Here is a 55653-nt window from a genome sequence, read left to right on the forward strand (position 1 = left end):
CGCCGTCCGTGCCGCCGCCCTGCTCACCGCCCGCTGCGCCGCGGTCCCCGGCCTGCGCCGCCGCATCCACGACGTGCTGCTGCCGATCGGCGCGGCTGCCTGGTCGCCCGATGCGGACTTCGACGCCGCCCGGCACGTGTTCCTCGTCCGCACCCCCGACCCGCGTGCCGCCGCCGGGCCCCTCATGGCGCGGCCGCTGGACCGCGGCCGGCCGCCCTGGGAGGCGCACGTCCTGGCCGGGCCCGATCCGGGCTCCTTCGCGGTGCTCTTCAAGTTCCACCACGCCCTCGCCGACGGACTCGGGGCCCTCGCGCTGGCCGCCCTGCTCTTCGACGAGGGGGAGGGCGTACGGGGTCCCGCGCGCCCGGCCCCGGAGCCGCGGCCCTCGGCCGGCTCCGCCCTGCGCAGCCTCCCGGGCATGCTGGCGGCCCGGGTCCAGGACGTCGGCCAGGCGCTGGAAATCGGCGCCTCCGTGGCCCGCGCCGGACTGCCCCTCGGGGTCCCGGCGGCCCTGACGGCCGCCCCGGCGCGGACCGGCACCCGCGCGGTCGCCGGCCTCGCGCTCGACCTCGACGACGTCAACCGCATCCGGAAGGTCGCCGGGGGCACCGTCAACGACGTGCTGATCGCCCTCGTCGCCGGCGCCCTGCGGCGCTGGCTGCTGGGCCGAGGCGACCCGGAGCCCGAGGGGCCCGGCCCGCGCGCCCTGATACCGGTATCCCGCCGCCGGCCCGGCGGTGCGGCGAAGTACGGCAACCGGCTCTCCGGCTACCTGCTCCGGCTCCCGCTCGCGGAGCCGGACCCGCTGCTGCGCCTGGACCGGGTGCGGCTCGGCATGGACCGCAACAAGGAGGCCGGACCCGCCCGCGGCGCCGGAGCGGTCGCCCTGCTCGCCGACCACGTCCACCCGCTCGGCCACCGTCTCGGCGGCCCCCTGGTAGCCCAGGCGGCCCGGATGCTCTTCGACATCCTGGTCACCAGCGTCCCCCTGCCCGGCTTCACCTTCTCGCTCGGCGGCAGCCGGGTCCGGGAGGTCTATCCACTGGCCCCGCTCGCCCGCGGCCACTCCCTCGCGGTCGCGGTCTCCACGTACATGGGAACGGTCCACTACGGCCTGGTCGCCGACGCGGCCGCCGTACCGGACCTGGCGGCCCTCGCGGAGGCGCTGCGCGCCGAACTCGACGAGCTTGTACGAGAGGTCTCGTAGTACGGAATGAATCGTAGTACGCTGACTCTCGTACAAGTCGCCGATCCGCGGCGCGCCCGGCCACCTCCGGAGAGTCCTTCATGAGTGCTGCCCCCATCGCCCCCGCCACCCGCGCCGAGGCCCTCTTCGCGCCCTTCACCCTGCGCTCGGTCACCGTGCCGAACCGGGTCTGGATGGCGCCGATGTGCCAGTACGTGGCCGAGGCCTCGGGTCCGGACGCGGGCGTGGCCCACGCCTGGCACTTCGCGCACTACGCCGCCCGCGCGGTGGGCGGCACCGGGCTGATCCTCCAGGAGGCCACCGCCGTCTCCCCGGAGGGCCGGATCTCCCCGTACGACCTCGGCATCTGGAACGACACGCAGGTCGAGGCGCTGCGCCCCATCACCTCCTTCATCAAGGCCCAGGGCGCAGTCCCGGGCATCCAGATCGCCCACGCCGGGCGCAAGGCCTCGACCGGCCGGCCCTGGGAGGGCGGCGGATACGTCGGCCCCGAGGCGGGCGGCTGGCTGCCGAGCGCCCCGAGCCCGGTGCCGTTCGCCGAGGGCGACCCGGTGCCGCACGAGCTGACGACCGCCGAGATCCACGAGATCACCGGCCGGTTCGCGGCCGCCGCGCGGCGCGCGCTGGCCGCCGGCTACGAGGTCGTCGAGATCCACGGCGCCCACGGCTACCTCATCGGCCAGTTCCTCTCCTCGCAGATCAACCGGCGCACCGACGCGTACGGCGGCTCCTTCGAGAACCGGGTCCGCTTCGCCCTCGAAGTCGTCGACGCCGTACGGGCGGTGTGGCCCGAGGAGCTCCCGCTGTTCTTCCGGATCTCCGCCACCGACTGGCTGGAGGAGACCGGCTGGACCTCCGAGGACACGGTCCGGCTGGCCGCACTGCTCCAAGGCCGCGGGGTGGACCTCCTGGACGTGTCCACCGGCGGCATGGCCCCGAAGGCGGACATCCCGGCGGCGCCCGGATTCCAGGTGCCGTTCGCGGCCGAGGTCAAGGCCCGGACCGGCCTCCCGGTGGCCGCCGTCGGGCTGATCACCGAGCCGGGGCAGGCCGGCGCGATCCTGGCCGACGGGCAGGCGGACGCGGTCCTGCTGGGCCGCGAGCTGCTGCGCGACCCGTACTGGGCGCGCACCGCGGCCACCGCCCTGGGGGCCGAGCGGGCCCTCGAAGCGGGCACCGGGGTACGGGTGCCCGTCTCGTACCACCGCGCCTGGTAGCCGGGCCTTCCGGTGGTGGTCGATGTACTACGGTGGCTCTCGTACGAACAGGGGAGCCGGGCGAGACGAGGGCAGACGTGACGGATACGGCCACCACCCGTACGCTCGCCCATCCCGGGCCCGCCGAGATCCGGCTCGAAGCGGTGCTGCACGCGTTGTCGGACCCGATCCGGCTGTCCATCGTGCGGGACCTCGCGGCCACTCCGGACGAGCTGGCGTGCTCGTACTTCGACCTGCCGGTCACCAAGTCGACGACCACGCACCACTTCCGCGTCCTGCGGGAGGCCGGTGTGGTCCGCCAGACCTACCGGGGGACGGCCAAGATGAACGGCCTGCGCGGCGCGGAGCTGGAGGGCCTGTTCCCGGGGCTGCTCGACAGCGTGCTCGCGGCGGCCGCCGCGGAAGAGGCCCGCCGGGCCGGCCGGAAGGTGCCCGCGAAGTAGCGTCGTCCGCGCGGAGGGCGGTCCCGGGGCGGCCGCCGGCCCGGCCCGGTTCAGGCGCCCGCGGCCGCGTTCGCCGCGGCCAGCAGGCCCGGCCAGTCCGGGATCTTCACCGAGCGGCGGCCCAGCGAGCGCCCGAGATCGGCCTCCGCCGCCTCGATCGCCAGCCAGCCCGGCCACTCCACCGGGTGCAGCCCCGCCGCCCGCAGCGCGTCCAGCGGGTCGCCCGGCAGCTCCCGGCGGGCCAGCGCCGGCGCGTCCTGGAGCAGCGATGACGCCGTCTCCTTGGCGCAGGGCCGGTTGGTGCCGATCACCCCGGTCGGGCCGCGCTTGATCCAGCCCGCCACGTACTCGCCCACCGAGGCCCGGCCCTCGCGCAGCACCCGCCCAGCGGCGTGCGGGACCGTGGCCCTGACCGGGTCGAACGGCAGACCGGGCAGCGGAACCCCCTGGTAGCCCACCGAGCGCAGCACCAGCTGCGCCTCGACGTCCTCGTACGCGCCCGTCCCGGTGACCCCGCCCCGGCCGTCCGGGGCGGTCCTCTCGAAGCGCATCCCGGCGACCCGGCCCCCGGGGCCGGCCAGCACCTCCACGGGCCGCAGGTAGAACCGCAGGTCGATCCGGCGCGGCGCCCCGCCCGGGTCCTGCCCGGCCCAGCCGCGCAGCACCTCCAGGTTGCGCCGGGCCGCCGCGGGCAGCGCGGCGGCCGCGCCCTCGTCGGCGTACGCGGGGTCGAGCGCCAGCTCGGCGGGGTCCACGACGGCGGCCACGCCCGGCAGCGTGCCCAGCTCCCGCAGCTCCTTGGTGGTGAACTTGCCCTGCGAGGGACCCCGTCGGGCCACCATCGACACCGACCGCACCCCGCTGTCCGCGAGCGCGCCCAGGGCGGGCTGCGGCATGTCGGTCGGGGCCAGCTCCGGCTCGCCCCGGGCCAGCATCCGCGTCACGTCCACCGCGACGTTGCCCGCTCCGACGACCACGGCCGATCCCACCCCCGGCAGGTCGAAGGCCTCGGCCACGGCGTCCGGATGCCCGCTGTACCAGGCGACGAAGGCCGTCGCGGAGTGCACCCCGGCCAGCTCCTCGCCGGGGATGCCGAGCAGCCGGTCGCGCGCCGCGCCCACGCAGTACACCACCGCGTGGTACAGCTCCAGCAGCCGTGCGGTGGTCAGCTGCTCCCCGCCGACCTCGACGTTGCCGAGGAAGCGGATCCGTTCGTCCTCCAGCACGGTGCGCAGGCTGCCCTGGAGCGATTTGATCTTCTCGTGGTCAGGGGCCACCCCGTAGCGCACCAGCCCGTACGGTGCCGGCAGCCGGTCCAGTACGTCGACGCGGACGCCGGGCACCTCACGCTGCTGCACGAGTGTCTGAGCGGCGTAGACCCCGCTGGGGCCCGAACCGACGACGGCGACACGAAGCACGGCGGAGCTCCTCCCGCAGGTGCTCCCAGCATGCCACCGGGTCCGGCGGCCGTCAGCCCATCGCGCGCATACGGTGGATCTCGGCGGTCTGGGTGGCCACCACCTCGTTGGCCATTTCCTCCACCGCGCCGTTGTTCCCGGCGGCCAGCGCCTCGCCCGCCATCTTCACGGCGCCCTCGTGGTGGGCGGTCATCAGGGTGAGGAAGAGCCTGTCGAATTCGGGGCCCTTCGCCGCGGTGAGCCGGCTCAGCTGCTGCTCGGTCGCCATGCCGGGCATCGCGCCGTGGTCGTGGCCGCCCTCCGGGGCCCCGGAGGGCTCCGGGTAGCGCGCCAACCACTTCTCCATGGCGCCGATTTCGGGCTTCTGGGCGGCCGAGATGCGCTCGGCGAGCCGTTTGACCCCGTCCGCCGAGGCCCTCTCCGGGGCCAGCGCGCTCATGGTGAGGGCCTGCCGGTGGTGTTCGACCATGTGCCGTACGTAGGCCCGGTCGGCCGCGTTGGGACTGTCGTCCGGCTGCGCCTTCGCGGCTTCCTCGGGGGAGAGGGTGCGGGCCTTCTCGCCCGGTCTGCCGGGGGCGATGACCGCCGCGCCGCCGTTCCTCGACCCGCCGCCGCCGTTCGTGTCGTCACAGCCGGCCAGGGCGAGCAGGATCCCGGCGGCCACGGCCGCCGCGGTCGTCCGGCCGAGTGACCCTTTTGCCATGTCCATGAAGAGAACATACTGCGGGGGTCCGCTCCAGTACCCCGGCGGGCACGTTCCCATCACGAGCGGAACCTGTCGGATTCCCATGGGAGGGCGCAGTGACCTCGAAGCACACCACCAGAGTGCGGCACAGGAGCCTGGGAGCGGCCGTGGCCGTGGCCGGACTGCTGACCACGCTGTTCGCGGCCGGTCCCGCGGCCGCCACCCCCGATCCCGGGGACTTATCGCCCGGCAGCGCCACCACGCGCGGCGCGGACCCGGCGGCGGGCGGCCGCGTACTCGCCCCCGGCGAGATCCCCGGCCAGGACGAGATCGTGCACAGCGCCAACGTCCAGCACCTGACCAACATCCCGAGCACCTATCCGGGCGTCATCAACACGGATCTGGCGTTCCAGGGCAAGTACGCCTACGCCGGCAACTACAACGGCTTCACCATCTACGACATCGGCAACCCGAAGGCCCCGAAGACGGTCAGCCAGGTGCTCTGCCCCGGAGGCCAGAACGACGTCTCCGTCCAGGGGGACCTGCTCTTCCTCTCCACCGACTCCTCGCGCAGCGACGACTCCTGCAACAGCGTCTCGCAGCCCGCGACCGAGAAGTCCTCGTGGGAGGGCATCAAGATCTTCGACATCAAGGACAAGAAGAACCCCAAGTACATCAAGTCCGTCGAGACCAACTGCGGCTCCCACACCCACACGCTGGTGCCGGGTGAGCGCGACATCTACCTCTACGTGTCCTCGTACTCCCCGAACGAGGCGTTCCCCGACTGCCAGCCGCCGCACGACGGCATCTCCGTGATCAAGGTCCCGAGGAAGCATCCGACGCAGGCGGCCGTCGTGGCCTTCCCCGTCCTCTTCCCGGACGGCGGCAACCCCGGCGGGCCCGCCAACCCCGGCGTCTCCAAGACCACCGGCTGCCACGACATCACCGTGTTGCCGTCGAGGAAACTGGCCGCCGGCGCCTGCATGGGCGACGGCATCCTCTTCGACATCAGCAAGCCCGAGCAGCCGCGGGTGATCGACCGGGTGCAGGACAACGTGAACTTCGCGTTCTGGCACTCGGCGACCTTCAACGAGAAGGCCGACAAGGTGGTGTTCACCGACGAGCTGGGCGGCGGGGGTGGCGCCACCTGCAACGAGGCCACCGGTCCGAACCGCGGGGCCGACGGCATCTACGACATCACCGGCCGCGGGGACCAGCGCAAACTCGTCTTCCGCAGCTACTTCAAGATCCCGCGCCTGCAGGCCGACACCGAGAACTGCGTGGCCCACAACGGCTCGCTGGTCCCGGTCGGCGGCGGCCGCGACATCATGGTCCAGTCCTGGTACCAGGGCGGCGTCTCGGTGTGGGACTTCACCGATTCGACCCGGCCCAAGGAGATCGGCTACTTCGAACGCGGCCCGCTCACCACGGACCGGCTCGGACTCGGCGGGTCCTGGTCGGCGTACTACTACAACGGGTACGTCTACTCGAACGACATCGCCAAGGGCCTCGACGTGCTGCGGATCGACGACTGGCGCACCGAGAGCGCCACATGGGTGTGGATGGACCGGCTCAACGTCCAGACGCAGCCCGAATACCACTGACCCGAATTGCGCTAGCCCACCGAGGGAAACGTTCCGCCGGGCGGCCCGCCCTCCGGCGGGACCCCGAGCTCCCAGTCCAGCCCGTACCGCTGGAACAGCTCCGCCCGCAGCCGTGCCATCGGCATCGGTGCGCCCGGCAGCAGGACGGCGACGACCGCGCCCATCAGCAGGGCCCGCAGCAGCGGGTAGTCGGTGTCCACGTCCGCCGATCCGTACCGCGTGACCGTGTCCCGGAGCAGCTCCGCCAGCCGCCGCTGCTCCGGGCACTGAACGAAGCCCTCGGCCTGGAGGATGCCCGCCATGTGCGTCCGCATCAGCAGCGGCTCGTCCCGGGCGAGCCCCAGGACCGCGTCGATCGCGCGGGCGAGCCGCTCGCGCCCGTCGTCGCTGCGCGGTTCGCGCTCCAGGGCGGCCTCGAGCGTCAGGTGCATCAGCCGGTGCACCGCGGACTGCAGGAGGTGGCGTTTGCCAGGGAAGTAGTACGAGACCAGGCCGCGGGCCGCGCCCGCCCTGTCGGCGATGTCGCCGAGCGTCGTGGCCTCGTAGCCGCGCTCGGCGACGAGTTCGACCGTGGCCTGGAGCAGCCGCTCCCGGGAACGTCTGCGCAATTCTTCATTGACCGATGCGCTGCGCGGGGACATGCTTACTCCTGCGTTGACTGGCTCCCAGCCAATATACTCAGCGCACGGGGTCGCCTGCTCTGGGTGACGCGGGGGATCACCCAGAGCAGGGACTTCCAAACCTCGGGGCAACGACCGTTTTCGGCCCGTCCTCGGGCGGCCGGGCGACCGGGCCCGGTGGATCGCGAGCGGACCCGGTGGATCAGGTGAGCGCGGTCAGGCCCGGCATCAGGGCCACCACCAGTGGGACCGCCGGTACCAGTGTGGCCAGTGCCGTGAGCCGGAGCCGACGGCCCGCCGACAGCCGCGGCGCCGCCGACAGCAGCCGCCGCACCCGCTCGGACACGTGCGGCTGGGGACTCGGGCAGGGCCCGAACACCCCCCGGTCCTCGTTGAGCCCGACCAGCGCCAGCGCGATCGTCAGCCTCCCGAACCGCCGCGAGGCCACGTCGTCGGCGGCCAGCTCGACGAGCCGGTGCATCTCCGCCTCGAACGCCGCGAACACCGGCACCTGCGGGAATCCCCCGGCCAGCGCCCGCGAGCAGTGCAGCAGCCAGTCGTGCCGGGCCTGCGCGTGCCCCTGCTCGTGCGCCAGTACGGCGTCCAGCTGGCTCCCCTTGAGCCGTCCGAGCGCGGCCGTGGTCACCACCAGCTGAGGGGCGGCGCCCGGCAGCCACCACGCGTCGGGCCGCTCCCCCTCCAGGACCACGAGCCGGGCCCCGGCCGGGTCCTCCCCGGGCAGCAGCGGCGCCCGTACGAGCAGCTCGGCGCCCCGCGCCCGGCGCCGGGCGCGGGCCCGCAGCACCTCCCCGGTCAGCCGGGCCCCCGTCCACAGCCCGCCGCCGGCCAGCACGAGCGCGGTCCCCACGGCCCACGGGCCGCCGGTCGGACCCAGCGCGTACGCGTCGACCACCCCGTGCGGGGCCGCCGCGAAGAGCCGGCCCCGGACCGCCAGCCAGGCGGCGGCCGCGCTCAGCAGCATCGACAGGGCGAAGCACAGGAGCACCGCGCCCACCACGCACTGCCACACCCACAAGGCGACGACGGGCTCCCGCTCGGGCCAATCGGCCCGGGCCAGCAGACGGGGAGCGAGCACCGCGGTCAGGGCGCCGAGCAACAGGAGTGCGGCGGGGACCATCATGTCCGCCAGCCTATGAGCGCGGGGCTACCTGCCGGTACGGCCTTTCGCGATTGGTGACGCAGGACACGTTTGTCCGTCGCGGCCCGGAGCTTCACAGACTCAGGAGCATCGCCAACATCCCGATCCCCATGGCGAGTCGGCAGGCCCGCGTCAGCTCCGCTGGCTTCGCGGACGGCCCGCCCGCGACCGGCGGCGCACCCCCGCCCGCCGTCACCAGCCGGGCCCCGCCGAGCAGCACGTACCCCGCGAAATAGAGGAGCAGCGCCCCGGTCACGAGCGGCGGCCCGCCATCGTGCCCGTGCCCGTGCCCGTCGGCCATCGTCAGCGCCATGTACGCCATGGCCAGCGAGCCGACCAGGTGGTGCGCGTGGTGCACCCCGCCCCGCAGCAGCCACAGCGCGTGCAGCACGGCCCCGCAGAAGACGGCCAGCAGGACCCGGGGCCCCCACGGACCGATGCCCGCGGGCACGGCCATCACCGCCATCCCGAACCCCATCAGGGCCTCGCCCGCCGCCCCGCCGCGGGCCTCCCGCTCCGATCTGCGCGCCCGCGACAGGCAGTACGCACCGCTCACCGCGCACAGCAGGACGAGCAGCCACGCGGAGAGGGAAGCGGGAAGGGACATGGCGGGACCGTGCACGGCGGAACCTCCCGGTTCGTCGGCGTCACGGGAAGAGATGCCCCGGCCCGGACACCCGCACGCCGCCCCGGGTTAGGCTCTCCTTGCCGTACCGGGCATGTCATATGCCGCCGAGCTGAACGGAGCCCCCCCGATGTCGACCGCCCACCCCACCGCCCTGAACTTCCGCAGTGCCGTGGAGGCGGACGTACCGGACCTGGTGGCCCTCGTCGAGTCCGCCTACCGCGGAGACGCCAGCCGCGCCGGCTGGACCACCGAGGCCGACGTCCTGGACGGGCAGCGCACCGACCCCGAGGGCGTCCGCGCGGTCATCGGCGCCCCCGACGGCGTCCTGCTCGTCGTCGAGCGCGCCGGCGGGCTCGTCGCCTGCTGCCAGCTCGAACACCGGGGCGACCACGCCTACTTCGGGATGTTCGCGGTCCGCCCGGGGCTGCAGGGCGGCGGCCTCGGCAAGGAGATCCTCGCCGAGGCCGAGCGCCGCGCCCGCGAGACGTGGGGCGCCAAGGAGATGCGGATGACGGTGGTGAACGTACGGGAGGACCTCATCGCGTACTACGTCCGCCGCGGCTACCGCCGCACCGGCGAACTGAGCCCCTTCCCCTACGGCGACGAGCGCTTCGGCGTCCCGCTCCGCGACGACCTGGCCTTCGAGCTGCTGGTCAAGCCGCTGTAGCGCGGAGCGGGGAGCCGGGAGCGGGGAACCGGCTCCCGGGGCCGGACGCGGCCGTCAGGCCAGGAACCGGCCCGTGCTGCGGATCTCCGGGAAGTCGGTGGCCGCGCCGTCCAGTTCGAGGGCCCGGGCCAGCCGCAGCTGCTGCAGGGTGTTGACGGTCCAGCCGGTCACCCGCAGCCCGGCCGCGTGGGCCGACTCCACCATGGCCAGGGTGAGCTCGCGGATGCCGAGCGCGACCGTGTTGGCCCCCACGGCGAGCGCCCGTTCCTCGATGGACCTCGGGTGAGCCATGCGCAGGTCCGCGTACAGGGTGGTCCGTACGCCCGGCAGCAGCCGGGCCGTCCCGGCGAGCACCGCGTCGTCGAAGGAGGCCACCTCCACCCGGGCGCTCAGGTCGTGGCGCAGGACCAGCTCCGCGAGCGCCGCGGCGGTCGGCGCGTCCTGCACCGACACCTGGAGCGGGGTCCGGACCGCGTCGAGGACCTCCTCGAAGACCGGCACGTGTTCGCCCTGGCCGGCGTCCAGCTCGCGCAGCGCGGCCAGGGTCAGATCGGCGACGGCTCCGGAGCCGTCGGTGGTGCGGTCCACCTCGGCGTCGTGCAGGACGACGAGCACGCCGTCCTTGCTCAGCTGCAGATCCAGCGCGATGACGTCCATCCCGGAACGTTCCGCGCGGACGAACGACCGCAGGGTGTTCTCCGGTTCGACACCCATGACCCCGCGGTGACCGATGGTGAGGAAAGTCAAGGTTCTCTCGCTTCCGTCGACGGCGGCTCCCCGCACGGTCGCGGTGTCCCTACCGGCCGGGCGGTGAGGACGCATGCTAGTGCGCCGGGGATGCGATGGGACCGCCCGTGCAACGCCCGGAACGGGGCCTTCGGCCGGTTCCCGCCAGGGCTGTACGCCGTCGCGCGCGCCGCGGGGGCCCTGCCGCGTCACCCGGGCGTGGGCGCGTCCCCGCCGCCTTGACGATCCGCGGCCGGGGCGCCCGGCGGGGCTGCCTCCGGGGCTCCGGCCAGGGCTTTCGTGCCGGCCGCGGCCAGCTCCGCGAGATCGGCCAGCAGGGCTTCGCCGAGCTCCAGTTCGGCCAGGTGCTGCCGCTCGCTCCAGCGCAGCGCGAGCACGGGGAAGGCCCACTCCGCCACCTCGCCCGCCTGCGCCATGGCCTCCCGGACGGCGGCCAGTTCGCCCCGGGTGCGCTCCAGGTGCTCGCCGACCATCGCGCGCAGCATCTCGGGCTCGGCGAGGTGGCCGAGCCAGATCCGCAGCAGCAGCCCGTGCTTGAGCACCGGGGGTCCGGCCTCCGCGGTGTCCGAGGCCCAGTCGGCGAGGGCCGCGCGGCCGGTGTCGGTGATGGCGTAGCGGCGCTTGGCCCGGGCCTCCTCCGGCCCCGAGCGCGCGGAGGCCGCGTACCCGAGCTCCTCCAGCCGGCGCAGTTCGGCGTAGATCTGGCTGATCGCGGGGGACCAGTAGAAGAAGCGCAGGGAGGAGTCCGCCCACTTCTTCAGCTCGTACCCGGTGCGCTCCCCGGGGAAGGACAGCATCCCGAGCACGGCCCACGCGGTCGCCGGCAGGTCTTGCTTCTTCGAGGTCTGACTACTAGTCATATTCCGAATTGAAGTAAGGCCGGGCACGGGACGCAACCCTGGAGGCATCGTGAAATTCTCCGTGATCTTCGAAGCTCAGCTGGCCGACCCGACCGTGGAGCGCGAGCACCAGGTCATCCGCGACTGCGTGGAGCAGGCCGTGCTCGCCGAACGGATGGGATTCGACCGGATCTGGGCCGTCGAGCACCACGCGCTGAAGTGGTACGCACACATGTCCGCTCCGGAGATCTTCCTGACCTGGGTCGCGGCCCGGACGCACACCATACGCATCGGCCACGGGGTCGTCTGCATGCCCTTCAACTTCAACCACCCGGTGCGTGTCGCCGAGCGGGCCGCGATGCTCGACCTGCTCTCCGGCGGCCGCCTCGACCTCGGCGCCGGGCGCGGCGGCACCGAACAGGAGACCTCCCTGTGCGGGGTCGACCGGGAGCGCACCACGCAGGAGGTGGAGGAGGCGCTGCGGATCATCGGCAAGGCCTGGCAGGAGGAGGAGCTGGAGTACCACGGCGAGCTGATCGACATCGACCCGCACCCGATCCTGCCGAGGCCGCGCCAGACCCCGCATCCGCCGCTGTTCCTGGCGTGCAGCCGCGCCGAGACCCTCGTACAGGCCGCCGAGCTGGGCGTCGGGGCCCTGGTGATGGGCTTCGCCGGGCCGGAGTCCATCGCCGCCATGCGGGCCGTCTACGACGGGGCGGTGGCCGGCCGGGACGGCGCTCGCCTCGTCTCCACGGCGGTCAACGACCACTTCTCGGTGCTCTGCCCGACCATCGTGCTCGACGACCCGGCCGAGGCGCGCCGGATCGGCATCCGCGGCCAGCGGTTCTTCGCGCAGTCCATCGGCCACTGGTACGGCGGCGCCGGCGTTCCGGACGAGGCGGTGGTCGCGGGCGCCGACGAGGAGGCGCGGATGCGCAGCGCGGCGGAACAGGTGGTGGCCCGGCTGCACGAGCAGGCCATCCCGGTGCGTCCCGCCTCGACGGCGACCTTCCACGCCGACCACGCGTACGGGAGCGCCGACGACGCCATCGCGTACGTGCAGCGGCTCGAGGAGGCCGGGGCCGACGAGATCATGTGCCTGATCCAGATGGGCACGGTGCCCCAGGAGGCCTGTCTGGAGACCCTGCGCCAGTGGGGCGAAACGGTCATTCCGCACTTCCGTACCGCCTGAGTGATCGACGTCACCCGTCGGCCCCGCGGGCAGCCGCTGGCGGGGCCGGCGGGTGCGGCGTCAGTGGGCGAAAGGGGCGAAGCGTGCGCTCGGACGGTGGACGGCGGGAAGAATTACGGTGCCCATGGGGGTAGCGCAGGATAATTTCCCGCACGGGCCCTTGAGTAGGACAGGCTCGCACGCATACGCTGTGTTGACGCGAGGTTCTCCTGTGGAGGAAGTGACATGACGGAAATTCTTGTGCCGGGTTCTGGCGGTGCGGTGATAGCCGCCGGTGCGCGGGTGGTCGACCACCCGGCGTGGCCCGAGCTCAAGGCCGCCGTGGAGGAGATCCGCCCCTGGCAGGCCAAGGACGGTTCGATCGACTTCGAGGCCGCGGACGCCCCCGCTCCGACCGAGGTCGCGGCCGCCGTCGAGCGCGCGATCGCCGCCGTGGAGACGCTGTCGCCGCTGCTGCCGCACGCCGCCGCCTACCACCGGGCGCTCGTCTCCGACCTGCGCAAGTGGGTCGCGGACGGCTTCAATGTGCCGGACTTCCTGGACTCCCTGCTGGCCTTCCACCCGGCCGCCGAGCGCGCCGACGGGCTCCAGCACCTGGTCGTCTTCCCCATGTACACGCAGAACGGCAACCTCGACCGCAACTTCGAGGCCGTCGTCCTGAAGATGGTCTGGCCCGAGTGGCTCTCCGAGCTGGAGCGCACCCGGTACGACAACCCGCTCTTCCTCGGCATCACCTTCGAGGACTTCACCCCCGGCTACGACACGCACTCCGCCGTGCTCTTCCCGGAGACCATCGCCGTCCGCGAGGCCCCCGAGCGCTTCACCTGGGGCGGCATCTTCTGCGACCGCGAGGCCGCCCGCTACCGCAAGGTCACCGAGGCCGCCGTCGACATCCTGGGCATCGAGCTGCCCGAGGACATCGCCCGCATGGTCGAGGACCAGGAGCGCTGCGAGAAGGCCTTCGTCCTGTGGGACATGGTCCACGACCGCACCCACAGCCACGGCGACCTGCCGTTCGACCCCTTCATGATCAAGCAGCGCCAGCCGTTCTGGATGTACGGCCTGGAGGAGCTGCGCTGCGACCTCACCGCCTTCAAGGAGGCCGTGAAGCTGGAGTCCGAGGGCAACGAGCACGGCCGTGACGTGCAGTACGCCGTCCTCTTCGACCGGATGTTCCGCTTCCCGGTCTCGGGTGACCGCAACCGCAACTACGACGGTCTCGGCGGCCAGCTGCTCTTCGCGTACCTCCACAAGCACGACGTCGTGCGCTGGACGGACAACAAGCTGAAGATCGACTGGATGCGCGCCCCGCAGGTCACCAACCAGCTGTGCGCCGAGATCGAGGACCTCTACCGGGCCGGCATCGACCGCCCGAAGCTCGTCCACTGGTTCAAGGCGTACGAGCTCGTCTCCACCTACCTGGCCCCGCACCCGGGCTCCAAGTGGGCCAAGGGCCCCGACGCCCTCGACCTCACGCAGCCGCCGCGCAAGCTCGTCGACGACGTGCTTCCCGACGAGTTTCCGCTGAGCATGTTCTATGAGGCGCTCGCCAAGAAGCTCAAGGGAGTGATCGCCTCCACGAAGGGCATCACTGCAGTGAACGCCGATTCGGCCGAGCGGGTCGCCGCGTGAGCGCTCGCCCACAGGAGGCTGCACAGATGAACAGCGCTGGGAAGTCCGGGAACGGCATGCTCCACGGTGCCGTGGTGGCGGTCGCCGGGGCCGGCGGCCCCGCCGGGCGCGCCGCCCTGCTCCGCCTCGCCGAGGCCGGTGCCGTCGTCGTCGCCGCCGACGCCGACGCGACGCGCCTCGCGGAGTCCGTGGACGCGGCCCGCTACGCCCACGGCGGCGCCACCGTCACCGGTGACACCGTCGACCTGCTCGACCTGGAGGCCACCAAGGCCTGGGCCGAGCGCACGGAGAAGGAGTTCGGCCGGATCGACGGGGTCGTCCACCTCGTCGGCGGCTGGCGCGGCAGCAAGACCTTCACCGACGTGGACCTCGCGGACTGGGACTTCCTGGAGAAGCTCCTGATCCGCACCGTCCAGCACACCTCGCTCGCCTTCCACGACGGGCTGCTGCGCAGTGACCGCGGCCGCTACGTCCTGATCAGCCAGTCCGGCGCGCACAAGCCGGTCGCCAACAACGCGGCGTACAACGCCGGCAAGGCGGCCGCCGAGGCCTGGACGCTCGCCCTCGCCGACTCCTTCCGCAAGGCGGGGGGCGAGGACGGTCCGGGCGCCGCGGCTGCGATCCTGGTGATCAAGGCACTGGTGCACGACGCGATGCGCGCCGAGCGCCCCAATGCGAAGTTCGCGGGTTTCACCGACGTCAAGGAGCTGGCCGAGGCCATCGCCGGCGTCTGGGAGCGGCCCGCCATCGATGTGAACGGACAGCGTCTGTGGCTCACTCCGCAACCGTGAAAACCGATGCCCGCCGCCACCACGACCCGGCGGTGCGCGGCTTCGCGAGCGACAACTACGCGGGGGTCCATCCGGAGATCCTGGAGGCCCTCGCCCTGGCCAACGGCGGCCACCAGGTCGCCTACGGCGAGGACGAGTACACCGAGAACCTGCAGAAGATCATCCGCAGCCACTTCGGCCCGTACGCGGAGGCCTTCCCGGTCTTCAACGGCACCGGCGCGAACGTCACGGCCCTCCAGGCCCTGACGGACCGCTGGGGTGCGGTGATCTGCGCGGAAACGGCGCACATCAACGTCGACGAGGGCGGCGCCCCCGAGCGGATGGCCGGGCTCAAGCTGCTCACCGTCTCGACCCCGGACGGCAAGCTCACCCCCGAGCTCATCGACCGGCAGGCCTGGGGCTGGGAGGACGAGCACCGGGCGATGCCGCAGGTCGTCTCGATCACCCAGAACACCGAGCTCGGCACGGTCTACACGCCGGACGAGATCCGGGCGATCTGCGAACACGCGCACTCCCACGGCATGAAGGTCCATCTCGACGGGGCCCGCATAGCCAACGCCGCGGCCTCGCTCGACGTGCCGATGCGCACGTTCACCAACACGGTGGGCGTGGACGTGCTGTCCTACGGCGGCACCAAGAACGGCATGATGTTCGGCGAGGCCGTGGTGGTCGTCAACCCGGACGCGGTCCGGCAGATGAAGCACATCCGCAAGATGTCGATGCAGCTCGCGTCCAAGATGCGGTTCGTGTCGGTGCAGCTGGAAGCGCTGCTGGCCAAGGACCTGTGGCTGCGCAACGCGCAGCACTCCAACGCCATGGCGCAGCGGCTGGCGGCGGGCGTCCGCGAGACCGACGGCGTGGAGATCCTCTACCCGGTGCAGGCCAACGCGGTGTTCGCGAAGCTGCCGCAGGAAGTGACGCGGCGGCTGCAGCAGCGCTACCGCTTCTACTTCTGGGACGAGGCCGCCGGCCACGTGCGCTGGATGTGCGGCTTCGACACCCAGGAGGAAGACGTGGACGGCTTCCTCCAGGCGCTGAAGGAAGAGCTGTCCCGCTGAAGATCTGAATAGATATACCCTCGACCGCAAATTCATTGATTCGCGGTCGGGGGTATGCCTATGCTCCGGGCCATGCAGCTGATCCCGCAAAGCACGGAGACTGACGCCTATCTGGTGGTCGATGACGTCATCGACCACGATCACCCGCTCGTGAGCGAAACCGCCGATGCCCTCTGGGGTGCCACCGGCGGCGCATACTCATACGCCAAAGTCGCCTTCGAGTTCGTCCGCGACGCCATCCCGCACTCCGCCGATTCGGGGGACCCGCGCGTCTCCTGGCGCGCCTCGGACGTGCTGCGCACCCGCAACGGCATCTGCTACGCCAAGTCCCATGCGCTGGTCGCCCTGTTGCGGGCCCGGGGCATCCAGGCCGGTCTCTGCTACCAGCGGCTGACCGATGACGACGGGTCGAACCCCGTCGTGCACGGGCTGATCGCCCTCCGGCTGCCCGGATCCGCGCACTGGGCCCGCCAGGATCCGCGGGGCAACAAGCCGGGTGTGGACGCCCGGTTCTCCCTCGCCGATGAGCAACTCGCCTTCCCCGTACGCCCCGAGCTCGGCGAGGTCGACTATCCCGAGCTGTACGCCACCCCGCATCCGGCCGCGCTGGAGGCGCTCCGGGATTCCGCCGACCTGCCTGCGCTCCGGCGGAACCTCCCCGCGGAGATAGGAAAGTTTCCTGTCGGATAACGTTGTCAACTTGGCATGCCCATGGGTACTTTCGGCGGCAGAACATCCCCGTTCCCCCCACCACCGAACGGAAGGTGCTCCATGCGCCACGGAGTTCCCGCCGCCCTCGCCGCCCTCGCACTCGCAGTGACCGCGGCCCTGACCCTCAACCCCACCGCCCAGGCCGGACCCCGACCGGCTCCCGCCCCCGCCCCGGCCGCGGCAGCCGCCGCCCCCGCGCAGTTCGCCCACCCCGGCGTCCTCAGCAGCCGGGCCCAACTGGACTTCGTACGCACGAAGGTGCTGGCGGGGGAGGAGCCGTGGAAGCCGGCGTTCGACGCCATGCTCGCGAGCCCGTACGCCTCGCGGTCGCGCGCGCCCAAGCCGCGCGCCGTCGTCGAGTGCGGCTCGTACTCGAACCCGGACAACGGCTGTTCCGATGAGCGCGAGGACGCCATCGCCGCGTACACCGACGCCCTCGCCTGGTACGTCACCCGGGACGCCGCGTACGCGAAGAAGTCGATCGAGCTGATGGACGCCTGGTCCGCGAAGATCAAGGACCACACCAACAGCAACGCCCCGCTGCAGAGCGGCTGGGCGGGCTCCACCTGGCCGCGCGCCGCCGAGATCATCAAGCACACGTACACCGGCGGCTGGCCGAACCAGGGGCGCTTCGCGACCATGCTCCGCGACGTCTACCTGCCCGAGGTCGTCAACGGGAAGCCGAACAGCAACGGCAACTGGGAACTGATCATGATGGACGCCGCCATCGGCATCTCGGTCCATCTCGACGACCGTGCGAGCTACGACAGGGCGATGGCGATCTACCTCGGCCGGGTCCCGGCGTACTTCTACCTCGCCTCCGACGGGGCGCAGCCCGCGTACCCGCCGCGCTCCACCATCGACACCAGGAGCGAGCTGGTCGAGTACTGGCACGGCCAGAGCACCTTCGTGGACGGCCTGGCCCAGGAAACCTGCCGGGACTTCGGCCACACCGGCATGGCGATCGCCGCGACCATGCACGTGGCCGAGACCTCGAAGATCCAGGGGCGCGACCTGTACCCGCAGTTCAAGGACCGCTTCCGGTACGCGCTCGGTTTCCACGCCCAGTACGAGCTCGGCGCGAAGGTGCCGTCCTGGCTGTGCGGCGGGAGCCTGACGAAGGGCATCGGCCCGTCCACCGAGGTCGGCTACAACGCCCTGCACGCGCGTCTGGGCGTCAGCATGGAGAACACCCGCAAGCTCACCGAGGGGCGGCGCCCGGCGGGCACCGAGAACCACTTCGAGGCGTGGGAGACGCTGACCCACGCCGAGAACCCCAACTGACCGCCGGGCGGGTGCGGCACGACGGGCGCGCCACTGCGGCCCCGCCGTCAACAGCGGGGCCGCACGATCACCCGGTCCGGTGGTGCCCGATCAGCCCGCTTCCTTGACCTGGGCGGCCGTCGGCGCCGTGCCGCCCAGGTGCGCCGGCACCCACCAGGTGTCCTCGGGGCCCTTGGGCTTGCCCGGGTAGGCGCTCTGCGCGGCGTCCAGCAGCTCCTGCACCCGCTCGCGCAGGCGGCGGGTGATGGCGCCCGCGTACTGGTCGGCGGGCGCCTCGATGGGCTCGCCGACCCGCATCGTCACGGGGATGTGGCTGCGCTTGAGGTTCTTCGGGCGGCCCTTGGTCCACAGCCGCTGGGTGCCCCACAGCGCCACCGGGATGAGCGGGACGCCGGCCTCCTGGGCCATGCGCGCGGCGCCCGACTTGAAGCTCTTGAGCGTGAAGGACTGGGAGATCGTCGCCTCCGGGAACACGCCGATGATCTCGCCGGACCGCAGCGAGTCGAGGGCGTGCTGGTAGGCCGTCTCACCCTGCGTGCGGTCGACCGGGATGTGCTTCATCGCGCGCATCAGCGGACCGGACACCTTGTGGCGGAAGACCGACTCCTTCGCCATGAAGCGGACCAGGCGCTTCTGCGGCCGCGCGGTCAGACCGGCGAAGATGAAGTCGAGGTAGCCGATGTGGTTCGACACGAGAACCGCCCCGCCCTTGCGCGGGATGTTCTCCGTGCCCTTCATGTCGATACGGATGTCCAGCGCCCGGAAGAGGGTGTGCGCGGCGCCGATCACCGGAGGGTAGACGAGCTCAGCCATGAGGGGGAGACCCCGCTTTCTGCCTGGGGAGGTGCTCCCGGCCGGAAGTTACGGCTGCGTAGGTACGCTGCCCTTGGGGATCGTGCCCCATACGCGGGCTGCTGGCCAGCCCAGACGACCGTGCCCGAGGAGATTCTCGTCACGCCGGGAATGCGGCGCGTAGTCGGGGCGCTCGGATCACCGTACGAACGCAATTCAATGATGCGGCAACGAGGTACGCGACGACGGGAGCAGTGTGCACGGGGACGAGGACGCGCAGGCCACGGGCCTGGCACGGCTGGGCGCGGCCGAACTGGGCGCATCGCCCGGGCGGCGGGCCAGCCTGGTGCAGTTCTCCAGCGCGTTCTGCCAGCCCTGCCGGGCCACCCGGCGGATCCTCGCCGACGTGGCGGGTCTGGTCGAGGGCGTCGAGCACATCGAGATCGACGCTGAGGCCCGTCTCGAGCTGGTGCGGGCCCTGGGCATCGAGAAGACGCCGACCGTGCTCGTCCTGGACGCCGACGGCCGGATCGTGCGGCGCGCGGTGGGGATGCCGCGCAAGGCGGACGTGATCGCCGCGCTGGGCGCCGCGATATGACGGGTTCGGCGGCCGGCCCGGCGGCGGGCCCGGCGGCCGCTGCGACGGCCGCTTCGCCGCTCGGTTCGTCGGCCGGCGCGACGGCCCGCGTCAGGACCGGTACGCCGGTGCACGCGCCCGCACGCAGGGTGACGCGCCTCGCATCTGTCCGATGCGGCTTGACTGTGTACACGGGAGATCGCCAGGCTGGCGGCATGCGGTACGAACTCCTGCTTTACGGGCGGGTCCACGTGGACCTCGTCCGCTACGCGAGCGCGCGTTGTCGGGGCCACTGAACGACCCCGGTCCCCGACCCGATCCACCTGATCCCACCGCGCCCGTGCCCGCCGCCTCCGCGGCAGAAGGAAGCACCTCCATGACGGCCCCGACCGCCCCCATCGTCCACACCGCCACTCCCGGCTCGCCCGACCTGCTGCGCTCCGTCTTCCGCCGCCACGCCGCGGGAGTGGCCGTGATCACCGCAGAGGACGGCGGCAGTCCCGTCGGGTTCACCGCGACCTCGCTCAACTCGGTCTCCGCCGATCCTCCACTGCTGTCGTTCACCATCGCCACGGGGGCCTCCAGCTGGCCCGCGATACGCGACTCCGAGCACCTCGGCGTCCACATACTCGGCGAGCACCAGCAGGACCTCGCGGGGCTGTTCGCCCGCAGTGGAGCCGACCGCTTCGGTCCCGGCACCGGCTGGGCCCCGGGCCCGTACGGGGTTCCGGTGCTGGACGGCGTACTGGCGTGGCTGGTGTGCCGGGTGGTGGCGCGTGTGCCCGCCGGGGCGCATCGGGTGATCATCGCGGAGGCGGTGACCGGGGACCCGGCCGGGGAGGGTCGGCCGCTGCTGTACCACCAGGGTCGCTTCAACGCGCTGCGCGACTGAATCGTCCCTGCTGGGGCGGGTTCGTGCGGCGTTGGACAGATCACAGTTCACCGGCCTTGCCACCGTGGAGGACCCACGGTGTACTGACGAGTAACATTCCCTTCGGAGCGCGGGCCGCCCCGACCGGGATCCGCCCGACAAGGCGCCTATGCTGCCTGCACAAGGCGGTATCAGAAAAAAGACGATGCGGTAGGAGAGCCGGCGTGAGCCTGAGGATCGTTGTCTGTGTGAAGTACGTGCCCGACGCCACCGGCGACCGGCACTTCGCCGATGACCTGACGGTCGACCGCGACGACGTCGACGGTCTGCTGTCGGAGCTCGACGAGTACGCCGTCGAGCAGGCGCTGCAGATCGCCGAAGAGGCCGACGACGCCGAGATCACCGTCCTGACGGTGGGCCCCGAGGACGCCAAGGACGCGCTGCGCAAGGCGCTGTCCATGGGTGCCGACAAGGCCATCCACGTCGAGGACGACGACCTGCACGGCAGTGACGTCATGGGCACCTCGCTGGTGCTCGCCAAGGCCATCGAGAAGGCCGGTTACGACCTGGTCATCACCGGTATGGCCTCGACCGACGGCACCATGGGCGTCCTCCCGGCGATCCTGGCCGAGCGCCTGGGCGTCCCGCAGGTCACCCTGCTCTCCGAGGTCAAGGTCGAGGACGGCACCGTGACGGGCCGCCGCGACGGCGACTCCGCGAGCGAGCAGCTGGAGGCCTCCCTCCCGGCGCTCGTCTCCGTGACGGACCAGTCGGGCGAGGCCCGCTACCCCTCCTTCAAGGGCATCATGGCCGCCAAGAAGAAGCCGGTGGAGTCCTGGGACCTGGAGGAGCTGGAGATCGAGTCGGACGAGGTCGGCCTCGAGGGCTCCTGGACCGCGGTCGACTCCGCGACCCAGCGCCCGGCCCGCACCGCCGGCACGATCGTCAAGGACGAGGGCGAGGGCGGCAAGGCGCTGGCCGAGTTCCTGGCCGGCCAGAAGTTCATCTAAGAGCTTCGGCCGAAACCCTCTCGATCGCCCCCCGACTACTTCGCATTCGCAGGAGCATTCCCATGGCTGAAGTCCTCGTCTACGTCGACCACGCGGACGGCGCCGTCCGCAAGCCCACCCTCGAGCTGCTGACGCTGGCCCGCCGCATCGGCGAGCCCGTCGCCGTCGCCCTCGGCGCCGGTGCCGCCGACACCGCCGCCGTTCTCGCCGAGCACGGCGCGGTCAAGGTCCTGACCGCCGACGCCCCCGAGTTCACCGAGTACCTCGTGGTGCCGAAGGTGGACGCGCTGCAGGCGGCGTACGACGCCGTGTCCCCGGCCGCCGTGCTCGTCCCCTCCTCCGCCGAGGGCAAGGAGATCGCCGCCCGCCTCGCGGTCCGCATCGGCTCCGGCATCATCACCGACGCCGTCGACCTGGAGGCCGGTGACGAGGGTCCGGTCGCGACGCAGGCCGCGTTCGCCGCGTCCTTCACCACCAAGTCCCGCGTCTCCAAGGGCACCCCGGTCATCACCGTCAAGCCGAACTCGGCTCCGGTCGAGGCCGCCCCGGCCGCCGGCGCCGTCGAGGCGCTCGCCGTCACCTTCGGCGCCCTGGCCACCGGCACCAAGGTCGTCTCCCGCACCCCGCGCGAGTCGACCGGCCGCCCCGAGCTGACCGAGGCCGCGATCGTGGTCTCCGGCGGCCGCGGCGTCAACGGTGCCGAGAACTTCGGCATCATCGAGGCCCTCGCGGACTCCCTCGGCGCCGCCGTCGGCGCCTCGCGCGCCGCCGTCGACGCCGGCTGGTACCCGCACTCCAACCAGGTCGGCCAGACCGGCAAGTCGGTCTCCCCGCAGCTGTACATCGCCTCCGGCATCTCGGGCGCGATCCAGCACCGGGCCGGCATGCAGACCTCGAAGACCATCGTGGCCATCAACAAGGACGCCGAGGCCCCGATCTTCGACCTCGTCGACTACGGCGTGGTGGGCGACCTCTTCGCGGTCGTGCCGCAGCTGACCGAGGAGATCAAGGCCCGCAAGGGCTGACCTGCGTCGATGCTGTGACTCGGGGCCGCGTGGTGACACTCACCACGCGGCCCCGAGGTGTTTCCTGCAACCATTGACTAGACAAGAACCCCTCATTAAATTCTGCTATGCGGATCTATGCTTCCGTGAAGCGGAAAAAGAGGAGAGTGCACGATGGGTCAGCAGGAGAAGGTGGCGACGAGCCTCGCAGGCGCGGTCAGCGAGGGCATCAGCGCCTCCCTCGCGCCGGTGGACGCGGAGCTCGCGCGCCACTACCCGGGCGACCCCGGCACCCGCCAGCCCGTCCACACGGTCTACGTCCCCGGTGACGTCTTCGCCGCCGACACCATCCGCTCCTGGGGCGACCAGGCCCTCGCGGCCCTCGACGAGCACGCCCCGGACGCCGCCACCTTCGCCAAGGTCCTCGGCATCTCCGACGAGCTGGCCGTGCCGGTCTACGACCGCGTCCGCGCCAAGCTGCTGCGCGAGCCCATCGAGGACCTCCGCGTCGACTTCGAGGACGGCTTCGGCGTCCGCGCCGACGAGGAGGAGGACCAGGCGGCCGCCCGCGCCGCCCGCCTCGTCTCCGAAGCCTTCTCCAACGGCACGAACGCCCCGTACATGGGCATCCGCATGAAGTGCATGGAGTCCAACGTCCGCGACCGCGGCATCCGCACCACCGACATCTTCCTGTCCGGGCTGCTGGAGCACGGCGGGCTCCCCGAGGGCCTCGTGCTGACCCTCCCGAAGGTCACGTACGCCGAGCAGGTCAGCGCCTTCGTCAAGCTGCTGGAGGCCTTCGAGGCCACCCGCGGCCTGCGCCCGGGCCGGATCGGCTTCGAGATCCAGATCGAGACCAGCCAGTCGATCGTCGCCTCCGACGGCACCGCCACCGTGGCCCGGATGATCGAGGCCTCCAAGGGGCGTGCCACCGGCCTGCACTACGGCACCTTCGACTACAGCGCCTGCGTCGGCGTCTCGGCCGCGTACCAGTCGAGCGACCACCCGGCCGCCGACCACGCCAAGGCGATCATGCAGGTCGCGGCCGCCGGCACCGGCGTACGCGTCTCCGACGGCTCCACGAACGTCCTGCCCATCGGCAGCACCGAGCACGTCCACGAGGCCTGGAAGCTGCACTACGGCCTCACCCGCCGGGCCCTGGCCCGCGCGTACTACCAGGGCTGGGACATGCACCCGGGCCACCTGCCGACCCGCTACGCGGCGGTGTTCACCTTCTACCGCGAGGGCCTCGAAACGGCTGCCGCGCGTCTGAAGGCCTACGTCGCGAAGATCGAGGGCGACGTGATGGACGAGCCGGCCACGGCCAAGGCCCTGGCCGGCTACCTGGTCCGCGGCCTGGACTGCGGCGCGGTGGGTGCGGACGAGGTCACCGCCCTGACCGGCCTTTCCCGCGCCGAGCTGGACGCCTTCGCGATCCCGCGCCGCTCGGCGACGCTGACGGCGACCGCCTGATCCGTCTCGCGCCGCGGGGCCCGGCCGGGGACGTCCCCGGCCGGGCCCCGCGGCGTCTCACAGCGGGCCGACGACCCACCGGTTCAGGATCCCGTCCCGGCCCGCGGTGACGAGCAGGCTCCCGTCGGGTGAGAAGGCCACGGCGTTGACGGCCTCGGCGTGGCCGGACAGTGGTTCGCCGACGCGCCTGCCGGTGGTCGGGTGCCACAGCAGGACGACGCCGTCTTCGCCCGCCGAGGCCAGCAGCTGCCCGTCCGGCGAGAACGCCACGTCGTACACCGCGGAGCGGTGGCCGGTCAGCGGTTTGCCGACCGGCAGGCCGCCCTCCGATTCCCACACCCGCACCGTGGCGTCACCGCCTGCCGTGGCCATTAGGGTCCCGTCCGGTGAGAAGACCGCCGACCACACCGCGCCTTGGTGGCCGAGCGAGACGTGGTCGGGCAGCAGCGGCCTGCCGGGATCGCGCCACAGCACCTGGCCGTCGGCGCCGGAGGTGACCAGGCGCCGCCCGTCCGGGGCGAAGGCGAGTCCGACGACCTCGTTGCTATGACCGCCGAGGGGCTCACGGACACGTGTGCCGGGGGTCGGATTCCACAGCTCCACGGTGCCGTCCGTACCCCCCGTGGCGAGCAGTTGCCCGTCAGGGGAGAACGCGAGCCGCTTCAGAGGCCCGCGATGGCCGGTCGGCAGCTCCCGGACGCTCGTGCCGGTCGCCGGATCCCGCAGGTACACGGTCCGGTTGGCGGATGCCGTGGCGAGCACGGTCCCGTCGGGAGAAAAGGCCAGGCACCAGGGCAGGGTGGTGGGCTCGGCCGCGGGCGGACCGAGGGGCCGTCGGGTGACCGGGTCCCACACGTGTACGGATCCCGTACTGGAGGTCGCCGCGACGAGGTGGCCGTCGGGCGAGAAGGCCACCCGGAAGAGGGCGGCCTGGGCCTGTACGGGCGACAGCCGGACCGGCTGCCGTTCGCGCAGGGACACGGCCAGGGCCCTGGCCGCCAGCGGTGTCGTACGGGGTGTGCCGGAGCGTTCGTACAGCATCACCGTCTCGTCGCAGGAAGCGGTGGCCAGCAGCCGTCCGGTCGGCGAGAAGGCGATGTGCTCGACCCGGCCGCGGTGTTCGCTCAGCGGCGGGCCGACGGGCAGGCCGGTGGCCGTGTCCCACAGGCGTACGGTCGCGTCGTCGGAGCCGGTGGCGAGGAGGCGGCCGTCGGGCGAGAAGGCCAGGGCGCAGACCGGCCCGGCACGGCCCCGGAGCGTCAGCGCGCCGCGGCCGCCGGCCGCCTCGCAGACGGAAGTGCGCCCGTCGCGGTAGCCGAGGGCGAGCAGCAGTCCGTCGGGGGAGAGGGCGATCACGTCCGGGTTGCCGGCGGACACGGTGCGGGGCAGTCCGGCGAGGCCCCCGCCGAGCAGGTCCCAGACCCGTGAGCTGCGGGCGGCGGCGAGGAGCCGGCCGTCACGGGCGAAGGCGACCGCTCCGATCGGGTCCGTGCCGCCGCCGTGCGTGACGACGACCGGGAGACGGCCGACGGACAGGTCGCAGAGCCGTACGGTGCCGCCGAGTTCGAGGGTGGCGGCCATACCGCCGGTCGGTGCGCAGGTGATTCCGGTGACGGGGGAGGCGTGGCCGGTGAGGGGCGGGCCGTCCGGGCGGCCGGTCGCGGGGTCGATCCGGTGGAGTACGGAGGGATCTCTGGCATCCGCCGTCAGCAGCCGCCCCTCGGGGGTGAACGCGAGGGGGTGCGTCGCGGTGAAGGGGGTGATGGTGCCGAGGCCCGTCGACGTGTCCCAGAGCTGGACGGTGTCGCCGCCGGCCGAGGCCAGCAGCCGGCCGTCAGGGGAGAAGGCCAGGTCCCGGACCGGGGCGAGGTGCCCGACGAGGCGGTGCCGGAAGGCGTACGGGGCCCGCCCGGCGCGCGGATCGGCGGGCGGGGTGGGAGCCGGCCGGGGAGCAGGTCCGGGGTCCGGTGCGGAGGTCGGTGCGGGGGCAACTGCGGGGTCCGCTCCGGGGGCCCGTGAAAAGCCCGGATCCGGGGCCGGCTCGGGCGCGGCCGCGGCCGTCGCGCCGGCCGCCGGTTCGGGATGCCATGGCGTTCGAGCCCGTTCGGCGGGCCCCGCGGAACCGGCGGGGGCGTGGAAGCCGTCGAGGCCGGCGATCCAGGCGGGGACGCCGTACGCGGGGGCTTCGCCGGCTGCGGCGGCGGGCGCGCGGCGCTCGGTGGCCTCGCGCGGCTCGGCGGCCCTTTCCCCGGGGCTCTCCCGCCCCGCTTCCCCGCTCGCGCTCGCGGCCTGCGCGCCGCGGGCCGCGCGGGCACGCGAGTGCCCGGGAGGCTGCAGCGCGGCGAGTTCCTGCCAGCGCCGCCGCCAGACGGCGAGTTCGGGTGCGGCGTGGGAAGGGACGGTGGCCGGACGACCGTATTCGTCGTACGACAGCAGGATCCGGACCAGCGCCATGAACGTGTCGGAGCGGACGAGCCGCTTGCCGTTGAAGGCGTCGCTCTGGGTGGCCACCGGCAGCCGGATCCCGGTCAGGGAACCGGCGGCGCGGGCTTCCAGATCGCGGTACGAGGGCCTGCCGCGCTCGATCCGTAATCGCGTCAGGTCACCGGCGAGCGCGGCGAGTCCCTCCTCGAAGGTGCCGAGCGGCTGCGGCTCCGTGTCCCCCATGTCCCCCCTCGGCCATGCGTGGCCGCCCAGGTTAGAACGCCGCGGGCGGAACAGTCCCGAACTTTCCCGAACAGCCGGGAACAGTCGTGGTGTTCCGCCGGACAACCGTGTCGTTCAAGGGACTTCCGGGGCGATCGGCCGGGCCCGGATTCGTTCCGTACGTGCCTGCCGGCCGGCCCGGCGGGGGTCTCATCGAGCCATGACCACTCCACGTGAAACGGACCAGCCGTTCCTGTCCCTGCACACCGCCGTCGTCCTCGTCATCGCCCTGCTGATCGGGTGCGCCGTCGGCGGGCTGAGCTTCATGGGCGCAGTCCCCCTCGCCCTCTGCGTACTCGCCGGGCTCACCGCCGCCGGCGGCGCCGTACCCGTCCTGCGGGGACTGATCCGCTGAGGCCGAAACCTTACGGAGCCGGCGGGAGTTCGCCCGAGCCGCGGGGGATCAGCCGGGTCGGGAGTTCGATGCGGGCCGGGGCGAGGGCGGCGCCCGCGAGGCGCTGGAAGAGGCGGTCCGTGGCCACCCGGCCCAGGGCCGCCGCGTCCTGGGCCACCACCGTCACCCCGGGCCGCAGCAGGTCGGCCAGTTCGAAGTCGTCGAAGCCGACCAGGGCCACCGGCCTGGGGTGTTCGGCCAGGACCCGTACCAGCGTCACCGTCACCCGGTTGTTCCCCGCGAAGACCGCCGTGACGGGGTCGGGGCCCGCCAGCATCGCCCGGGCCGCCTCCCCGACCCGGTCCGGGGAGGTCGAGCCGAGGGAGACCCAGGGCTCCGCCACCGGAAGGCCCGCGTCCGCCATGGCCGCGCGGTAGCCGCGCAGGCGCTCCGTCGCCGTGTGGATGTGCGGGTGGTCCCCGATGAAGGCGATCCGGCGGTGGCCGCCGCCGATCAGGTGCGCCACGCCCGCGCGGGCACCGCCGAAGCTGTCCGACAGCACCACGTCCGCGTCGATCCGGCCCGCCGGGCGGTCCACGAACACCGTGGCCACCCCCGCCCGGATCTCAGGCTCCAGGTAGCGGTGGTCGTCCCCGGCCGGGATCACGATCAGCCCGTCCACCCGGCGCGCGCACAGCGCCAGCGCCAACTCCCGCTCCCGGTCGGGGTCCTCGGCGCTGGACCCGTTGATGAGCAGTGCCCCGTGGGCCCGGGCCACCTCCTCCACGGCCCGGTTCAACGGCCCGTAGAACGGGTCCGCGAGGTCCTCCAGGACCAGTCCCACGGTGGCCGTGCGCCCCTTGCGCAACACGCGGGCGCTGTCGTTGCGGCGGAAACCGAGCGCCTCGATCGCCTCCTGGACCCGCCGCACGGTGTCCGGGGTGACCCCCGCCTCGCCGTTGACCACGCGCGAGACCGTCTTGAGGCCCACGCCGGCGCGGGACGCCACGTCCTTCATGGTCGGCCGGTTGCCGTAGCGGGGGTCGGACGGACGGCGGGTCTGCGGCACGGGACGGAAACCTCCGGAGGTGGCGGGGCGGGCGGGGCCGGGCTCTGACCTTGAGGATAAGCACTGGGCCGGGGAGTGGGTTTCCGTGACAGGGTGTTGCGGGCAAGCCACTGGGGGCTCCGGACGAGCCATGGGGAGAGGTGTAGACGTGATTGTCTGGATCAACGGCACATTCAGCGCCGGGAAGACCAGCACGGCCCGCGAACTGACCGGGATCCTGCCGGACAGCACCCTGTACGACCCGGAGCTCGTCGGTGACTCACTACGCCAACTGCTGCCGCGCAAACGGCTCGCGGAGGTCTCGGACTACCAAGACCTGCCGAGCTGGCGGCGCCTGGTGGTGGACACGGCCGCCGCGATGCTCGCGGAGCTGGGCGGGGTGCTCGTCGTGCCGATGACGCTGCTGCGGCAGGAGTACCGGGACGAGATCTTCGGAGGGCTGGCGGCACGCCGGATTCCGGTGCGGCACGTGCTGCTCGCCCCGGAGGAAACGATCCTGCGCGAGCGGATCGCGACGCGTGAGGAGCCGGGGGACCCGGCCGACGTGGACGTGCGGGTGCGGCAGTGGGCGTACGACCACATCCCCGTCTACCAGCAGGCGCTGGGCGGCTGGCTCGCGGCGGACGCGCACGTCATCGACAACGGCGCCCTGAGCGTGCGGGAGACGGCGGAGCGGATAGCCGAGGCCGTGCGCACGGACGCGGCCCGGGTCTGCGACATCGTGCAGACGCCGGAGCCGACCCGGGAGACGGTGGCCGCCGGGGTGCTGCTGTTCGACGACGAGGACCGGGTGCTGTTGGTCGATCCGACGTACAAGCCGGGCTGGGAGTTCCCGGGCGGGGTAGTGGAGGCGGGCGAGGCGCCGGGGCGCGCGGGGGTGCGGGAGGTCGCGGAGGAACTGGGCCTGGAGCTGGACGCCGTACCGGGGCTGCTGGTCGTGGACTGGGAGCCCCCGATGCCTCCGGCGTACGGGGGGCTGCGGCTGCTCTTCGACGGGGGCCGCCTGTCGCCCGCTGCGGCGGAGCGCCTGCGGCTGCCGGGTCCGGAGCTGCGGGAGTGGCGTTTCGTGACGGAGGAGGAAGCGGCGAACCTGCTCCCCCCGATCCGCTTCGAACGCCTCCGCTGGGCCCTCCGAGCCCGGGAACGAGGCCGCCCCCTCTACCTGGAAGCGGGCCGACCGACGCCGTAGCCGGGTCGTGGCAGCGCGGGCCCGCGCCTGCACGCCGCTGCCCCGGCCGGGTCTGGGGGTGGGCCGCCGTCGGTCGGGGCTGCGGCTACGGGAGGGCCGGTTCCGCGGCCGCGGCCGTGCGCAGGGCGGCCGCCGCGTCCTCGGTCAGCGGGTCGCCGTGCCCGAAGCAGGCCACGGACGGGGACAGCGCCGCGAGGCGCCGGAACGAGGCCCGGGCCTGCGCGCGGTCCACGTTGAAGACACCCAGCATCACCCGGCCCACCGCCGCGATGCAGTCCCCCGCGAACAGCACCCCGTGCCGCGGCAGGTGGATGCCGATGCTGCCCGGCGTGTGGCCGGGGGCGTGGACCACCACCGCGCCGCCACCGAACGGCAGCACCTCACCGTCCTCGACCTCCCGGTCCACCCGCGTCGGCGGCGCCTGCGGCACCGTCAGGCCCTTCTCGTACAGCGGGAGTTCCCAGTCGAGCAGGACCGGCTCCGGGACCGGGAGCTCGCCCCGGATCACCGGAGCGTCCAGCCGGTGCGCCACCACCTGCGCACCCCAGCGGCCGGCGAGTTCCTCCGCGGCGCCGACGTGGTCGCGGTGGCAGTGGGTCAGGACGATCCGCTCCAGCCGTCGCGGGTCCAGCCCGAGGGAGCGGACGGCCTCCTCGATCAGCGCCGCGGAACCGGTGTGTCCGGCGTCGACGAGGGTCAGGGCCTCCCCGTCCTGCCAGAGATGGGCCTGGCCGATCGGGAAGCGGAGCATGTGGAGCCGCTGCGGGAGTACTTCGACGAGGTCCATGCCCCGAACGTACGTCCGCCCGCTCCGCTCCCGGCACGCCTTTCACCGGGAGCGGAGTTCGCCCGTAGCGCAGGTCAGCCGCGCTTGGACTCCGCGTAGTTGACGAGGAACAGGGCCTCCGCGACCGACAGCCGCTCCAGCTCCTGCGGCGACACGCTCTCGTTCACGGCGTGGATCTGCGCCTCGGGCTCGCTCAGCCCGATCAGCAGCATCTCCGCCTCCGGGTACAGCGAGTTCAGCGTGTTGCACAGCGGAATCGATCCGCCCATGCCACTGACCTGCATGTCCTGGCCCGGGTACGCCTCCTGCAGGGCCGCCGCCATCGACGCGTACGCCGGGCTGTCCGTGTCCGCCCGGAACGGCTGGCCCTGGCCGACGACCTCGAGCTCGAGGCGCGCCTGCCACGGGGTGTGCGCCACCAGGTGCGCCTCCAGCAGCTTGACGGCGTCGGCCGTGTCCACACCCGGCGGCACGCGCAGGCTGATGAGCGCGCCGGCGCCCGCGTGCACCGAGGGGGTGGCGCCGACGACGGGCGGGCAGTCGATGCCGAGCACGGTGACGGCCGGGCGGGCCCACAGCCGGTCCGCGACCGTGCCCTCACCGATCAGCTCGACCCCGTCCAGTACGCGGGCGTCGGCGCGGAAGTCCGCCTCCGGGTACTGCAGGCCCTCCCAGACGGCGTCCGAGGCCAGGCCGTCGACGGTCGTCGAACCGTCCGCCGCGCGCAGCGAGTCCAGCAGCCGGATCAGCGCGGCCAGCGCGTCGGGGGCCGCTCCGCCGAACATGCCGGAGTGCAGGTTGCCGCCGAGCGTGTCGATCTTCACCTTGACCAGGCACATGCCGCGCAGGGTGGCCGTCACCGTCGGCAGGCCGAGCCGGAAGTTGCCCGTGTCGCCGATGACGATCGCGTCGGCGGTCAGCAGCTCCGGGTGCGCCTCGGCGTACTGCTGGAGGCCGCCGGTGCCCTGCTCCTCCGAGCCCTCGACGATCACCTTCACGCCCACCGGCACGCCGCCGTTGGCCTTCAGCGCGCGCAGCGCCAGCAGGTGCATGATGAACCCGCCCTTGCAGTCCGCGGCGCCGCGCCCGTACCAGCGGCCGTCGCGCTCGGTCAGCTCGAAGGCGGGCGAGATCCAGGCGGCGTCGTCCAGCGGAGGCTGCACGTCGTAGTGGGCGTACAGGAGGACGGTCGGCGCACCCTCCGGACCGGGCAGGAAGCCGTACACCGACTGGGTGCCGTCGGGGGTGTCGAGGAGAGCCACGTCCTGGAAGCCCTCGGCGCGCAGCGCGTCGGCCACCCAGTTGGCCGCGCCCTGGCTCTCGCTCTGCGGGAACTGAGCCCAGTCCGCCACCGACTGGAAGGCCACCAGCTCGGTCAGCTCCTGCTTGGCGCGGGGCATCAGCGAGGCGATGGTCTCGGCGATCGGATTCTGGGACATGGGCACGCTCCTCGTGGGTGCGACGTTGTGTAGGTGTACGCCGTGTACGCGTACGCCGTGTATGTGTGTACTCGGCGGTACGTGCACGCCGCCCGTATCCGCGTGGTGGGCGTATGCCGGGTACGGCGAAAGACAGTCCCGATCCTCGCACAGCAGGACGGGCCGGACTCGCGCCGTAGGATTTCCCTGCATCGGAGCAACCGCATGATCAGGAGCAGCAGCACATCGTGAGCAGCGACGACAGCACCGTCGGGGGACCCGACTCAGCAGCAGGGCAGGCCGCTCAGGGGGCGGAGGACGGGGTGACCGCGGTGCCCGGGGGCACCGGTGAGGTGTGGGACGTGGTCGTGGTCGGGGCCGGGCCGGCCGGCGCCTCGGCCGCGTTCGCGGCGGCGACGGCAGGGCGGCGGGTACTGCTGCTCGAGAAGGCCCAGCTGCCCCGGTACAAGACGTGCGGCGGCGGGATCATCGGCCCTTCGCGCGATGCCCTCCCGCCCGGATTCGTCCTGCCCCTCAAGGACCGCATCCACGCGGTCACCTTCTCGCTGAACGGGAAGCTGACCCGGACCCGCCGTTCGCGGCAGATGCTCTTCGGGCTCGTCAACCGGCCCGAGTTCGACGCGGGGCTGGTCGCCGAGGCCGAGAAGGCCGGAGCCACCATCCGTACGGGTACGGCCGTCGCGCGGGTCGAGCAGCACGGGGCGGCGGTGCCCGACCGGCGCACGGTCGCCGTGGTGCTCGCCGACGGCGAGACCGTCCTGGCGCGCGCGGTGGTCGGCGCGGACGGCAGCGCGAGCCGGATCGGCGCGCATGTCGGCGTCGAGATGGACCAGGTGGACCTCGGCCTGGAGGCGGAGATCCCGGTTCCGCAGACGGTCGCGGACGACTGGAAGGGGCGCGTGCTCCTCGACTGGGGCCCGCTGCCCGGCAGTTACGGCTGGGTTTTCCCCAAGGGCGACACCTTGACCGTCGGGGTCATCTCGGCGAAGGGCGACGGGGCCGCGACCAAGCGGTACCTGGAGGACTTCATCGCCCGTCTGGGACTCGCCGGCTTCGAACCCGCCGTCTCGTCCGGGCACCTGACCCGCTGCCGCAAGCCCGAATCCCCGCTGTCACGGGGCCGGGTCCTGGTCGCGGGCGACGCGGCCGGGCTGCTGGAGCCGTGGACCCGGGAGGGCATCTCCTTCGCGCTGCGCTCGGGCCGGCTCGCCGGGGAGTGGGCCGTGAAGATCTCGGAGGCTCAGGACGCGGTGGACGCGCGCCGCCAGGCCCTCAACTACGCGTTCGCGGTCAAGGCCGGACTGGGCGTGGAGATGAGCGTCGGCAAGCGGATGCTGACCGCCTTCGAGGCCCGGCCTGGGCTGCTGCACGCCGCGATGACGGGCCTCCGCCCGGCGTGGCGGGCGTTCGCCCGCATCACCCGGGGTGCGACGACGCTGCCGGACCTGGTGCGGACGTACCCGATCGCCCGCAAGGCGCTGAACGTCCTGGACGGCAGGCAGGCGCGGAGCCGGGTCGAGGGTTCGGAGCCGGAGCCGGAGCCGGAGCCGGGGCCGGAGCCGGGCCAGGGGCAGGGCCAGGGGCAGGAGAGGGAGAAGGCTTAAGGGCTCCGGACTCAAGGGCTCCGGGGCTTGGGGCCCGGGCCGGGGACCGGCAGCGGCGCAGGCGGGCCGGGGCCGGGCCTGGGGAGCGGTCGCGGCGGCGGGGTTCTTCCCGGCCGGTGTGCTGATGGGTGGTGGCGGTCTTGCCGGGTGTTCGGGCAGGGCCGCCGCTGCTTTTGTACGGGCGGGCGGGCGGGTCAGGCGGGGCGGGCCCGGACGGGAGTGCGGCGCGGGGATGCGGCGCGGGGTGCGGCCCGCGAGGCGCTGGATGCCCGGGGTGTCAGTTCGACACCGTGATGCGGAAGACCGGGTGGTCGCCGGCGGCGGCCTGGAGCTCCGCGTCGGTCGACCGGGCGGTGACCCCCTGGAAGAACCGGTTGACCTCCCAGCCCCACTTCTCCAGGTAGGTGCGCAGCAGGGCGGCCTTCTGGACCGGGTCGGTGATCTCGGTGACCGTGAAGGTCCGCACCTTGCGGCCCACGCGCAGTTCGCCGCCGCCCGCCACCCGCATGTTGCGGACCCACTGGGAGTGGCCGCGCGCCGACACCAGGTACTGCTCGCCCTCGTACACGTGGGGGTTGACGGGGATCCGCTGCATCTGGCCGGACTTGCGGCCGCGCACCGACAGCTCGGCGGAGCCGGCCAGGCTGATGCCGAGCCGGGCCAGCTTCCCGAAGAGGGAGTTGAAGCGGGTGGCGAGCGGGCTGGCCTGGACGTAGTACGGGGTGCGCGCGTTCATGGCTTGCTCCGGGGTTCTCGGGAGAGCGGTGCTCTCGCTTGAGATCAGTGTGCACGGATTGCCGCTCCAAAACAAGAGCACTGCTCTCTGGATGGAGCAACGGTCTCATTTTTGGGCAGTGCTCTGACTTCTGGCACACTGCTGGTATGAGTACCGTGCGCGGGGCCCGGGAGCGGGCCCGTATCGAGGTCACCGCCGCCATCAAGGACGAGGCGCGCCGCATGCTCGCCGCCGAGGGTGCCGCCAAGCTCTCGCTGCGCGCCGTGGCCCGCGAGCTGGGCATGGTCTCCTCGGCCCTCTACCGCTACTTCCCCAGCCGCGACGAGCTCCTCACCGCGCTCATCGTCGACGCCTACGACAGCGTCGGCGCCGCCGCCGAGCAGGCCGACGCCCGGGCCCACGCCGGCGGCGCCGCGCCCCGCGAGCGCTGGACGGCCGTCTGCGAGGCCGTCCGCGCCTGGGCCCTGGACCACCCGCACGAGTACGCGCTCATCTACGGCTCCCCAGTCCCCGGCTACAGCGCCCCCGCCGACACGATCGCCCCCGCCTCCCGTGTCGGCAACACGCTCATCGGCATCGTCCGGGCGGCCCACGCCGGCCGGGGCCTCGCGCTGCCGCCGCTGCCCGCCGCCCTGCGTCCCGAGGCCGTTCGCATGACCGCGGACTTCGCCGAAGGGCTGCCCCCGGAGGTCACCGCCGCCCTGGTCGCCGCCTGGGCGCAGTTGGTCGGCCTCATCTCCTTCGAGCTGTTCGGCCAGTTCAACCGGGTCGTCGAGGACCGCGCCGCCTTCTTCGCGCACGCCGCGGACCAACTGGCCCACGCCGTCGGGCTGCCCGCCGTATGACCGCCCGCGCAGCCGTCCGTACAGCGGACAGCGGTGCCGTTGGTGCGGCGGCGCGCGGGAACGCCCGTACGGCCGTGTGGTGCACGTGATTCACATGATGAGGTGACGGATCGCTTGTCTGTTCCTCACATCAATCCGAGTGGTTCGGCTTTCACCGAACGGGCGCCCGTCTAGTCTTCGTCGGGTCGTGCTCCCTGCCCCCGCCCCCCCCGCCGGAGGAACAGCCGTGGCCCGCGCCGTGAAGGCCCTGTACGCCGTCCTCGTCACCTCCTTGCTGGCCGCCCCCGCGCCCGTCGTGCCCGCCTCGGCCGGCACCGTGGCCGAAGAGGCCGTCCCGGCGCCGAGACCCCGGACGGCCGGCGTGCGGGGCCTGGAGATCGGCGTCCCCGCGTACGCGTGGGCCGGGGACCGCATGCTCGGCGACCTCGTCGCCACCGCACCCGCCGCCTCCGTGGTCGTCCTCAACCCGGGCAACGGCGACGCCCCCTTCGACTCCCGCTGGCAGGCCCGGGCCGACGCGCTGCGGGCCGGGACCACCTCCACCGGCGAGAAGACCAAGGTCCTCGGATACGTGCACACGGACCACGGCAACCGCGACATCGACGCCGTCAAGGCCTCCGTCGACAACTACCTCAAGACCCGTGACGGCCGCCTGCACGTGGACGGCATCTTCTTCGACGTCGTCAGCCGCGACTGCGGCCCCGGCAATGCCACCCGCGACCACTACGCGCAGCTGCGCGCGTACGTGCAGGAGACCATGAACGCCGCGGACCCCACGGCGGCCGATCTCGTGGTCGACAACCCGGGCACCGCGATCGCCGACTGCTACCTGGAGCCGGACCACCGCACGGCGGACGTCTTCGTCACCTTCGAGGACACGTACGCCGCGTACACGGGGGACGGTTGGCTCGGAGGGAACGTTTTCTCGGAGTCGGGCGGCTACCGCGCCGGTGCCGAACTCGACCCGAGCGGCACCGCGTTCTGGCACCTCGTCCACGCCGTCCCGGACACGACCGCCATGCGCTCCACGCTCCGCACGGCCTTCGACCGCGGCGCGGGCTACGCGTATGCGACGGGCACGCGGATGCCCAACCCCTGGGACGAGTCCCCGAGTTGGAAGTACCGCAGCCAGACGCTGTACGCCGCCACCCTGGGGTGACGGGCGAGGCGTCCGGCGGCCGGGGAGCGCGGAGGCCGGAGGTCGGGCGCCGGGGGGACCGGAGCCTGTGGGCCGGGGTCGCGGCGATCCGTACGAGGGGTCGCGGCGGTCAGTGGCCGTCGCTCTCCGGGCGGTGGGCGAAGCGCCACAGGACGTGGGTGATCCGGAACAGGAACACCGCCCCCGCCAGGACGCCCGCCGCCAGCCTCAGCGCCGCGTCGGCGGTGGGGGAGAGCCCGAAGACCAGGGCGGGTCCGTACACCGCCCCGAAGACGAGCGCGGCCGCGAAGCACCCGCTGACGAACGCGTAGCCGATCTCTATCGTGATCGCGTCGCGATCCGCCTGCGTCCGTCGCCCCATGAACGCAGTGTCACAGCCCGTACCGCACCGTCACAAGGGCGCCTCGAGCCGGCTTCGACCGCCCGCTCGCCCGCTGGTCCGTCTCCCACCGCCCGCCGCCCTCCCACCGCCCGCCGCCCTCCCGCCTCCGCCGCCCTCCCACCGCCCGTCGGCCCGCCGCCCTCCCGCCACGCTCCTAGGACGGCGCGGCCCCGGATCCCGTCAGCCGATGCCTGCCGTCTCCACCCACCGCCGAGCCAGCGCCTCGTCCCCGGTCACGCCCGGGCCCATCAGCGGAAGGCGGTTCCACAGCGCCTCGTACAGCCACGAAGCCGTCCCGATCACCTCGCAGTCCGCCGGGCCGCCCGTGTCGCCCGCCACGGTGCGCGGGGGCTCCGCCGAGAGGTGTACGGTCCACACCGCGCCCGTGTCGGCGGCGCGCACCCGCAGCACGCGAGGTTCCTCCGTCCTCATCCGGCTGCGCGGCCGCGCGTGGAAGCCGGTCAGCAGCTCGTCCACCCCGTCCTCGGCGAACTCCGGTGACACCGGGGAGTAGGCGACACCGAGCGCCGCCTCCGCGTCCATCCGGTGCACGGTCGTCTCGTGCGCCTGCCTGCGCGCCCAGAACGCCAGCGGCGACGGCGCGGCCGTCGGCAGGAAGGTCCAGCACTGCACGTCGGCCGGCGCCTCGGTCAGCGTCCGGACCAGGGCCTCGTGCCCCTCCCGGTACCAGGCCAGCAGCTCGGCGCCGGCCAGCTCGGGGGCGTCCGGGAACGGGCCCGGCTCCAGCACGGCGTCCCCGACGTACCCGGTGGCCCACCGGTGCACCGCGCCCGTGTGCCGCAGCAGATCGGTGACCCGCCACCCCGGACAGGTCGGCACGGGGGTCTCCGTACCCGCCCGACCGGCCGTCTCGGCGAGCGACTCGCCTTCCCGTGCCAGGGTCTCCACATACTCCGAGATCTTCATGCGGGCAGTGTCGCACCGGCCGCCGACGACGCCGGTGAGAATGGAGCCATGGACGGGGAACTCCTCCCGGCTGACGGGGAACTCTTCCCGCGCGAGCGGACCGAGATCGCCCCGGGCGCCGTGCACGTGCCCGACTGGCTCGGGCCCGACCTCCAGCGGGAGCTGCTCGACGCCTGCCGTGCCTGGGCGCGCCCGCCCGCCGGCCTGCGCACCGTACGGACACCCGGCGGCGGCACGATGACCGCCCGCCAGGTGTGCCTCGGGCTGCACTGGTATCCGTACGGCTACGCCCGCACCGCCGTGGACGGCGACGGGGCACCGGTCAAGCCGATGCCCGGCCGGCTCGCGGAGCTGGGGCGGCAGGCGGTGGCGGCGGCGTACGGCGGGCCGTCGCCGGCCGGGACGGGTGCCGGGACCGGGAGCCGGGCCGGGGGCGGCGGCGCGGACACGGGTGCGCCCGCCGAGCCGGAGCCTCCGTACGCGTACGACATCGCGCTGATCAACTTCTACGAGGGCGACTCCCGCATGGGCATGCACCGGGACGCCGAGGAGAGGTCGGGGGCTCCGGTGGTCTCCCTCAGCCTGGGCGATACGTGCGTCTTCCGCTTCGGCAACGCCGCCTCGCGCGGCCGCCCGTACCAGGACCTCCGGCTGCGCAGTGGCGATCTGTTCGTCTTCGGGGGGCCGGCGCGGCTGGCGTACCACGGGGTGCCGAAGGTCCTGCCCGGCACCGCCCCGCCGTGGCTCGGGCTGACCGGGCGGCTGAACATCACCCTGCGGGTCGGCGGCCTCGGGACGGCCCCCGGCTGACCGGCGGCGTCGCGCACACCGCCGATCATGCGAGGATCGCTCTCATGAACGGCAACGGGGCCCCGCCGCGGGTGGGGGATGCGACCACGGTGTCCGCGGCGTCTTCGGCCGCGTCTTCCGCCGGGTCTTCGGCCGGGTCTTCCGCCGGGTCTTCGGCGAGGGCCAAGCTGGAGCGGGGCCGTGGCGCCCTCGGCCCGGCGCTGGAGCTCGTCCACACGGGCCGGGCGCCGACCCGCGCCGTCCTGACCGCCGAGCTCGGCGTCACCCGCGCCACGGCCGGGGCCGTCGCCGCCGAGCTGGAGGCGCTCGGCCTGATCCGCGTCGACTCCCGCCCGGGCGGCGCCGGCGGCACCCAGGGCCGCCCCTCGCACCGGCTCTCCATCGACGAGAACGGCCCCGTGGCGCTGGCCGCGCAGGTGCACTCGGACGGGTTCCGGGCCGCGCTGGTCGGGCTCGGCGGCCGGATCGTGGCCACCGCCCCCGGCAAGGTCACCGTCTCCGCGGACCCGGCACAGGTGCTCGGCGAGGTCGTCGAGGCGGGCGCGGCGCTGCTCGCCGAGACCGGCCGCCGCTGCATCGGCGCGGGGCTCGCGGTGCCGTCGGCGGTCGCGGAGCCGGACGGTACGGCGCTGAACCCGCTGCACCTGGCCTGGCCGGCCGGGTCTCCCGTACGGGCCATCTTCACGGAGTGCGTGAAGGCGGCCGGGATCGACGGCCCGGCGCTGACCGGCAACGACGTCAACCTCGCCGCGCTCGCCGAGCACCGGCACGGCGCGGGCCGCAGCGCCCAGCACCTGCTGTGCGTGGCCACCGGCCACCGCGGGGTGGGCGGCGCGCTCGTCCTGGACGGTCGCCTGCACAGCGGGAGTTCGGGGCTGGCCCTGGAGGTCGGCCACCTCACGGTGAACCCGGAGGGCCGGCCCTGCCACTGCGGCAGCCGCGGCTGCCTGGACGTGGAGGCCGACCCGCTGGCCTTCCTCACCGCGGCGGGCCGCGTCCCGGGCCCGGAGGTGTCGCTGCTCCAGCAGGCGCGCGACCTGCTGCACGGGGAGTACGCGGAGCCCGCGGTACGGGCGGCCGCCGAGGAGCTCATCGACCGGCTGGGCCAGGGCCTCGCGGGGCTGGTGAACATCCTGAACCCGGACCGGATCATCCTCGGCGGGCTGCACCGGGAGCTCCTGTACGCGGACCCCGAGCGGCTGCGCGCGGTGGTCGCGGACCGCAGCCTGTGGGGCCGAAGCGGGGGAGTGCCGATCCTGCCCTGCACCCTGGACCACAACAGCCTGGTGGGCGCCGCGGAGCTCGCCTGGCAGCCGGTCCTGGACGACCCCCTGGGCACCCTGGGCGCGGCGGCCTAGGCCTGTCCGGCGGGGCGCGGCGCGGTCCGGCGCGACGGGTGGGCGGGGTGTCCGCGGTCGGCCCCCGGTGCAGCGGATGGCCGGAGCCGATGGCGAGCACGTCCGCCGCCCCGTCCCGTGCCCGGCGCCGACGGCGGCGGCGGGGTGGTGCCGGCCGGGGTGCTGGGCACCGGGGCCGGGGGTGCGGCGGCCGGAGCCTACCCGGGCCCGGCGCCGACCGAGGCCGCTACCGGCATGACTGTCGGGACGGCGCTCGCGTCGACGGCCACCACCACGGCCGGCGCGGGCTCCCGTACGGGTTTGGAGCCGTTGCCGACCGGGGCGGCGCGGAGCGAGAACCAGACCACCTTGCCGGGGCCGTCGTCCTGGTTCCGGGCTCCCCAGGCCTCGCTGACCGCCTCGACCAGTGCGAGCCCGCGCCCGCAGGTCTCCAGCGCGTCCGCGGCCGCCTCCCGCAGGACGGGAAGCCGCGGATCGCTGTCGTAGACCGAGACCGTCAGCCGCCCCAGCCGCAGCTCGATCTCGACCGTGCAGGTCTTGTCCGGCTGCGCGTGGCGGTGGACGTTGCTGAGCAGCTCCGTCACGCCGAGCGCAGCCCGGTCTATGAGCGGATCGAGCTGCCAGTGGCGCAATTGGGCTGAAACGATCCTTCGGATCTGTCCGATCCGGGACGGCAAGGCCTGCAGTTCGACGACGCAGTGCCTGCGTGAATGACTGATCACGGCTGCGACTCCCCGACATGAGTGTTACGGGTGCTGCACCCTCAGTAATGCTCCACCAGGGTCACCCACGGTGCCCGTGTATGCAACCGAACGCGATCGAAAGCGATCCGCATAGATACTCAAAGTGACTGTTTGTGCAGGTGGGGGAGGTACATTGCGAAAGCAGGGGGCGAAGAAACGCACGAAGGAGCCAGTCGCATGAGCACCACCCGTACCTCCGGTACGACGGCTACGACAATCGACGTCGACCGTAGCGACGCGGACTACCGCGCCTGGCTGAAGGAGGCCGTCCGCAAGGTCCAGGCCGATGCCAACCGATCCGCCGACACCCACCTGCTGCGCTTCCCGCTCCCCGAGGAATGGGGCATCGACCTCTACCTCAAGGACGAGTCCACGCACCCGACCGGCTCCCTCAAGCACCGCCTCGCGCGCTCGCTCTTCCTCTACGCGCTGTGCAACGGCTGGATCCGCCCCGGACGCCCGGTCATCGAGGCCTCGTCCGGCTCGACGGCCGTCTCCGAGGCGTACTTCGCGAAGCTGATCGGGGTTCCGTTCATCGCCGTCATGCCGCGCACGACGAGCCCCGAGAAGTGCCGGCTCATCGAATTCCACGGCGGCGAATGCCACTTCGTGGACGACTCGATGAAGATGTACGAGGAGTCCGCGGAGCTCGCCGCCCGCACGGGCGGGCACTACATGGACCAGTTCACCTACGCGGAGCGGGCGACCGACTGGCGCGGCAACAACAACATCGCGGAATCGATGTACCAGCAGCTGCGGTTGGAGCGCTACCCCGAGCCCGCGTGGATCGTGGCGACGGCGGGCACGGGCGGTACGTCCGCGACGATCGCGCGCTACGTGCACTACATGCAGCACGACACCCGGGTGTGCGTCCCGGACCCGGAGAACTCCTGCTTCTTCGACGGCTGGACCAACAACGACCCGCACGCGAGCAGCGATTGCGGCTCGCGCATCGAGGGCATCGGGCGGCCGCGGATGGAGCCGAGCTTCGTGCCCGGGGCCATCGACCGGATGATGAAGGTGCCGGACGCGGCGAGCGTCGCCGCCTGCCGCGCCCTGGAACAGGCCATCGGCCGCAAGGCGGGCGGTTCGACGGGAACGGGCGTGTGGAGCGCACTGAAGATCATCTCGGAGATGGTGGCCGAGGGCCGCAAGGGCAGCGTGGTCACGCTGCTGTGCGACCCGGGCGACCGCTACCTGGACAAGTACTACTCGGACGAGTGGCTGGCCACCCAGGGCCTGGACATCGCCCCGTACACGCAGACCCTCGAAACCCTGCTGGCGACCGGCGTCTGGCGCGAGCCGGCGGCCTGACCTGCGGCTTGACTCGGGGGCTGACCGGCGGCCTGAACGGCGGCCCTGCCGCCGGTGGCCGGTCCCTCCCGAGCCCTCGGGCGGCGGCCGGTCCTGGCCGGGAGTCCCGCCCCCCGATCCGAACTCCGCGTCACTGACCGGCCGGGCGGTGGGAGGTCAGGCGGGCGTCGAGTGCGCGGACCGCCGACCGGAACGACTGCCCCAAGGCCGGCCGGGCGGCGGTGAGGGCGAGCCGCAGCGGCGCCGGGGCGTCCACCGCGAAGGTCCATCGGACGAGGGTGCCGGAGCAGGAGTCGGCCGGGCTGAGCCGCCACTCCTCCAAGAGCGCCCGGATCCCCGGGGCGTTGGTCGCGTCGACCCGGTACGCGTAACACCGCTCCGGCTCCGCGGCCATGATCGTCTCCTCGAAGCGGGTCCCGCCGACCAGCCTGACCTCCCGGCCCGCGCCCCCGTGCGTCGGCCGGGCCAGGGTCACCGCCCGGAACCACAGCGGCCACCCCCCGACGTCCTCGGCCAGGGCCCGGTACACGGCCTCGGGACCCGCCGCCGTCCGCGCGGCGAAGACCAGGCGGGTCGGGGCGTTCTCGATGAAGTCCAGCTCCACGGGGCGGAGTCGGCGGGCCATGGCGGTTCCTCCTGGGGATGGGCAGTGGAACATGCGTCCGCGTACCTTAGCTGTCGACCCGTCAGATGTCCGCCGCGCGAAGGCCTTCGGGCCGGTCCGTGTACAGGCCCCGCGCCCCGGCTGCTGCCGAACGCCGCCCGTCGCCCGGACGGGGCCTAGGCACGCAGGTCGGGGCGCGGGATGCTGGGAGGTGCGCCGATCCCGCCCCGCGAGCGGAGGCCGTAGTGCCGGACCACCCCCAGCCTCCCCAGTCTCCCCAGCCCCTACATCCCCTGGCTCTCGAACTCCTCACACCCCCACGCCCCCTGGCCCTCGAACTTCACGTGCACGGGGTCCACGGCGCACCCCCCGAAGAGCTGCTCGGTGATCCGCGCACCGTCCGGATCACCGGCGACTCCACCGCCGCCGTGTTCCGCCGCGCCGCCGACGCCGATGCCGAGGACCACCCCGAGTGCTACGCCGGCCGGCCCGTGGTCGAGGCCTACTGCTGGTCCCGGCTCACCTCCGGCAACGGATCCCGCGCCCTGTGGCTGCTGCTCCTGCCGTTCATGGTGGTCAACCTCGCCCACTGGGCCCGGCCCGCCGCGCCCGTCACGGGTCCGGCGGCGCGCGCGGTGCGCACGTACGGGGTCCTCGTACGGGTCCTCGCGCTCAGCCTCACCCTGCTGCTGATCGCCGCCGCCTGCGAGGTCGCGCTCGACCTCCTCGCCTGGCAGTGCGCCGGGTCCGGCGCCTGCACCGGCTCACGCTCATGGCTCGGCTTCCTGGAGCCGGGCGGCTGGTGGGGCCAGCCGGGGCGCCGGCTGGCGCTCGGCGCGCTGGTCCCGGCCGCGCTGACCTGGCTGCTGTGGTACCTGTCGAACCGCACCTGGAGCGCGTACGAGTCCCAGTCGCCGCCGGCGGACGCGACCGTCCCCGCAGCCGGCCCCGACGGGACACCCGCCCTCGGCCGGCCCGGATTCTGGTACGGGCGTCGCATCGTGGCCCGGCTGCGCGCCGCGCACACCGCGGCCGGGCTGCTGATCGTCGCGGCCGCGGTCGCCGCGCCCACCGCCCGCTACGACCGCCGCGCCGGCGGCCCCGTACTCGGGGCCGTCAGCTGGGCGGTGGAGGCGGCGCTGGCCGCCGGGGCCCTCTCCGTCACCTGGGTGGTCTGCCGGCGCGGCCGTACCGAGGACCGCGCCGACCACCGCCTCGACCGGGCCGCCGTCACCCTGCTGCCCGGATCCGCCCTCGCTCTGCTCGTCGCGGTCCTGCTCTACGCAGGCTGGTCGCGCCCCGGGTGGATCTCCGACGGGCGGCTCCCCGGCGACTTCGCGTTCGGCGTGCTCATGCTCGGCCAGGGCTGCTGCGTCCTGCTGCTCGCCGCCGTCGCCGTCCGCCTGTACCGGCTGGCCCCCGATCCGGCGACCGCGCTGTACGGGCTCGGCGGTCCCGCCATCGCCATGCTCGGGTGCGCCCTCGGCGGGGTGATGACCGGCGGGGTCGCGCAGCGGGTCGCCGACTGGCTGGAGGGGCCGGGGGATCCCGGACCGGCCGGGGCCGCCGCTCTGTCGCCCCTCGCGCCAGCGCCGCCCGTGCTGCTGTCCTGGCAGGCCGCCGTGCTGCCCCCGCTGCTCCTCGTACTGGCCCTGCTCGCGGCCTGGTTCGCCGTACGCGGGGTCCTCGCGCGGCGTCGGCTCGCAGCCGGGGTCGCCGCCGAGTACCCGGGGGCGCAGCCCGACGTGAACCGCAGCCGGGGAATCGCCGGGGCACGGGCCGCCGCCGCGCTCACCGACTCCGCGCCCTGGTTCGTGGCCGCCGTCTCCGGGATCACCCTGCTGCTCGGCGCGGGAGCCCTCGCCGGAGCCTGGCTGAGCGGGCAGGTCCCGGGCGAGGCGGCCCGGGGCACCCACCCGCTGCTGGAGACCGCGGCCCGGGCGGCGCAGGACGCCGGGTCCTGGCTGATAGGGCTCGGCATCGCCGCGTTCGTCGCCTGGGGCCGCCGCGCCTACCGGGACCCCGCCGCCCGCCGCACCATCGGCGTGCTCTGGGACGTCGGCACCTTCTGGCCGCGCGCCGCCCATCCGTTCGCGCCGCCCTGCTACGCCGAGCGCGCCGTCCCCGACCTGACCTGGCGGATGACCGGCTGGACCGGCCGCACCGGCGGCCGCCTGGTCATCTCCGGGCACTCACAGGGCAGCGTCCTCGCGGCCGCCGCCGTCTGGCAGCTGCCGCCACAGGTCCGCCGGCGGGTCGCACTGCTCACGTACGGCTCCCCGCTCCGGCGCCTCTACGGCCGCTGGTTCCCGGCGTACTTCGGTCCCGGCCCCCTCGCCGCGCTGCACGCCGACATCAACTGCTGGCGCAACCTCTGGCGCGCGACGGACCCCATCGGCGGCCCGGTCCTCCCGCACCCCGTCGAGACCTCCCCGACCACCGCGGCCGCCCCGGCAGTACCGGCCGCCCCCACCCTCCCGGGCGACTCCGTCGACCGGGGACCGCTGGCCGACCCGCTCGCCTACGGGCGCAGCGCCCGCCACCCGCTGCCCGCGCCGATCCTCGGGCACTTCGACTACCAGGCCGACCCGGCCTTCGCCGTCGAGCGCGACGCGCTCCTGGCCAGGCTGGCCGGACCGGCCCGCCGCGCCCGGTCCGCCGCGCTCTTCGTTCCGGCCCCGGTGGCACCGGCCGCCCCCGCCACACCGGCCCCGACCCCTCCAGCCACACCCGCCGCTGAGGCACCCGGTTTGCCCGGGCCCAGGGTCAGCGAGCCGTCGGCAGCGCCGGCAGAGCCGGGAGATCCTCCGGGAACAGGAGGGTGAGTTCGTCCGTGCCCGGGTCCGACAACTGCGCCACGCGCCCCGCGTGCCGCTCCACCATCGACTCGAAGGTCTGCCGCGCCGTGCGGCCATTTCCGAACGCCGGGCCCTTCGGCAGCTCCGTGAAGTACGTCAGCAGCGCCTTCGCCGTGCCCTCCCCGAGCCGGTACTCGTGCTCCTCCGCCTGCTGCTCCACGATCCGCAGCAGCTCCTCCGGCCCGTAGTCCCCGAAGGTGATGGTCCGGGAGAACCGTGAGGCCACACCCGGGTTCACGGTCAGGAACCGGTCCATCTCCGCCGTGTACCCGGCGACGATCACCACGACCGCGTCCCGGTGGTCCTCCATCAGTTTCACCAGGGTGTCGATCGCCTCGCGCCCGAAGTCGCGCCCCGAGTCCTCCGGGGCCAGCGCGTACGCCTCGTCGATGAACAGCACGCCGCCGCGCGCCCGGTCGAACGCCTCCTGGGTCCGGATCGCCGTGGAACCGATGTGCTCGCCGACCAGGTCCACCCGCGAGACCTCGACCAGGTGGCCGCGCTCCAGGACCCCCAGTGACGCGAGGATCTCCCCGTACAGCCGGGCCACCGTCGTCTTGCCCGTGCCGGGGCTGCCGGTAAACACCAGATGGCGGCGCACCGAGGCCGCCTTGAGGCCCGCCTGCTGCCGACGCCGGCCCACCTCGATCATGTCGGTCAGTGCCCGCACCTCGCGCTTGACGCTGTCCAGGCCCACCAGCCCGTCCAGCTGCCCCAGCACCTCACCGGAGCCGCGCGCCGCCCCCGGTGACTCCCGGTCCGCCTCCTGCGCGGCGCGCGGGGCCGGCACCTGAGCCGCAGCATCCGCCGCCGGACCCCGGACCTCGCCGACCGTACGGATCCCCGCGCGCTCACCGGCGAGGGCCCCCGCCCCGGTGCCCGCCGACTGGGCGGCGAGCCGCGACCCGGACTCGTCGCTGGTGCAGTCCTCGGCGACCGGGCCGTCCTCCGCGAACTCGTAGCCCCCGCGCGCGCATCGCTCGGTGTGGCAGCGGGTCAGCGTGGTGCGGCAGCCGTCGATGACGTGGAAACCGAAGCCGGAACTGCCCGTCACCCGGCAGGACTGGAAACTCCCGCGGCCGCCCGCCGACACGTAGAACCCCGCCTCGGAGGGGGAGCTGACCGTGCACCGCTCCAGCGAGGGATCGGCCCCCTTGGTGACGATCACCCCCGTCTGGACCGCGTCGATCGTGCAGTTGGCGAGGGTGCCGCCGCTGCCGTGGTCGCGGAACCAGGCCCCGGTCGCCGCCTCCCGGATCCGGCAGTCGTCGACCTGCACGGTGGCCCCGTCGCTCACCGAGACGGCCGTGTTGCGCACCTGGGAGAGATCGCTGTCGACCACGTCGGCGCGCGAGCCCCGGTCCAGGACGAACACCGCGTCCGGTACGTCGTGCACCCGGCAGGAGCTCAGCGAGGCGGTGGCCCCGTCGCTGATCCACACCGCCGGATAGTCACCGGTACTGTCGTGGATCTCGCAGGACTCGGCATCCACCCGGGTACCCGGATCCCACACCGACAGCCCGTTGCGGCCGAACCGGCGGACGGTGGTGCGGCTGAGCGTGAGCACCGAACGGGAACGCAGGTCCACCGCGTTCTCCGGAATGTCGTGGATGTCGCAGCCGGCCAGCGTGAGCACCGCGTCCGTGTCGAGGGTGACCCCGTCCGTCGAAGTGCGGTGCACCGAGCAGTCGGTGAGACGGGCCGCCGCACGCGCGGCGATCTGCACACCCGTGCCCTTGATCTCGTACACCTCGCAGCCCAGCGCCTCCAGGCCCGAGCCCTCGCCGGTGACCGCGATGCCCGCACCCGAAGCGTGGTGGATCCGGCAGCGCTCCAGCCGCGGCCGCCCGCCGCCGCGGACGGAGACCCCGGCCTGCCCGGCGGCCACCACCTCGCACTCCTCGAACACCCCGCCGCCGCCGTCCAGTACGGCGATCCCGACGCCCGCCGGATTCTCCACCGTGCACCGCCGCACCAGCGGCCGGGCCCCGCCGCGCACCTCGATGCCCGCCGCCGACCGGGTGCTCACCCGCAGGTCGGTGAGCTCGGGCGAGCCCTCCTCGACCAGCAGCGCGGGCGCCGCCCGGTCCTGTCCCTCCAGGTGCAGGTCCTGGACCACGGCCGAGGCGCGCACCGTCAGCGCGACCCCGTCGAGCGGCGCGATCCGCACCGAACCCACCGAGCCCTCCGGCCCGCGCAGGGTCACGGCATGGTTGAGCACCAGGTTCTCCCGGTAGGTGCCGGGGGCGATGGACAGCACGTCCCCGTCGCCCGCGACGGCGAGCGCGGCGGCCAGCGTCGGATACTCACCGGAGCGGCGCCGCCACCGCGAAGACCCGCCGTGCGTCACCTGGACCGTGCCCTGTGCCATGGTGCTGTCGCGCCCCCGCCCTCGTGCTCGTGCTCGTGCCATCGAAGCGGCTGAAACCACCGCCGCCGCCCACCGCCTTGGCGACGACCGACTCTGGCCGCTCCACCGTAGCGCGCGCGGGGCCGGTGAGATGCCAGGTCAGCTGCCCGCGCCCGTCCGGCCCCAGTCCGGTCCCGCCGCCGCCCACGCGCGGTCCAGCCGTATGTACCGACGGTGCATGAGCCTTCGTACGACGAGCCGGCGGACCGTCTCCACCAGCGCGGCCACGCCGAGGGCGGCGGCCAGGCCCACCAATCCCGCGTGGACGCTCGCCGAGGCCGCGTCGAGGGGCCGCCCCACGAGCCGTCCCTGCGTATCGGTCCATATCCGGAACCGGTCGCCCGCCTGCGGCGGTTCCTCCGCGGCCGGCACCGTGCCCTGGTGGCTGCTGCCGTCGGGCGCCGTCCAGGACGCGACGATCTGCGTGCGCTGCGGGCTCTGCCGCTGCGCCGACGGATCGGCCTCCGTCCCCGCGGGCGGCGACACGGCCGGCCGGACCACCACCGCCGGGACGAGATACCGCTCCTGCCGCTGCTCGCGCGCGGCCCGCTGCAGCGTGCCGTCCACCTCCAGGCCCGCGACCGTGCCGACGGCCGGAGCCACCAGCAGGACGCACACCAGAGCGGCGAACGCCACCCATGCCTCGAAGAGATCAGTCGGCCGGCGCAGTGGATTGCGCCGCCAACGCCACACACCCGTTGCTGCCCACACGGTCCGGCACCCCCTTTGCCTCCGTCTGCCTGCGGTCCAAGCCTCCCGCACCCCGGGCAACGCGCATTCCGGGACGCGCGGCAGCCGTCTCACCCGATCCGGTCACATCGGGTTCACAGCCGTCGCATGCACCAACGGCCCGCTCACGGTGCTTGGTTCCACAGTTCCCCCACAGCCCCTCGAAGGTGTCATTCCGAGGGGTCGGTGCCGCTGTCCTCGCGGCCCTGCGGTCCTGCCGGTTCCCGCCCGCTACTCCAGGACGCGGACCTCGTCGCCCACCCGCACCGTGCCCGTCCGCACCGGCACCAGCTGCCGCCCGAAGGCCAGGGACTTGCCGATCCGCCGGTGCCGGGCCAGCGTCTTGAGGGGCTCCTTGCCGCGCTCCGCCGTCGCCTGGTCGGTGGTCGTGACGATGCACCGCCCGCACTCCCGCGCACCGCGGAAGACGGCGTCGCCGATCGCCAGGCGCCGCCAGCCGTCCTCCGCCCACGCCTCGGCGCCGGCGACCACCACATTGGGGCGGAAACGGTTCATCGGCAGCGGACCCTCCTCGGGATGGTCCCCCTGCGCGATCAGCGAATTGAGCGCGTCCAGCGACGCAAGGGTGGTGAGCAGCACCGGGTAGCCGTCGGCGAGGCTCACCGTCTCGCCCGGCAGCGCGTACTGCGGATCGACGGGACGCCGTACGGCAGGGTCGTCCATGTGCACCAGCCGCGCCGGGACCCCCAGGTAGGCGCTGAACCAGTCGGCCGCGGCGCTCGCGGCGACCACGGTCTCGATCTTCTTGCCGAACAGGGTGACCGGCTCCAGCGGACCCGGCTCCGGCACCTCCACGGTCAGCTCGGCCATGCCCGGCGCCGACAGGGCGACCGCGCCGCCCCCCAGCGGACGCGCCGCGGCCAACGCCAGCCGGGGCTGCTGGCGTTGGGTGATGACCGTGCCCTCGGTGTCGACCAGTGCCCACCGCCGGTCCCCGGACAGGCCCCAGGGCTCCACGGCCATCTCGTCGGGAGCTGTCCCCGCCACCGACTTGACGGGATGGATGTGGAGCGCCTGGACGTACAAGTTCGACATGGGAGCATCCTGCCAGGAGCTCCCGCGCCCGCCCTAGTGAGCGTCCCCGGGTCTGTCAGGACCGGGGCCCGCCGGTACCGGGGTCTGCCGGCACCGGGTCTGCCGCTTCCGGATCCGTCAGTAGCCGCGCCCCTGGTACGGGCGGCCGTACGGGTCCTCGTACGAGGCGGCCGGAACCGGAGCCGGAACCTGCATCGGGCGCGGCGCGGCCGGACGCATCGCCTCGTACCCGGTGCCCATGGCCGCCGGCCGGGGCTGCTGCGGCTGGGCCTGCTGCATGTATCCCGCGCGGGCCACGGCCTGCTGCTGCGGGATGTACGGAGCGGGCGCCTGCTGCAAGGGCATCGGTGCGGGCGCCGCCTGCTGCTGGTACGGGTACCCGTACGCCGGGGCTTGCTGCTGCTGCGGCATGGCAGGGGGCAGCGCGGCCGGCAGGGCGGGCAGCGAGGACGCGAGGGCGGGGAGGTACCCGCCGCTCGAGTAACCGGAGCCGGGGGAGTCGTAAGCGGCCGGAACGCGGATCGGGGCGATCTGCGGGGTGCCCCGTTCCGCGACGAGGGAGTCGTAGATGGGGGTGTCCGGGAAGGAGGGCGCGGAGTAGTAACCGCCGCCATAAGTGGAGCGGGGGGAGGTCATGGGACCTAAGTTAAGCCCACGACTTCACCGGGTCCATAGCGAGGTGTGACGAACACCGCGCTGACCTGCATATTCGCAGGTCAGAGCCACACCCTTCACTTCCCGTTCACGTGCACGTTTTCGCCACTTCCGCACCGGGTTGTTCCTACTCGTACTCACCGGTTGGCTGTTGCACCGACTTGCCGCTGACGCAGCGTCACAAGGCGGTGACCTGGGATGACATCGGTGAGGGAGGTGGTGGGGAGGGTGATTTTTCGTTTCAGGCATCACTGGGGCGGGCATAGGTACGGCCCTTCCAGGCCGCGCCGCGGCCGCGGTAGTGCTGAACGGCGGAGTCCACGGTCATCAGGAGGTACAGGAGGGCCGTGAGCGGAAGGAGTGGCGCGAGTGCTGCGGGCTGCCGGTAGTAGCGCAGGATCGGCAGGTACGTACCCGTCATCAGCAGCCAGGCGAGCCCGCCCGCCCAGGCCGTCGCGGCCTGCCCGGTCGCCAGCCCCGCGAGGAGCGCGGCCGGGGGGACGAGGTAGACCAGCACGAGTCCGGCCACCGTCCCGGCCAGCAGCAGCGGCTGGTGGCGCAGTTGCGCGTACGCGCTGCGCGAGACCATCCGCCACAGGTCCCCGAGCGCGGGGTACGGGCGCACGCTGTCCACCCGCTCCGCGAGCCCCAGCCAGATCCGGCCGCCCGAGCGGCGGACGGCGCGGGCGAGGGAGACGTCGTCGATGACGGCCTGCCGGATCGAGTCCGGCACGCCGGCACGGAGGGCGGCCTCGGTGCGCAGCAGCACGCAGCCGCCGGCCGCGGCGGCGGTCCGGCCGGCCGGTCGGTTGATCCGGCGGAAGGGGTAGAGCTGCGCGAAGAAGTACACGAAGGCCGGCACGACGAGCCGCTCCCAGAGGCTGACGGCGCGCAGCCGGGCCATCTGGGAGACGAGGTCGAGGTCGGCGCTGGTCGCGGCCGAGACCAGCTCGCGGAGGCTGTCGGGCTCGTGCGCGATGTCGGCGTCGGTGAGGAGCAGGTACTCGGGCTCGGTGGCGTGGGCGCTGCGGGCGAGCGCGATGCCGTGGCGCAGCGCCCACAGCTTCCCGGTCCAGCCGGGGGGCGGGTCGCCGGGGGAGGTGACGGTCAGGGGCAGCCCGGGGTGCTCCCGGGCCAGCCGCCGGGCGAGGTCGCCGGTGCCGTCGGTGCTGCCGTCGTCGACCAGGATCACCTCGGCTTCGCCGGGATAGTCCTGGGCGATGAGCGAGGGCAGGCTGCGGGGCAACACCTCGGCCTCGTCCCTGGCCGGGACCACGATGGCGACGGACGGCCACCGCCCGGGGGCGCTGCGCGGCGGCAGCCGCACGTCGGTCCGCCAGAACATGCCCTGGGCGAAGGTCAGCCAGAGCCAGGCGAGGAGGGAAACGCAGGCGGCGCAGAGAAGGCCCATGCGGGCAGTGTGCCGAAGACGGAGGGGGGTGTCGTGGATTTGGGCGGGGTGGGGTCGGGTCGGGTGGGGTGGGGGCGGGCTTACGGCCGGCGGGCGCCGTCGTTCGGGGTCGGGGGCGGTTCGGGGATCCCGGCCGACGGGGTTCCGGTGGCCGGCGTCGGGAGTGGTCCGGGGGTTGCGGCTGGCGGGGTCCTGGTGACCGGGGTCGGAGGGAGTGCGGGGGTTTCCCGGCAGTCCACTGTCCTTCCGTGTCGGTCCGGGCCGTCAAGGGCGCTCCCTTCGGTCGCGTCGCTCCGCGATGTCGCTGCGCTCCCCCGCCCCCTCCCCCCGCTCCCGGCGGCCTCCGCCGCCCCCGGTGGTGTCCCTTCCATTAAGGTGACCAGGTGAAGATCGCCCTCATGGACTCCGGAATCGGCCTCCTCGCGGCGGCTGCCGAGATGCGGCGGCTGCGGCCCGACGCCGATCTCGTCCTCTCCTCTGACCCCGTCGGCATGCCTTGGGGCCCCCGTACGCCCGCCGATCTGACCGGGCGCGCCCTCGGCGTGGCCCGGGCCGCCGCCGGGCACCGGCCGGACGCGCTGATCGTGGCCTGCAACACCGCCACCGTGCACGCCCTGCCGACCCTCCGGGCCGAGCTCGAGCCCGGGATCCCGGTGATCGGCACCGTGCCGGCGATCAAGCCCGCCGCCACCCCGGGCGGGCGCATGGCCATCTGGGCCACCCCCGCCACCACCGGCAGCCCCTACCAGCGCGGGCTGATCCGCGACTTCGCCACCGGGGCCCGGGTCACCGAGGTGCCCTGCCCGGGACTGGCCGACGCCGTCGAGGTGGGGGACGACGCCGCCATCGCCGCTGCCGTCGCCGCGGCCGCCGCGCTGACCCCGGCCGACGTCACCGACGTCGTCCTCGGCTGCACCCACTACGAGCTCGTCGAGGTGTCCATCCGGGCCGCCCTGGCCGAGCGGACCGGCGGCACCCAGCTCCGCTACCACGGCTCCGCCGAGGCCGTCGCCGTACAGGCGCTGCGCCGCCTCGGCGCCCACCCCGAGCCGGGTCTGCCCCGTACCGGCACCCTGACCGTCCTGCTCAGCGGCCAGGAGGGCGCGCTCCCCGCGGCCGCGCTCGGGTACGCCGAAGGGCGGCTGCTCGCGGGCGAGGGCGCGGCCGTCGGGCGATGAGCCCGCTGGGCCCGCTGGGCCCGCAGGACCTCGCCCTCGTCGAGGCCGCCACCGATCTGGCGCGGACCCGCTGCCACGGCGAGGACCACACCGTGGCGGCGGTGGCCCGCGCCCGGGACGGCCGGACCGCGCAGGGTCTGAACGTGTACCACTTCACCGGGGGCCCTGTGCCGAGCTCGTCGTCCTCGGCGCGGCCGCCGCGCGGGGCATCCGCCAGCTCGACACCACCGTCGCCGTCGGGGACCGCGAGCGGGGGGTGCTCCCGCCCTGCGGCCGCTGCCGCCAGGTGCTCCTCGACCTCCATCCCGGGCTGCGGGTCATCCTCGGATCCGGCGGCACCCTGCGCGCCGTGCCGGTGGCGGATCTGCTTCCCGAGCGCTACGTCCGCTCCGCCAGCGACTGAGCGAGCGAGCGCAGCCCGTCCGCGTCCAGCACCCGGTCCCCGAACCCGGGCAGCGGCACGTGCAGCGGCGCCGTCCACTCCGGCGGGATCGCCGTCTGGCCGTAGTAGGCCCCGGCCAGGGTTCCGGTGACCGCCGCCACCGTGTCGGTGTCCCCGCCCAGGTCCACGGCGGCCCGTACGGCCCCGGCGAAGGCGGTGGTCGTCCGCAGTGCCCACACCGCGGAGCCCAGGCAGGGCCATACCGCCCCGTTGAACTCGGTGGCCAGCCCCGGATGCCAGTCGGGGCCGAGGACGAACGCATACCGCTCGCGGTGGTCGGGGTGCACCGCGGCGAGCACCTCCGGGAGCGCGGCCAGCGGATCGCCCCCGTCGAGCATCACCCGTACGAGCTCGTGCAGTACGGCCGTACCCTCCCAGGCCGCCCGGTCGCCGTGGGTCAGGGCGGCGATCCGCCGGGCGGCGTCCATCGTCCCCTCCCGTCCGGCGTCGGCGAAGTAGACCGCCGAGGTGGAGGCCCGCATCAGGGAACCGTTGCCGGCGGCCCGCGCGTTGATCTGGAAGTGCAGTGCGGCGGCGAGGTCCCAGGCCTCGCCGCTGGTCAGCACGTCCTCCGTCTGGAGACCGATGTCCTTCGGCTGGGCGGCCGCCCAGCGCTGGAACCGGTCGAAGACGTCGGGGAGTTCGAGGCCGCCGTGCTCCAGGAGGGATTCGCCGACCAGGACGGCCATCTGCGTGTCGTCGGTCGCCTCGCCGGGATCCCAGCCACCGCCCCCGCGCATCTCCCGGCCGCGCGCGGTCAGTTCCCCGGCGGGCCCGAACTCGTAGGGGGCGCCGAGGGCGTCGCCGACGGCCGAGCCCAGAACGGCGCCCACGGCGCGGTCGAGTCGAGTGGTCATGATTCCTCCTCGGGCGGTTCGGGGCATACACAGGCCAGTACACCGCGTCCGAAGCCGTCGAGGTCGTGGAATCCGTCGAGGTCGCCGGGGCCGGCGGCGACGAGGGCGTCCGGTGTGCCGGCGGGCGGGTGCGGGATCGCGCCCTGCGCGGCCCGCCGTGCGGCCGTGCTGTCCCGGCGGCCGCGGCCGCGCCTACGCCTCCCGCGAGCGGGGCTGAAGGGCGGTGGGCGGGACGTCCTCGATGTGGGTCAGGAAGATCCATAGGTGGCCGAACGGATCGCGCAGGATGGCGGTGCGGTCGCCGTGGAACTGGTCCGCCGGGGGCTGGAGCAGGTCCGCGCCCTCCGCCACCGCCGTGCGGACGAGCGCGTCCACGTCCGGTACGTACACGTGCAGCGCCGTCGAGGTGCCGCCGAGTGGCGACGGGGCGGTGAACGGGCCTCCGGAGACGTCCCCGAGCATCAGCACCGCCCCCGCTATCCGGATCTCGGCGTGCATCACCCCGCCCTCGGGGTGGGCGAGCCGGATGTCCTCGACGGCACCGAAGGCCCGGCCGTAGAAGGAGAGTGCGGCGGGCGCGTCCGACACCATGATGTGCGGTACGACCGCCGTCCGGTAGCGCTCCGGGGCGGTGCTCTCCGTGGTGCCGCGGGTGTTCTTTCGACTGGTCATGTGGGCGACCATAAAACCTCAAGTTTGCTTGAGGTCAAGCACGGGCGGACGAGCGTACGACGCGCCCGCGCCGACTGGCCCAGAGGCGGTGCCGCACATGCGGAACGTGAGTAGGCTGCTACACATGACGGTTCACCCCCCGGGTCCGCTGTGGACGGGACGGGCCTCCAACCGCGTGCAATGGCTGCTCGCCGCAGCCGGCGCGGCCTGTCTCGCACTCGGCGTCCAGCTCGCCGTCGACTCGAACTGGACCTCCGGTTTCGTCCCGCTCCTGATGTCCGTGATCGGCTGCCTCGCCGCCGGACTGCTGATCCTCTACGGCACCCTCGCCTTCGTGCACGTCGCCGTCACCGTCGACGCCGAGGCGATGGAGGTCCGCTGCGGCCACATGGGGCTGCCCCGCCGCAAGATCCGGCTCACGGAGGTGGCCTCCGCCGAGTTCGTCCCCCGGATCACCCCCCAGCAGTGGGGCGGCTGGGGCTACCGCTGGCGGCCCGAAAGGGGAACCGCAGTCATCGTCCGCCGCGGCGAGGGAGTGGAGCTGCGGCTGGACGACGGCAAGGTGTTCACCGTCACCGTCGACGACGCCGAGAACGCGGTCCGGGTCATCCGCACCCACCTGCGTGCCCTTGCCCGCTGAGGGTCCTCCCGCGGCCGCGGGCGGGCACGTACACTCCGGCAGATGAGCAGCAGCATCACCGCAGAGCACGGACCCGGCACCGCCGGCGAAGCGGAATCCGGAACCCCGGCCGCACCCGCCTGGAAGGGCTGGCCGCTGCGCGCCGCCCTCGCCACCGGCTCCGGCGTGCTGCTCTACCTGAGCTTCCCGCCCCGCCCCCTGTGGTGGCTGGCCCCCTTCGCCCTCGCCCTGCTCGGCGCCTGCCTCCGCGGCCGCCGCGCCCGCGCCGGCTTCGGCCTCGGCTTCCTGCACGGCCTGGGCTTCCTGCTGCCGCTGCTCATCTGGACCGGCGAGGGCGTCGGCCCGATCCCGTGGCTGGCACTCGCCACCCTCGAAGCCCTCCTGATCGGCCTCACCGGCCTCGGCATCGCCCTGGTCAGCCGGCTCCCCGCCTGGCCGCTGTGGGGCGCGGCCGTCTGGACCGCCGGCGAGGCGCTGCGCGCCCGGGCCCCCTTCGGCGGCTTCCCCTGGGGCAAGCTCGCCTTCGGCCAGGCCGACGGCGTCTTCCTCCCGCTCGCCGCACTCGGCGGCACCCCGCTGCTCTCCTTCGCCGTTGCCCTGTGCGGATTCGGGCTGTACGAGGCCCTGCGCGTCGGCGCCGACACCCGGCGGGCCACCGCCACGCTGCTCGCCGCGACCGCCGTGGCCGCCCCGCTCGCCGGGGCGCTCGCCGCCCGGCCGCTGGTCTCCGACGCCGCCGAGGAGGGCACCGCGGTGGCCGCCGTGGTCCAGGGCAACGTCCCGCGCGCCGGGTTCGACTTCAACGCCCAGCGCCGCGCCGTCCTCGACAACCACGCCAACCGCACGCTCCAGCTCGCCGCGGACGTCAAGGCGGGCCGGGTCCCGAAGCCCGACTTCGTCGTCTGGCCGGAGAACTCCTCCGACATCGACCCGTACACCCAGCCCGACGCGTACGAGGTCATCGACAACGCGGTCAAGGCCATCGGAGTGCCGGTCGCGATCGGCACCGTACTGGCCCCGGAGACCGGCCCGCTGCGCAACACGATGATCTTGTGGGACCCGGTGAAGGGGCCGGTCGACACGTACGACAAGCGCAAGATCCAGCCCTTCG

Annotated in this window: 53 protein-coding genes and 1 pseudogene (1 of these 54 only partly in view); 30 read left to right on the forward strand and 24 right to left on the reverse strand. The window is 73.5% G+C overall.

Annotated features, from left to right (window positions below):
* The 3 genes from K7B10_RS33620 to K7B10_RS33630 all read left to right on the forward strand — a co-directional run.
* Positions 1-1207, forward strand: a 1207-nt coding sequence (locus K7B10_RS33620; RefSeq protein WP_229342626.1) for a wax ester/triacylglycerol synthase family O-acyltransferase, incomplete at its 5' end; no start/stop codon positions are given.
* Between the two features lie 80 nt (positions 1208-1287).
* A complete protein-coding gene (locus K7B10_RS33625) occupies positions 1288-2424 on the forward strand; it encodes an NADH:flavin oxidoreductase/NADH oxidase (protein ID WP_229342627.1) in 1137 nt (378 codons plus the stop codon).
* Positions 2425-2501: 77 nt separating this feature from the next.
* Positions 2502-2867, forward strand: coding sequence for an ArsR/SmtB family transcription factor (locus tag K7B10_RS33630; protein ID WP_229342628.1), 366 nt, complete (start codon positions 2502-2504; stop codon positions 2865-2867).
* Between the two features lie 50 nt (positions 2868-2917).
* On the opposite strand, the gene K7B10_RS33635 is transcribed toward K7B10_RS33630, so the two are convergent.
* Together K7B10_RS33635 and K7B10_RS33640 are read right to left on the reverse strand one after the other, a co-directional pair.
* The gene (locus K7B10_RS33635; RefSeq protein WP_229342629.1) at positions 2918-4285 is read right to left on the reverse strand and encodes an FAD-dependent oxidoreductase; all 1368 of its coding nucleotides are present in this window, start codon (positions 4283-4285) and stop codon (positions 2918-2920) included.
* A gap of 52 nt (positions 4286-4337) precedes the next feature.
* Positions 4338-4994: a DUF305 domain-containing protein gene (locus K7B10_RS33640; RefSeq protein ID WP_229342630.1), complete on the reverse strand. Its 657-nt coding sequence runs from the start codon at positions 4992-4994 to the stop codon at positions 4338-4340.
* 92 nt (positions 4995-5086) lie between these two features.
* Here K7B10_RS33640 and K7B10_RS33645 point away from each other — a divergent pair, with 92 nt between their 5' ends.
* On the forward strand, positions 5087-6574 hold the full coding sequence (locus tag K7B10_RS33645; protein WP_229342631.1) for an LVIVD repeat-containing protein: 1488 nt from the start codon (positions 5087-5089) through the stop codon (positions 6572-6574).
* Positions 6575-6585: 11 nt separating this feature from the next.
* Here K7B10_RS33645 and K7B10_RS33650 read toward each other — a convergent pair whose 3' ends face one another.
* The 3 genes from K7B10_RS33650 to K7B10_RS33660 form a co-directional block, all read right to left on the reverse strand.
* Entirely contained in the window at positions 6586-7215 is a 630-nt protein-coding gene (locus K7B10_RS33650) for a TetR/AcrR family transcriptional regulator (protein WP_229342632.1), read from the reverse strand.
* 181 nt (positions 7216-7396) lie between these two features.
* On the reverse strand, positions 7397-8335 hold the full coding sequence (locus tag K7B10_RS33655) for a M56 family metallopeptidase (protein ID WP_229342633.1): 939 nt from the start codon (positions 8333-8335) through the stop codon (positions 7397-7399).
* Between the two features lie 91 nt (positions 8336-8426).
* Positions 8427-8960 (reverse strand): DUF5134 domain-containing protein, encoded by a 534-nt coding sequence (locus K7B10_RS33660; RefSeq protein WP_229342634.1) that lies wholly within the window; start codon positions 8958-8960, stop codon positions 8427-8429.
* A 148-nt stretch (positions 8961-9108) separates the two neighbouring features.
* Between K7B10_RS33660 and K7B10_RS33665 the strand changes: the two genes are divergently transcribed.
* Entirely contained in the window at positions 9109-9648 is a 540-nt protein-coding gene (locus K7B10_RS33665) for a GNAT family N-acetyltransferase (RefSeq protein ID WP_229342635.1), read from the forward strand.
* A 54-nt stretch (positions 9649-9702) separates the two neighbouring features.
* Here K7B10_RS33665 and K7B10_RS33670 read toward each other — a convergent pair whose 3' ends face one another.
* Both K7B10_RS33670 and K7B10_RS33675 read right to left on the reverse strand, forming a co-directional pair.
* On the reverse strand, positions 9703-10395 hold the full coding sequence (locus K7B10_RS33670) for a glycerophosphodiester phosphodiesterase (protein ID WP_229342636.1): 693 nt from the start codon (positions 10393-10395) through the stop codon (positions 9703-9705).
* Positions 10396-10583: 188 nt separating this feature from the next.
* The gene (locus tag K7B10_RS33675) at positions 10584-11255 is read right to left on the reverse strand and encodes a PadR family transcriptional regulator (RefSeq protein WP_229342637.1); all 672 of its coding nucleotides are present in this window, start codon (positions 11253-11255) and stop codon (positions 10584-10586) included.
* Between the two features lie 49 nt (positions 11256-11304).
* On the opposite strand from K7B10_RS33675, the gene K7B10_RS33680 reads away from it, so the two are divergent.
* The 6 genes from K7B10_RS33680 (at position 11305) to K7B10_RS33705 (ending at position 17902) form a co-directional block, all read left to right on the forward strand.
* On the forward strand, positions 11305-12426 hold the full coding sequence (locus tag K7B10_RS33680; protein WP_229342638.1) for an LLM class flavin-dependent oxidoreductase: 1122 nt from the start codon (positions 11305-11307) through the stop codon (positions 12424-12426).
* Positions 12427-12651: 225 nt separating this feature from the next.
* Complete coding sequence (locus K7B10_RS33685) at positions 12652-14058, forward strand: DUF6421 family protein (RefSeq protein WP_229342639.1); 1407 nt, start codon at positions 12652-12654, stop codon at positions 14056-14058.
* A 26-nt stretch (positions 14059-14084) separates the two neighbouring features.
* On the forward strand, positions 14085-14849 hold the full coding sequence (locus tag K7B10_RS33690; RefSeq protein WP_229342640.1) for an SDR family NAD(P)-dependent oxidoreductase: 765 nt from the start codon (positions 14085-14087) through the stop codon (positions 14847-14849).
* Positions 14846-15907, forward strand: coding sequence for a threonine aldolase family protein (locus K7B10_RS33695; protein WP_229342641.1), 1062 nt, complete (start codon positions 14846-14848; stop codon positions 15905-15907). Before K7B10_RS33690 ends, K7B10_RS33695 begins: the two co-directional genes overlap by 4 nt.
* A 72-nt stretch (positions 15908-15979) precedes the next feature.
* Complete coding sequence (locus K7B10_RS33700) at positions 15980-16597, forward strand: transglutaminase-like domain-containing protein (RefSeq protein ID WP_229342642.1); 618 nt, start codon at positions 15980-15982, stop codon at positions 16595-16597.
* Between the two features lie 81 nt (positions 16598-16678).
* Positions 16679-17902, forward strand: coding sequence for an alginate lyase family protein (locus K7B10_RS33705; protein ID WP_229342643.1), 1224 nt, complete (start codon positions 16679-16681; stop codon positions 17900-17902).
* Between the two features lie 90 nt (positions 17903-17992).
* On the opposite strand, the gene K7B10_RS33710 is transcribed toward K7B10_RS33705, so the two are convergent.
* On the reverse strand, positions 17993-18715 hold the full coding sequence (locus tag K7B10_RS33710) for a lysophospholipid acyltransferase family protein (RefSeq protein ID WP_229342644.1): 723 nt from the start codon (positions 18713-18715) through the stop codon (positions 17993-17995).
* Between the two features lie 235 nt (positions 18716-18950).
* Here K7B10_RS33710 and K7B10_RS33715 point away from each other — a divergent pair, with 235 nt between their 5' ends.
* From K7B10_RS33715 to K7B10_RS33735, 6 genes are all read left to right on the forward strand, one after another.
* Positions 18951-19292: a thioredoxin family protein gene (locus K7B10_RS33715; protein ID WP_229342645.1), complete on the forward strand. Its 342-nt coding sequence runs from the start codon at positions 18951-18953 to the stop codon at positions 19290-19292.
* A gap of 194 nt (positions 19293-19486) precedes the next feature.
* Positions 19487-19567 (forward strand): putative leader peptide, encoded by an 81-nt coding sequence (locus K7B10_RS41700; RefSeq protein ID WP_351040880.1) that lies wholly within the window; start codon positions 19487-19489, stop codon positions 19565-19567.
* An 80-nt stretch (positions 19568-19647) separates the two neighbouring features.
* Positions 19648-20163, forward strand: coding sequence for a flavin reductase family protein (locus K7B10_RS33720; protein ID WP_229342646.1), 516 nt, complete (start codon positions 19648-19650; stop codon positions 20161-20163).
* Positions 20164-20366: 203 nt separating this feature from the next.
* Positions 20367-21152: an electron transfer flavoprotein subunit beta/FixA family protein gene (locus K7B10_RS33725; RefSeq protein ID WP_229342647.1), complete on the forward strand. Its 786-nt coding sequence runs from the start codon at positions 20367-20369 to the stop codon at positions 21150-21152.
* A gap of 62 nt (positions 21153-21214) precedes the next feature.
* Positions 21215-22177, forward strand: a complete 963-nt coding sequence (locus tag K7B10_RS33730; protein ID WP_099894061.1) for an electron transfer flavoprotein subunit alpha/FixB family protein — start codon at positions 21215-21217, stop codon at positions 22175-22177.
* Between the two features lie 153 nt (positions 22178-22330).
* Complete coding sequence (locus tag K7B10_RS33735; protein WP_229342648.1) at positions 22331-23629, forward strand: DUF6986 family protein; 1299 nt, start codon at positions 22331-22333, stop codon at positions 23627-23629.
* 57 nt (positions 23630-23686) lie between these two features.
* Here K7B10_RS33735 and K7B10_RS33740 read toward each other — a convergent pair whose 3' ends face one another.
* The gene (locus K7B10_RS33740; RefSeq protein WP_229342649.1) at positions 23687-26296 is read right to left on the reverse strand and encodes a WD40 repeat domain-containing protein; all 2610 of its coding nucleotides are present in this window, start codon (positions 26294-26296) and stop codon (positions 23687-23689) included.
* Between the two features lie 199 nt (positions 26297-26495).
* Here K7B10_RS33740 and K7B10_RS33745 point away from each other — a divergent pair, with 199 nt between their 5' ends.
* Positions 26496-26690: a hypothetical protein gene (locus tag K7B10_RS33745; RefSeq protein WP_229342650.1), complete on the forward strand. Its 195-nt coding sequence runs from the start codon at positions 26496-26498 to the stop codon at positions 26688-26690.
* Between the two features lie 10 nt (positions 26691-26700).
* On the opposite strand, the gene K7B10_RS33750 is transcribed toward K7B10_RS33745, so the two are convergent.
* The gene (locus K7B10_RS33750; RefSeq protein ID WP_229342651.1) at positions 26701-27738 is read right to left on the reverse strand and encodes a LacI family DNA-binding transcriptional regulator; all 1038 of its coding nucleotides are present in this window, start codon (positions 27736-27738) and stop codon (positions 26701-26703) included.
* 130 nt (positions 27739-27868) lie between these two features.
* Here K7B10_RS33750 and K7B10_RS33755 point away from each other — a divergent pair, with 130 nt between their 5' ends.
* The gene (locus K7B10_RS33755; protein WP_229342652.1) at positions 27869-28927 is read left to right on the forward strand and encodes an NUDIX hydrolase; all 1059 of its coding nucleotides are present in this window, start codon (positions 27869-27871) and stop codon (positions 28925-28927) included.
* A gap of 85 nt (positions 28928-29012) precedes the next feature.
* Here K7B10_RS33755 and K7B10_RS33760 read toward each other — a convergent pair whose 3' ends face one another.
* On the reverse strand, positions 29013-29714 hold the full coding sequence (locus tag K7B10_RS33760) for an MBL fold metallo-hydrolase (RefSeq protein WP_229342653.1): 702 nt from the start codon (positions 29712-29714) through the stop codon (positions 29013-29015).
* 74 nt (positions 29715-29788) lie between these two features.
* Positions 29789-31153 (reverse strand): dipeptidase, encoded by a 1365-nt coding sequence (locus K7B10_RS33765; RefSeq protein ID WP_229342654.1) that lies wholly within the window; start codon positions 31151-31153, stop codon positions 29789-29791.
* A gap of 332 nt (positions 31154-31485) precedes the next feature.
* Here K7B10_RS33765 and K7B10_RS33770 point away from each other — a divergent pair, with 332 nt between their 5' ends.
* Positions 31486-32757 carry a geranylgeranyl reductase family protein gene (locus K7B10_RS33770; protein ID WP_504967676.1) on the forward strand — a complete coding sequence of 424 codons (1272 nt, stop codon included), beginning with the start codon at positions 31486-31488 and terminating at the stop codon, positions 32755-32757.
* Positions 32758-33034: 277 nt separating this feature from the next.
* On the opposite strand, the gene K7B10_RS33775 is transcribed toward K7B10_RS33770, so the two are convergent.
* Complete coding sequence (locus tag K7B10_RS33775; RefSeq protein ID WP_229342655.1) at positions 33035-33493, reverse strand: nitroreductase/quinone reductase family protein; 459 nt, start codon at positions 33491-33493, stop codon at positions 33035-33037.
* Positions 33494-33639: 146 nt separating this feature from the next.
* On the opposite strand from K7B10_RS33775, the gene K7B10_RS33780 reads away from it, so the two are divergent.
* Entirely contained in the window at positions 33640-34338 is a 699-nt protein-coding gene (locus tag K7B10_RS33780; protein ID WP_229342656.1) for a TetR/AcrR family transcriptional regulator, read from the forward strand.
* Positions 34339-34564: 226 nt separating this feature from the next.
* Positions 34565-35497: a spherulation-specific family 4 protein gene (locus K7B10_RS33785; RefSeq protein WP_229342657.1), complete on the forward strand. Its 933-nt coding sequence runs from the start codon at positions 34565-34567 to the stop codon at positions 35495-35497.
* A gap of 109 nt (positions 35498-35606) precedes the next feature.
* Here K7B10_RS33785 and K7B10_RS33790 read toward each other — a convergent pair whose 3' ends face one another.
* Positions 35607-35858 (reverse strand): DUF6332 family protein, encoded by a 252-nt coding sequence (locus K7B10_RS33790; protein ID WP_229342658.1) that lies wholly within the window; start codon positions 35856-35858, stop codon positions 35607-35609.
* A gap of 201 nt (positions 35859-36059) precedes the next feature.
* Entirely contained in the window at positions 36060-36806 is a 747-nt protein-coding gene (locus K7B10_RS33795) for a maleylpyruvate isomerase family mycothiol-dependent enzyme (RefSeq protein ID WP_229342659.1), read from the reverse strand.
* Between the two features lie 48 nt (positions 36807-36854).
* Here K7B10_RS33795 and K7B10_RS33800 point away from each other — a divergent pair, with 48 nt between their 5' ends.
* Together K7B10_RS33800 and K7B10_RS33805 are read left to right on the forward strand one after the other, a co-directional pair.
* Positions 36855-37616, forward strand: a complete 762-nt coding sequence (locus tag K7B10_RS33800) for an alpha-ketoglutarate-dependent dioxygenase AlkB family protein (protein ID WP_229342660.1) — start codon at positions 36855-36857, stop codon at positions 37614-37616.
* Between the two features lie 44 nt (positions 37617-37660).
* Positions 37661-38974, forward strand: coding sequence for an ROK family protein (locus K7B10_RS33805; RefSeq protein WP_229342661.1), 1314 nt, complete (start codon positions 37661-37663; stop codon positions 38972-38974).
* Positions 38975-39171: 197 nt separating this feature from the next.
* On the opposite strand, the gene K7B10_RS33810 is transcribed toward K7B10_RS33805, so the two are convergent.
* Complete coding sequence (locus tag K7B10_RS33810) at positions 39172-39696, reverse strand: ATP-binding protein (RefSeq protein ID WP_229342662.1); 525 nt, start codon at positions 39694-39696, stop codon at positions 39172-39174.
* Between the two features lie 198 nt (positions 39697-39894).
* Between K7B10_RS33810 and cds1 the strand changes: the two genes are divergently transcribed.
* Entirely contained in the window at positions 39895-41031 is a 1137-nt protein-coding gene (gene cds1, locus K7B10_RS33815) for an L-cysteine desulfhydrase Cds1 (RefSeq protein WP_030157630.1), read from the forward strand.
* Positions 41032-41161: 130 nt separating this feature from the next.
* Here cds1 and K7B10_RS33820 read toward each other — a convergent pair whose 3' ends face one another.
* Complete coding sequence (locus K7B10_RS33820; RefSeq protein ID WP_229342663.1) at positions 41162-41656, reverse strand: SRPBCC family protein; 495 nt, start codon at positions 41654-41656, stop codon at positions 41162-41164.
* Between the two features lie 272 nt (positions 41657-41928).
* Between K7B10_RS33820 and K7B10_RS33825 the strand changes: the two genes are divergently transcribed.
* Entirely contained in the window at positions 41929-44460 is a 2532-nt protein-coding gene (locus K7B10_RS33825; protein ID WP_267502607.1) for a hypothetical protein, read from the forward strand.
* Here K7B10_RS33825 and K7B10_RS33830 read toward each other — a convergent pair.
* The 5 genes from K7B10_RS33830 to K7B10_RS33850 form a co-directional block, all read right to left on the reverse strand.
* Complete coding sequence (locus tag K7B10_RS33830; RefSeq protein WP_229342665.1) at positions 44402-46864, reverse strand: right-handed parallel beta-helix repeat-containing protein; 2463 nt, start codon at positions 46862-46864, stop codon at positions 44402-44404. The two genes, K7B10_RS33825 and K7B10_RS33830, sit on opposite strands and share 59 nt — an antisense overlap.
* Positions 46865-47002: 138 nt before the next feature.
* Positions 47003-47665, reverse strand: coding sequence for an Rv1733c family protein (locus K7B10_RS33835; protein ID WP_443735054.1), 663 nt, complete (start codon positions 47663-47665; stop codon positions 47003-47005).
* A gap of 198 nt (positions 47666-47863) precedes the next feature.
* Positions 47864-48688 carry an MOSC domain-containing protein gene (locus K7B10_RS33840; protein WP_229342667.1) on the reverse strand — a complete coding sequence of 275 codons (825 nt, stop codon included), beginning with the start codon at positions 48686-48688 and terminating at the stop codon, positions 47864-47866.
* A gap of 117 nt (positions 48689-48805) precedes the next feature.
* On the reverse strand, positions 48806-49324 hold the full coding sequence (locus tag K7B10_RS33845) for a DUF6643 family protein (protein ID WP_229342668.1): 519 nt from the start codon (positions 49322-49324) through the stop codon (positions 48806-48808).
* Positions 49325-49583: 259 nt separating this feature from the next.
* A complete protein-coding gene (locus K7B10_RS33850) occupies positions 49584-50753 on the reverse strand; it encodes a glycosyltransferase (RefSeq protein WP_229342669.1) in 1170 nt (389 codons plus the stop codon).
* Between the two features lie 383 nt (positions 50754-51136).
* Between K7B10_RS33850 and K7B10_RS33855 the strand changes: the two genes are divergently transcribed.
* Positions 51137-51931 carry a glutamate racemase gene (locus K7B10_RS33855; RefSeq protein ID WP_229342670.1) on the forward strand — a complete coding sequence of 265 codons (795 nt, stop codon included), beginning with the start codon at positions 51137-51139 and terminating at the stop codon, positions 51929-51931.
* Positions 51928-52334 (forward strand): annotated as a pseudogene (locus tag K7B10_RS33860) (cytidine deaminase family protein). Before K7B10_RS33855 ends, K7B10_RS33860 begins: the two are co-directional and overlap by 4 nt.
* Here K7B10_RS33860 and K7B10_RS33865 read toward each other — a convergent pair.
* Together K7B10_RS33865 and K7B10_RS33870 are read right to left on the reverse strand one after the other, a co-directional pair.
* The gene (locus K7B10_RS33865) at positions 52310-53230 is read right to left on the reverse strand and encodes an ADP-ribosylglycohydrolase family protein (RefSeq protein WP_229342671.1); all 921 of its coding nucleotides are present in this window, start codon (positions 53228-53230) and stop codon (positions 52310-52312) included. The pseudogene K7B10_RS33860 and the gene K7B10_RS33865 sit on opposite strands and share 25 nt — an antisense overlap.
* A 192-nt stretch (positions 53231-53422) precedes the next feature.
* Positions 53423-53902 (reverse strand): VOC family protein, encoded by a 480-nt coding sequence (locus K7B10_RS33870; protein ID WP_229342672.1) that lies wholly within the window; start codon positions 53900-53902, stop codon positions 53423-53425.
* A 124-nt stretch (positions 53903-54026) separates the two neighbouring features.
* Between K7B10_RS33870 and K7B10_RS33875 the strand changes: the two genes are divergently transcribed.
* Together K7B10_RS33875 and lnt are read left to right on the forward strand one after the other, a co-directional pair.
* Entirely contained in the window at positions 54027-54542 is a 516-nt protein-coding gene (locus tag K7B10_RS33875) for a hypothetical protein (RefSeq protein WP_229342673.1), read from the forward strand.
* A gap of 42 nt (positions 54543-54584) precedes the next feature.
* A protein-coding gene (gene lnt / locus K7B10_RS33880; protein WP_229342674.1) for an apolipoprotein N-acyltransferase crosses the window boundary here: on the forward strand, positions 54585-55653 show its 5' portion. The gene runs 527 nt beyond the window's last position; only the first 1069 of its 1596 coding nucleotides appear in the window; its start codon is at positions 54585-54587; its stop codon lies beyond the right edge, outside the window.

Source organism: Streptomyces flavotricini, assembly GCF_020639365.1.
In the GTDB taxonomy this organism is placed as follows: domain Bacteria; phylum Actinomycetota; class Actinomycetes; order Streptomycetales; family Streptomycetaceae; genus Streptomyces; species Streptomyces flavotricini.

Excerpts from the sequence above, each read along its gene's own strand:
- K7B10_RS33690 (WP_229342640.1), top strand. The coding sequence starts at position 14,085 with ATGAACAGCGCTGGGAAGTCCGGGAACGGCATGCTCCACGGTGCCGTG.
- K7B10_RS33775 (WP_229342655.1), bottom strand. The coding sequence starts at position 33,493 with ATGAACGCGCGCACCCCGTACTACGTCCAGGCCAGCCCGCTCGCCACC.
- K7B10_RS33665 (WP_229342635.1), top strand. The coding sequence starts at position 9,109 with ATGTCGACCGCCCACCCCACCGCCCTGAACTTCCGCAGTGCCGTGGAG.
- K7B10_RS33765 (WP_229342654.1), bottom strand. The coding sequence starts at position 31,153 with ATGTCCCAGAATCCGATCGCCGAGACCATCGCCTCGCTGATGCCCCGC.
- K7B10_RS33800 (WP_229342660.1), top strand. The coding sequence starts at position 36,855 with ATGGACGGGGAACTCCTCCCGGCTGACGGGGAACTCTTCCCGCGCGAG.
- K7B10_RS33780 (WP_229342656.1), top strand. The coding sequence starts at position 33,640 with ATGAGTACCGTGCGCGGGGCCCGGGAGCGGGCCCGTATCGAGGTCACC.
- K7B10_RS33805 (WP_229342661.1), top strand. The coding sequence starts at position 37,661 with ATGAACGGCAACGGGGCCCCGCCGCGGGTGGGGGATGCGACCACGGTG.
- cds1 (WP_030157630.1), top strand. The coding sequence starts at position 39,895 with ATGAGCACCACCCGTACCTCCGGTACGACGGCTACGACAATCGACGTC.
- K7B10_RS33795 (WP_229342659.1), bottom strand. The coding sequence starts at position 36,806 with ATGAAGATCTCGGAGTATGTGGAGACCCTGGCACGGGAAGGCGAGTCG.
- K7B10_RS33735 (WP_229342648.1), top strand. The coding sequence starts at position 22,331 with ATGGGTCAGCAGGAGAAGGTGGCGACGAGCCTCGCAGGCGCGGTCAGC.
- K7B10_RS33700 (WP_229342642.1), top strand. The coding sequence starts at position 15,980 with ATGCAGCTGATCCCGCAAAGCACGGAGACTGACGCCTATCTGGTGGTC.
- K7B10_RS33875 (WP_229342673.1), top strand. The coding sequence starts at position 54,027 with ATGACGGTTCACCCCCCGGGTCCGCTGTGGACGGGACGGGCCTCCAAC.
- K7B10_RS33640 (WP_229342630.1), bottom strand. The coding sequence starts at position 4,994 with ATGGACATGGCAAAAGGGTCACTCGGCCGGACGACCGCGGCGGCCGTG.
- K7B10_RS33740 (WP_229342649.1), bottom strand. The coding sequence starts at position 26,296 with ATGGGGGACACGGAGCCGCAGCCGCTCGGCACCTTCGAGGAGGGACTC.
- K7B10_RS33720 (WP_229342646.1), top strand. The coding sequence starts at position 19,648 with ATGACGGCCCCGACCGCCCCCATCGTCCACACCGCCACTCCCGGCTCG.
- K7B10_RS33840 (WP_229342667.1), bottom strand. The coding sequence starts at position 48,688 with ATGTCGAACTTGTACGTCCAGGCGCTCCACATCCATCCCGTCAAGTCG.
- K7B10_RS33745 (WP_229342650.1), top strand. The coding sequence starts at position 26,496 with ATGACCACTCCACGTGAAACGGACCAGCCGTTCCTGTCCCTGCACACC.
- K7B10_RS41700 (WP_351040880.1), top strand. The coding sequence starts at position 19,487 with ATGCGGTACGAACTCCTGCTTTACGGGCGGGTCCACGTGGACCTCGTC.
- K7B10_RS33650 (WP_229342632.1), bottom strand. The coding sequence starts at position 7,215 with ATGTCCCCGCGCAGCGCATCGGTCAATGAAGAATTGCGCAGACGTTCC.
- K7B10_RS33675 (WP_229342637.1), bottom strand. The coding sequence starts at position 11,255 with ATGACTAGTAGTCAGACCTCGAAGAAGCAAGACCTGCCGGCGACCGCG.
- K7B10_RS33830 (WP_229342665.1), bottom strand. The coding sequence starts at position 46,864 with ATGGCACAGGGCACGGTCCAGGTGACGCACGGCGGGTCTTCGCGGTGG.
- K7B10_RS33755 (WP_229342652.1), top strand. The coding sequence starts at position 27,869 with ATGGGGAGAGGTGTAGACGTGATTGTCTGGATCAACGGCACATTCAGC.
- K7B10_RS33625 (WP_229342627.1), top strand. The coding sequence starts at position 1,288 with ATGAGTGCTGCCCCCATCGCCCCCGCCACCCGCGCCGAGGCCCTCTTC.
- K7B10_RS33660 (WP_229342634.1), bottom strand. The coding sequence starts at position 8,960 with ATGTCCCTTCCCGCTTCCCTCTCCGCGTGGCTGCTCGTCCTGCTGTGC.
- K7B10_RS33705 (WP_229342643.1), top strand. The coding sequence starts at position 16,679 with ATGCGCCACGGAGTTCCCGCCGCCCTCGCCGCCCTCGCACTCGCAGTG.
- K7B10_RS33730 (WP_099894061.1), top strand. The coding sequence starts at position 21,215 with ATGGCTGAAGTCCTCGTCTACGTCGACCACGCGGACGGCGCCGTCCGC.
- K7B10_RS33870 (WP_229342672.1), bottom strand. The coding sequence starts at position 53,902 with ATGACCAGTCGAAAGAACACCCGCGGCACCACGGAGAGCACCGCCCCG.
- K7B10_RS33685 (WP_229342639.1), top strand. The coding sequence starts at position 12,652 with ATGACGGAAATTCTTGTGCCGGGTTCTGGCGGTGCGGTGATAGCCGCC.
- K7B10_RS33820 (WP_229342663.1), bottom strand. The coding sequence starts at position 41,656 with ATGGCCCGCCGACTCCGCCCCGTGGAGCTGGACTTCATCGAGAACGCC.
- K7B10_RS33655 (WP_229342633.1), bottom strand. The coding sequence starts at position 8,335 with ATGATGGTCCCCGCCGCACTCCTGTTGCTCGGCGCCCTGACCGCGGTG.
- K7B10_RS33850 (WP_229342669.1), bottom strand. The coding sequence starts at position 50,753 with ATGGGCCTTCTCTGCGCCGCCTGCGTTTCCCTCCTCGCCTGGCTCTGG.
- K7B10_RS33790 (WP_229342658.1), bottom strand. The coding sequence starts at position 35,858 with ATGGGGCGACGGACGCAGGCGGATCGCGACGCGATCACGATAGAGATC.
- K7B10_RS33760 (WP_229342653.1), bottom strand. The coding sequence starts at position 29,714 with ATGGACCTCGTCGAAGTACTCCCGCAGCGGCTCCACATGCTCCGCTTC.
- K7B10_RS33865 (WP_229342671.1), bottom strand. The coding sequence starts at position 53,230 with ATGACCACTCGACTCGACCGCGCCGTGGGCGCCGTTCTGGGCTCGGCC.
- K7B10_RS33845 (WP_229342668.1), bottom strand. The coding sequence starts at position 49,324 with ATGACCTCCCCCCGCTCCACTTATGGCGGCGGTTACTACTCCGCGCCC.
- K7B10_RS33710 (WP_229342644.1), bottom strand. The coding sequence starts at position 18,715 with ATGGCTGAGCTCGTCTACCCTCCGGTGATCGGCGCCGCGCACACCCTC.